This is a genomic window from Alcanivorax sp. 24, assembly GCF_004360225.1.
GTDB lineage: Bacteria > Pseudomonadota > Gammaproteobacteria > Pseudomonadales > Alcanivoracaceae > Alloalcanivorax > Alloalcanivorax xiamenensis.
In genome coordinates this window covers 228,276-284,839 of sequence record NZ_SNUA01000002.1, presented here as the reverse complement: position 1 = coordinate 284,839, position 56,564 = coordinate 228,276, and the positions used below count along the sequence as shown (strand labels likewise).

Genomic DNA, 56,564 nt, shown 5'->3' with positions numbered 1-56,564 from the left:
CCACCTGATCCTGCCCCAGCGTCAGGGTCAGATCGGATTGCACACTGAGGTATAGCGGCTTCGGCTCCTCCGGGCGCGGCTCGGCCACCGCCGCCGGCAAATCCACCGGCACGCTGACCGTGGCGAGCGGCGCCGCCACCATGAAGATGATCAATAGCACCAGCATCACATCGATGAACGGCGTGACGTTGATATCGTGGTTGTCCGGCAGCTCGGAAGCGTCATCGCCCTGTAGTTTGAACGCCATCAGCCGCCGCTCCGCTGCAGCGTCACCACACCCGGCGCGGCCTCCTTGTCCACCGACGCCAGGGCACGGGCCCGAGGATGATGGCGGTCCAGGTCCCGGCTGATCAACGTCATCAGGGCGGTGGCGATATCCCCCAGCAAAGCACGGTAACGGCTAATCGAGCGGGCGAAATGGTTGTAGATGATCACCGCCGGTATCGCCGCCACCAGCCCGATGCCGGTGGCCAGCAAAGCTTCGGCGATACCCGGCGCCACCACCGCCAGATTGGTGGTCTGGGTGCGGGCGATACCGATGAAGCTGTTCATGATGCCCCATACCGTGCCGAACAAACCGACAAACGGAGCCACCGCGCCAATGGTCGCCAGAACACCGGTGCCCTTGTTCATGTGAGAACCAGCCGCTACCTGGACCCGGTCCAGACGCGCCGCCACCCGTTCCTTGAGTCCTTCGTCGGTGACCGGCCCACCGGAGGACAACACCAATTCGTGTTCGGCGGCACGCACCAGCGTCGCGCCATCGCCTTTACGGATAACCGCATGGCGGGCACCGTCGGCGAAATCCGGCGCCTCGACCAAGGCGGCCAGCACACGACCGGCGCGACGGCGCGCGCTAAACAACTGCGCCAGCTTGAAAACCCAGACCGTCCAGGTCAGCAGGGACGCCACCAGCAAGCTGATCATCACCGCCTTAACGATCGGATCGGCGGCCTGATACATTCCCCACGGCGACAGATCATGGGGTAACACCGGCCCTTCACCAACTTGCGCCGCGGGCTCCTCCACCCGCGCCTCATCATCCATGCCCTCTCCGCCCGGACTCTCTCCGTCGGTGGTTTCCGTGAGTGCCGCTTCCATGATCCCGGTTTCAGCCCCGCTTTCCGGCCGCGGCTGCTCCTGCGCATGGACCCGTCCACCCGCCAACAGCGCGGAGAGGAAAAGGGCAGCGATGACAATGTCCCTGGTGTGCATCATCGCCCCCTTCACTGCGCGTCCACCTCGGCGGTGGCCAGCAGTGCTTCCACGCCCTGACGGGCAAAAGCAAAGGCATCGAGCGCGCCTTGCAGTGCCCGTTGCCGCTCATCGTGGGAAAGCATCAGCGCATCCAGGCCTTCCTTGAACCGCCGCCAGTGCAGGCCGCGCCCATCACCATGGCCGGCCAGGTGACGGGCACCGAAGGTTTCGGACAGCCCCAGCTCGCTTTTCGCATGTTTAAGCAGGAAAGCCGCCCCCAGATTGGAACCCTCCACGGTGTAAAGCCAGCCAAGCGCGGCGTAGTCGTCGCCGGCACCGACGCCTTGGGCGGCCCGCTGGTCTTCTTCCACCGCTTCCGGCGGGACACCCAGATCCTCACAATCGGCCAACGCCGCCGTCAGCCGGTCACGGCCAGCGAGACCGGGCAACCACTGCTCCAGCTGTTCTGATTGATAGAGTGGCGAGGCGACTCTCTGCAGCCGGGTCTGAGTGCGCACGAACAGCGCATAGCGCTCGCGATCCGCGAACGGCGCCAGCGTCATGATGCGCTTGTCGAGCCGCTCATGTTCCTGGCTGGTGCCATCTTTAAGGAAGGTGGATAAGGGGGCATTGGACATGCTCGTTCGTCCTGTCTGATGGATCGGATGGCGGTTCCCGGCGGCGCGCGGCACCCCGGCTGAACCGTCCTGTACTATCAAGACGAACGAGATTGGAATTTATCTTACTTTTATTTTCATCGGACCATTTCCACCGTGCCGCATCGGGCCGATGGCCACTCGTGCCGGCCGGTCAAGCGTCCTCCTCATGCAGAGATTCGTTCAACTGGTCCACCACCACCGCCCACTCAGCGTCATTGTTGAGCAGTTCCCGCAGCAATTGCCTCTGGGGATCGCTCCAGAACGGCGCCTCCAGAATATTCATCTCCGCCGGCAGGAAGTGTCCGGCGATAAACCGTTCGATCCCTTCCGGGCTGGCGTCGAGCCCCAGCTGCAGGAACAAGTTGGTCATTCGAGCTTGTACCGTATCCATCGTTCTCCTCCGGTTTCGTCAATGCCATCAAATGTCCCGAATCCCGGCGACGGCGTCACCGGGCCGACCCGCCGCACCAGAGTGTCCGAGCCTCGGGTCAGGCCAGGGAACGCGCCAATTGACAACAATTCTCATTAACAATAAAGTCTTTTCCCCATTAATTCCATGAAGCGCGTTTTTGAGGGGGCTCGGGATATCGTCCATGCACGGCGACAACGACAAACTCAAGGTCTACCTGGAGCATCGCGCGGCCTTGATCAACTACGCTACGCCACTCACCGGCAGCCGGGCCACCGCGGAGGAAGTGGTGCAGGATGCCTGGCTGCGATTCGCCAGTTCCACCGCACCCCGGCAGCCGGCGCAATATCTCTATCGTATCGTCCGCAATCTGGCCACCGATCTGACCCGCAGACTGATGCTGGAAAACCGCTATCGCCACTCTGATGACGAAGAGCCATTGCACGCCTGGATGGCGCCGGGCGCCCTGCCCGAGCCGGAACGCAGCCTGCTCAACACGCAACAACTCGATGAAGTGCGCAAGGCCCTGGAAGCACTCCCCGAGACCACCCGAAAGGCATTGGAGATGCATCGTCTGGGCGAAGCGCGATTACACGATATTGCCAAAACACTGAATGTCTCCACCTCCACGGCGCAACGACTGGTGCACCAGGGGCTGGTCCGGATCGCGCTTCATCTCGACCGGGCCAACCAATCCGCCGCCGATGATGACCGCGATGATGATTAAAACCCGTGCCTCATTCGTCATGTACAATGCGAGCAGCCATCAGGAAGGGTTGATGACATTGGAGCCACCGCATACAGACCGGGAGCAGCACATCAGCGAGGCAATGGACTGGCTGTTGCGGTTGCAGGACGATCCCGCCAACACCGATCTGCACCGACAGCATCAGGCCTGGCTGGACGCCGGCCCCGGCCACGTCGAGGCCTGGCGCCACGCACGGCAAACCTGGCGGCTGCTGCGAGCGGCCCCTGAAGGGAGGGAGCAACCGGTTCCCGCCCCCAGCCCCACTCCAAACCGGCAGCGCCTGTTGCGCGCGGTTGGCGCGGTGGCCGTTGCCGCCTGTCTGCTCTTGGCCGTCGGTCCCACCGCGTTGCTGCATTGGCAAGCGGATCACATCACCGGCACCGCGGTGAACCAAACCCTTACCCTCGCCGACGGCAGTACCATCCATCTCGGCGCGGACAGCGCCCTGAGCACCGACTTCGACACCGGCACCCGTACCGTGACACTGCTGCGTGGCGAAGCTTTCTTCGATGTCACCCCCGACCCCGGGCGCCCCTTTGTTGTTCATGCAAGGGATCTTGACGTCACCGTGCTGGGTACCCGTTTCAACGTCGCCATCGGCGGTCTGTCGGATACCGTCAGCGTGGCCAGCGGCAAGGTGAGGGTGGAGCAGACCGGTTCATCCTCGCCGCGCTTGCTCGGCCAACTACAGCCTGGCGAACAGATTTCCCTGTTCCATGACGGCACCCTGGAGCGATCGACTCTGGCCACCGAGGATGTGGCCGGTTGGCGCGGCAACCGGTTGTTCGTAAACGGTGCCACCGTCGCCGATGTGGTCGCCACGTTGCAACGTTATCACCGAGGCCATATTTTCCTGGCCGACAAGACCCTCGCCACGAAACGCGTCACCGGCGTTTATGATCTTTCCACCCCTGATCAGGCTTTGGACAATCTGATCGCCACTCATCAAGGTCATTTGCTGTCCTTGTCACCGCTGTTACGGATCATCTCCGATTAGCGTCCATTCTCCCCGGCCACGGCCGGGGCCTTTTTAAAACGTTTTTTTAAAAAAAACCTCAATAGTTGGGAAAATTCGTCGGGCTCTCCGTCTTTGAACTTTAAGAGAATCGATCTCATTCTCGGTTTCAAGACAGGAGCCTCACATGATGCAGCTGCTGACACGCTGCCTGCTGCTTGCTGGTATCGGTACTGTTCTGCCAATGCCAACCCTGGCGCAATCGGTGCCCGTTTCCGGCATCGAAGCCAACGACCGGACCCTGCATCCGTTCAACATTCCGGCGCAGCCCCTCGCTTCCGCCATCAATGCTTTTTCACGCCAGTCCGGCTGGCAGATTTCCGTGGCTTCCGAACTTGCCAGCCAGCGTCAATCGCGCCAGGTGATTGGCACTCTTTCTCCAGAGCAGGCTCTCACCCGCCTGCTGGAAGGCACCGAGCTGATTTGGCGCGGCACTGGCCACAACGCCGCGGTGATCTACTCCGTGCCCGCCGGCGATGCGCTGGTACTGGAGCCGATCCAGGTCCAGGGCCGATCCAGCGCCAAAGACCAGGCGTACCGGGCGGCCGGATCCGTGAATGTCATCGAACGTAAGGAGATCGAACGGTTTCGAGGCACCTCGGTGGGCGATATTTTTCAAGGCACCGCTGGTGTCCTGGTGGGTGAAAACCGTAATTCTGGCGGCCTCGATCTGAACATCAGGGGCATGCAGGGACAAGGACGGGTGCCGGTACTGGTCGACGGAGCCCGCCAGGAGACCACGGTTTACCGCGGTTACTCGGGCGTTTCCAGCCGCAGTTACATCGACCCGGATCTGATCAGTTCGGTGCGCATCGAAAAAGGTCCGGTAATGACCGCGGAAGGCACCGGCGCCACTGGCGGCGTGGTCAGTATGAGCACGCTGAAACCCAGTGACATCATCAAGCCCGGCAAGGACTGGGGTATCCGTCTGAGAGGCAGTGCTCTCGGCAATAACTCCGGCAGCCGTGCAACCGTTGGCGGCAGCTCCGGTTACAACGTGAACGGCTTATCCGGAGAGGACAGCACAACCTATCGGGTTGACTGCGTGACCGCGGAACTGTGCCAAGGTCCTTACGATCTCAGCCGGGTGTACGGTCCAACCGATACCATGAATCGCCCGGGGCTGCTTGACATGAAAGGCTGGTCCGGGAGTCTGGCACTGGCCAAGAGCTTCGAGAAGCTGGATCTGGTGGCCGCCTATGCGCAGCGCCGGCAAGGCAACTACTATGCCGGCAAAAACGGTCCAACCCCGAAGCTCGATCTTAGCGAACGCTATGATCGCGGCTTCTGGACCGAAGTTCGCCCCGCCCTCAGTGGCGCCACGCGGTTCCGCGCCGGTGAGCGTATCGCCAATACCCATTACGAAAGCCGCTCATTGCTATTGAAAAGCCTCCTCTATCTACCCGCGGATCAGTCCCTGGAGATATCCTGGCTGCGTTACAAAAGCGTATACGGCGAGATGATGCCATCCCAGCTTCTTTGGCTCGGTGAAATCCGCGAGACTGAAGGCAGCCGGGCCGAAGCCAATACCTACACCAGCCGCTATCGCTGGCAGCCCATCAACACCGATTTAATCGATTTTAAAGCCAATCTCTGGCATACCGATACAGACCAGCAAAACGCTAACTATTCCAACGAACTGGATTTCGGCAGCGACGAAAAAGAGAATTATCGGCGTTGGGGAAGCGACATCAGTAACACTTCCCGGCTTGTTGCCGCCAACATGAAATTCGACTATGGCCTTGCCTGGCAGGATGAAAAACTCACCACCCGATCGGTGAACGCCGATGTCAGCGCAATCCCCGGTGACACCAGCGGCCGCGACGGACAGCGTCAGGAAATCAGCGCTTTCACCAATATGCAGTGGAAACCGGTGGCCAGCGTAACTATCGACGCAGGAATCCGATATACCCGTTTCGACTCCAAGGACAACAAAGCCACCAGCGTTCAAGAAGGCAGTTCCTTCTGCGAGGATGGTGACGGTGATGGCGAATGCGATTTGCTCCATTACAAGAACAAGCATTCTGGCAGCGCGCCCCTTTACAGTATTACCTGGGAGCCTTTACGCGGCCTGCGATTCTATGGCCGCTATGCGGAGGCTTTGCGCATGCCAAGCCTGTTCGAGGGCACGTCCGGCTTTTCCACCGCTCCAGCTCTGGATGTCAATCTGAAACCGGAAAGAGCACATAATAAAGAGGTCGGGGTAGCTTTTCTCAAGGATGGTCTGATCCAGCCTGATGACCGTTTCCGCGTCAAGCTGTCCTATTTTCGCAACCGTATTGACGATTATCTCACCCGTACCAGCCCCAATGTATGGGAAGAAGGCTCCGGGCAGCGATTTTTCACCACTCGTAATATTGAAAGCGCGGAGTTCTTCGGTACGGAACTCAGCCTCGAATACGATGCCGGCTTCTGGTATCTACAAGCCAGCGGCACTCGCTATCATCATATCGAGATGTGCCATTACGGCAGCTACCGGCGCGACCGCTGCACCGACTACGGCATCGCCAACTCTTATCTGAACAACATGATTCCTCCCAACTGGCATGCCTCGTCAACGCTTGGCATGCGTTTATTCAAACGCAAACTGGATACGGGTTTGCGTGCCACGTTCATGGGCGAACGCAACCGTACCCCGGAATTCGACGACCAAACGAAACAAGGTTTTAACGGGCCGGTTCAGTGGCACCGCTACACCCTGCTGGATCTGTATCTCAGTTATGCGCTGAGCGACGACCTGACCGTGGACTTCAACATCGACAATCTTACCGACCAGTACTACCTGGATGCCCTGAGCCTTGGACTGGTACCCGCGCCAGGGCGCAGTGCACGTCTGAGCCTGACCTGGAATTTCTAAATAACGGTCCATTCACGCCAATGGAGAGTATATATGAACGCGTTAAAAAGGGCGGCCATCCCCCTTTGTATCTCAGCATTGATAACCGCCTGCGGAGGCGGTGGAGGCGGTGGCTCCGGCACACCGGCATTGCTTGCCACGGTAACCGCGTCCCAAACCGAATTCGATATTGGCAATGATGAATCCATCACCCTCACCGGTGCCAGCAACGCTGTAGAAGGCACGACCGTTCAGTATTCCTGGACGGTAACAAGTGCCCCCGGCAACAGCACGGCACAGCCCGAAAATGCGGATTCATCCACTGCTCTCTTTCTGCCTGACCTGCCGGGAGACTACAAGGTCTGCCTGGTGGTCCAGGACAGCAACCGTACCAGCGGCCAGGAATGCGCGAACCTCACCGCGACAAATTCAATCCCGATCGCGGTACCCGTTGCGCCAAGCATCATTCTCGTTGGACAGCAGTATCAATTGGATGGCGGCGCCAGTCTGGCGCCAACCGGGACGAGCAGCGCCTGGCTGAAGTACCACTGGGTATTGGAAAGCCAACCGGAAAGCAGCTCCGCCACTCTCGACGACGGCACCTATGTCATGCCCCGTTTCACAGCTGACGTGGAGGGCACTTATACTTTTTCCTTGCAAGTCAGCTATGACGACAAAACCAGCGAACCGACCGTCCTGGAGCTGACCGCGTCCAAAGCCAACGGGCTCCCCGTGGCGGACGCTGGAGACACTCTGGAGGGACGGACACTTGGAGAACGGGTGCACCTGGATGGTAGTGGCAGCTATGATCCGGATGGAAACGCTCTTCAGTACCGCTGGGGCTTTGGTGTCAGCCCAAGCATTACCACTGGCCTGTTGCCGCCGGGATCCCAAGCCACGCTGACAAACGCCGACACCGCTACCCCGTCATTCGTGCCTGATATGGTTGGCTCTTATTCGCTATGGTTGCAGGTCTATGACGGCACCTCCGTCAGTACCGATACGGTACGAGTCGTCGTCGATCAATTGCCCGCCGGCCACGTCAATACCAAGCCGGTGGCAGCGCTGACTCCTAACTGGGGAAAAACCTTTGAAATAGAGCTCGGTTCCAATATCAGCCCCACCTCGACCTATTCCTATGACCAGGAAAACCCGCCCTACGCAGTACATAACATCGGCAAGAAATGGCGTCTGGTAAGTTACCCAAACGGCTTTGACCCGGAGAAGGATATGGTGATCGGGCAATATGGCACCCCCGAAGCCCCTTCCATGAGTATCACCCTCAGTGTTGCGGGGGATTATGAGATTGAGCTTCAGGTCTTCGACGGTGAGCTATGGAGCGACCCGGTAATCCAGACCTACACCGCCCTCACGGGTGCAAACCGTCCCCCTATCGCCAAGGTTGAACTAACCGGTGTGGGCACGGCTATCGGCATCGGCCAGACGGTCAATCTCGACGGAGAAGGCAGCACCGACCCCGACGACAATCGGCTAACCTACCACTGGGAATTGATCAGCCGACCGGACGGCAGTGAAGCCAGCTTGTCTAAAACCGATACCGCTTTTCCCAGTTTTGTAGCCGACAAGGCAGGCCCTTATCACGTGGAACTGGTGGTTACCGACAGTCACGGTTTCTCCAGCACACCAACCCGGTTCATGGTGTTCGCCAAGGCCACGAACAATGCACCAGTTGCACGCCCGGCAATAGTGGACAATCAATTTAGCGCATCACAACCCCTGGTGGTTTACCCGGTCACCCCACCTTCCCTGGACACTGACAATACGGCGTTCATGCCTTTCCATAATTCGGTGGAACTGGTCGCTGATGCCTATGATCCCGATGGTGATCAACTGACCTATCTGTGGTCGCTGCTCAATCCTGGCGAAGAACATCAATTCGCTTCATCCACAACAGGGAATGGCTTACCCGACCGCTATATGGCCGGCCTGTGCGGAAATGGCTATGTCTATGACGCTCAGGGCCCCTACGACACCATGGAAAAACTCTATGAGGCAGTAATAGGCTTACGTAACTGGACCTGTAGTAACCTCAATCTGGCCCCCGCCAATGCAGCAACTTACAGATTACAACTACTGGTCAGTGACGGTATTGACACCACTGGTCCCTTCAACTTCACCATACCCGCGGTGAATCGCGAAGATTACCCCACCATGCTGCTGGAGCGGACCTCATCCCATCGCTCCAGCCTGCAACAACCATTGGAATCCGCCCCTGACTATGCAAAACAGCAAGTATTCCCATACCGGTTCAAAAAGGGTTCCGCATTCCCGTTCTTTGAGTCCTTTCTCGAGCCGGAACAACGCTATATTCTTGATACCTACCAGCTCACGGCATTCGATCAGGATTACACCATCAGCGATCTACAGGCACTCTCCACGGGAATCAGCGCGGAGCAGGAATACAAGATTGCCTTCGAGGGTCTCCGCGACGGCCAGGTAATAAACAAAGGGACCACGGTGACCTTCTCGCTGGTGCTTGAAACCCCCGCCACACTCTATGGCTGGAACGGGGAAGGCGCACGCCCCAATCTCGGCGAAGGGCTGCTCTGGTCATTCGGGATAACCGAACGGCCAGAATGGACTTTCAACTATATCCCCTACATTTTCCCTGCTCATACCCGTTTACCGTGAACCCGGCGGTGCCCAGCCCGACTGTTTATCAGCCGGGCTGGGCACCGGTAGACACCCGGCTGACATGACCATGCCACCGGCGTGCCCCTTTTGATCAGGTAACGGTGCGGATTAAAAGCAGTAGGACTCGGCGGTCCGAGCCGAGCGTCTTGGTTCGGTCGGCCCCCGCACCGCCGCTACGCTCTACGCCTTCCACGGTTGTTCTCAATTTCGCGTTGTAATGAGAATCACTTTCATTTAATGTGAGCCCTCTTGCTTCGTACTGGCTTGGGAAAACCGGGGGCACTTGACCGTGGATGGCGATACGTCTGAACAAGCGGGATTTTCCAAACTCTATCAAGAGCATCATGCCTGGCTGGTCCGCTGGTTGCTGAAACGCACCCGCGGCGCCGACAATGCCCAGGATCTGGCGCACGATACGTTCATGCGCTTGTTGGACCGCCCGATGCTTCCGAATGGCATCCGCAACGCCCGCGCCTGGCTGGCGAAAACCGCCGGCAACCTGGCCGTTGATCAGGCCCGGCGCCAAATACTGGAACGAAACTATCTGGCCTTGCTGACCGCCCTGCCCGAGCAGGAGCAGCCGTCCCCCGAAGATCAGTGGGAATTGCTGCAACTATTGGAACGTATCGACACGCTGCTGGACGGTCTGCGGCCGATCGAGAAAAAAACCTTCCTGATGTCACGTCTGGACGGGCTTCCCTATCGGAAGATCGCCGAGCAGCTCGGCATCAGTTTGTCGTCGGTGGAGAAATACATGGCCAAGGCCATGCTCAAATGCTACATCGCCGCCTATGGGGAGCGGCCGGCTTTATGACACACCATCGCCCCAACCCATCAGGCGCTGGAGCAAACGCGCCCTCGCTAACTGAATCGGTGATCAAAACCGCCATCGCCTGGCGTATTCGTCTGGAGTCTGGTCTGGCACGACCGTCGGATGAGCAAGCCTGCCGCCATTGGCGCGATGCCGATCCCGCCCATGAATTGGCCTGGCAGCGTCTTGGTAAACTGGACAGTGTCTTTCACGATGCCGCTGGCAAGGCGCCGGCCTTGGCGCGCACTACCTTACACCGGACCGATGAGGAAAGGCGCCGGCTGAGCCGCCGGCAGGCTCTCTGTGTGATCACCGGTTCCGCGCTGGGTCTGTCCAGCCTTGGCTGGCTGGCCACCGACCAGGGAGTCCTGCAACATCTCGACGCCGACTACGCCACCCGGACAGGAGAACGCCATCAATACATTCTTCAGGATCGAAGTCGTGTCTGGCTGAATACCGACAGCGCCATCAAAGTCCGCTTCAATGACGGCGAGCGCCATGTACACCTGTCGCGCGGCGAAATCCATCTGCATACCGACACCGATGCCAGACCACTGCAAGTGCATTTCCCACAGGGCTCCCTCACCACTCTGGGCACCCGCTTCCTGGTGCGCCGGGAGCAGGACCATACTCTTCTGCAAGTGATTGAAGGCGACGTCATGGTGAGGCCGCGTCTGACCGGTGCGCCAGCACAGGTTAAAAGCGGCCAGGTTTTCCGCGTCAGTGATACCGGCCTGACCGCGGTGGATGGTCGGCGCTTCGATTACAGCGCCTGGGTGGAGGGTATTTTTTCCGTCCGCAATATGCCGTTGGCGGAACTGCTGGCGGAGCTGTCGCGGTACCGCACCGGCATCCTGCGTTGTGACCCCAGCCTGCAAACCTTTCTCGCTTCCGGTGTCTACCAACTCAACGACACCGGGCTCGCCCTGGAAGCCATGGCCCGTTCCGCCAACGCGGAAGTCCGCTACTTCACTCGCTGGTGGGCCGAAATCGTGCCAGTACAGAACGCCTGACGACAGGCACTGGCAGGCTGTTCACCGCCGAAAAAGCCCCCCCCTCGGGTTACATTTCCGAAAACCAGATCATGCCCCTGACTGGCTCATGCCGCGGGACTATCGATGACGCGGCCTCCAGTTCAAAAAATTCTCATTTTCGTTTACGGGTTTTCCGATTTCGTTCGGCTCAGACAATACATGGCCGGAGAAAAGGAAACCGTTTCGATGCCGCAACCTTTCAAGTCCTTTCTGATTCTGCTCACCACCTTGTTTTGGCTGGGGCAGCCCATGCCGGCGACGGCACAGGCTTCCGGAGCAGTGGCGTTCAGCCTGCCCGCCGGTAATCTCGGGGACGTTCTTGATCTTTACTCGCGCCAGGCTGGCGTCACTGTGTCCTACGAAGACCGTCTGGTACAGGGCATCAACGTGTCCGCGCTGGCCGGTAACTACCGTCCAGCCGAAGCCCTTTCGATCCTGTTGCGCGACAGCCCGTTGGAAGCGGTGCCGGTCGGCGATGGCGCCTGGGTGATCCAGTCCATCCCGGAGACCACCGCCGATGCGTTCACACTGCAACCTATCCAGGTGCAGGGGCATTCCACCGCGGCCGATCAGGTATACCGCACCGCCGGCTCGGTCAACGTTATCGAACAAAAGGAGATCGAGCGATTTCGAGGCACCTCGGTGGGCGATATTTTCCAGGGCACTCCCGGCGTACTGGTGGGCGAGAATCGCAACAGCGGCGGCCTGGATATCAATATTCGCGGCATGCAGGGCCAGGGGCGGGTTCCGGTGGTGGTCGACGGAGCCCGTCAGGAAACCACGGTTTACCGAGGCTACGCCGGCGTTTCCTCGCGCACCTATCTGGACCCGGACCTGATCTCCGAGATCGAGGTGCAAAAAGGGCCAGTAATGAGCGCCGACGGCACCGGCGCCACTGGTGGCGTGGTCAGCATGCGCACCATCGGCGCCAATGACATCATCAAACCCGGCAAGGACTGGGGCATCCGGTTACGCGGCAGTGTCATGGGCAACAGCAGTTCGCCACCACCTTCCGGCACCGCGGCCGGTCTTAATGGCACCGGTCGCACTTACCGGACAGACTGCGCCCATCCCGCGCTTTGCGAGGGCGAACACGCATTGCCGGACAGCTTTGGCGCGACATCTGGCATGAATCGCCCATCATTGATGGATATGCGCAGTTGGGCGGGCAGTTTGGCGGTAGCAAAGCGTTTCGAGAGGTTCGACCTTATCGCCGCCTATGCACAAAGGAATCAAGGCAATTACTACACCGGCTCTCACGGTCCCACCCCGGAGGTGGAGTTTAACTACCGGCCATTACCCTTCTATACCGAAGTCACGGCGATACGCGACGGCGTCGCCCGTTTTCGCGGCGAGGAACGGGTGGTCAACAGCAATAACCGCAGCAACACCCTGCTGCTGAAAAGTAATCTTTACCTCAGTGAAGATCAGACCTGGGAACTGGGGTACCAGCGCTACGACAGCGAATACGGCGAACTGATGCCTTCTCAACTGATCTGGCTCGATCAGATCAAGCAGACCGACAACAGCACCGTCACCGCGCATACCTATACCAGCCGCTACAACCTGAATCCCATTGACAAAAACTGGCTAAATCTGGATTTCAACCTGTGGCACACCCATACCCGCACGGTAAACCGCAGTTATTCCGAGGACATCTATGAAGGCTTTTCAGACACACCCAGGCCAGAGCGTTACGACCGTTGGGGGGGTGATCTGAGCAACGAGATGCTGCTCAACCGCTGGGGGCGGCATACCTTCAGCTACGGTTTTACCGCGCAAAGAGAAGAAATCGACACCGATATTCCTGCCAGTGACGGCGACACCTCGATCAGCAACGCGGGGTTCGGCCGCATCGGCGACCGCACTGAACTGAGCGCTTTTCTTAACTGGCAATGGCAACCACATCCTACCGTGACCCTGGACGCGGGCATCCGCTATCTGCGCGCGGAAACCGACGATCACAAACTGGTGGTGCCACAAGGCCGGGAAGAGAATCTCTACGACGATGACGGCAACGTCATCGATACCGTTTATGTCGAAAGCGTTTTCTGCGTGGACAACAACGGCGACGGCGCCTGCGACCCGATCCGTTACCGCACCCGCAACAGCGGTAGCGCTCCGGTGGTCAGTGTGAGCTGGGAGCCCTGGATGAACGGTGTACAGTTCTACGCCCGGTATGCCGAGGGCCTGCGTATGCCCAGCCTGTTCGAGGCTACCCAGGGCTGGTCGGTACAACCGGCGCTTGATGTCCCGTTAAAGCCTGAACGTGCCGTCAACAGAGAGATTGGCTTGAACATTCTGCAGCGCGACCTGTTCCTGAATGATGATCGCCTGGCGCTGAAGTTATCGCGTTTTCGCAACGTTACCCACGATTACCTGACGAGGACGTCTCAGAACGTATGGGAAGAAGGCAACCAGATCTTCGTTATGCGGAATATCGACAGCGTGACACTGCACGGTACCGAACTGGCTCTGGAGTATGACGCCGGTTTTGCTTATACCAAACTCGGCGGTACCAAGTACGACCATATAGAGGTTTGTCACTACGGTAGCTACCGGCGCGAACGTTGCAGTGACTACGGTGTGGCCAATTCCTATTTCAATAACATGATCCCGCCAAAGTGGCATGCCAGCGCCACCCTGGGCGCGCGCCTTTTCAAACGGCGTCTGGACATCGGCTCCCGCGTCACCTTCATGGGTCAGCGCACCCCGACTCCGCCGTTCAATGACGACACTTCCCGTGGCTTCAACCGGCCGGTGCCCTGGCATGACTACCGGCTGGTGGACGTATACGCCAGTTGGCAATACGACGAATCCCTGACCATCGATTTCAACATCGATAATCTGACCGACCAGTACTACCTGGATGCCCTGAGTCTTGGTCTGGTGCCGGCACCAGGCCGCACCGCGCGTCTGAGTCTGACAATGAAATTCTGATTATCCGCCGCAACTTAATGGAGAGACATCCATGCAATGCCTGAAAACACTGTGCGCGCTGTTGTGCGCTTCGTTATTGCTGGCCGCCTGCGGCGGTGGTGGCGGAGGAGGTGGAGGAGGCACTTCCGTTCCTCTCCCCGTCGCCAACGCCGGTCCCGATCAAACCGTGGAAATGGGCACCACCGTTACCCTTGATGGCACACAAAGCAGTTCGCCCACCGAGGGCGCGACACTCAGCTACACCTGGTCGCTGGCCAGCAAGCCGGAGGGCAGTGCCGCCGAGCTGTCTGATGAGGCCGGAGCACAACCCACCTTCACCGCCGATCTGCCCGGCACCTACGAAGCGGACCTGGTGGTCAATGATGGTACCGCCGACAGCGGTCATGACGCGGTTACCATTATCGCCACCAATCCTGATCCGGTGGCCATCGCCGAGACCGAGTACCATGTGCTGATCGGCACCACCGTTATGCTCGACGGCAGCGGCAGTGTGCCCCCCACCGGCGGCGATACCGCTCAGTTGGTGTACAACTGGTACTTGCAGGATCTGCCCGCGGGCAGCACAGCCTCGCTAGCCCAAACCGGCACCGGGCTGACCAGCTTCTACGCGGACATGGCCGGTACTTACACCGCCATCCTCACCGTCGACTATCAGGAAAAAACCAGTGAGCCTCTGACCGTGACCATTGTTGCCGGGAACGCCAATAGCAAACCCGTAGCCGATGCCGGTGGTCCTTATACCATCGAACGCGGTCAAACCCTGACCCTGGACGGCACCGGCAGCAGCGATGCCGACAACGATCAGCTCAGCTATCGCTGGTACCTGATGAGCCCGGGTCATGACGCCGCGTCCGCCGCTATCTGGATACCCAACGGATCGGCGTTGACGCTGGACAACGGCTTGCAAGGATACGATACCGCCAATCCCACCCTGACACCTGATGTTGCCGGTAATTGGAGCGCATACCTGGTCGTCCATGACGGCACGTCCATCAGTAATCTCAGTTCCGCCAGCATTACCGTCACCAAACCGGAAGGCGCGGAAAACACCCCTCCGGTGGCGTCCTTTTACAGTAAACCCCGCGTTGGTTTCATCGCTCCGGTACCCACTGATGAAGTGGAATTGGGCAGTACCGTGTGGTCCAGCGGCAATTCCTACGATATCGACGGAACCAATATCAGCAGCAGCAATCGCCGCTATCAATGGATCACCACCCCCGCTGGTTACGATGCGGAAGACCTTACCGGCAAGGGATCATTCAGTTTCACTCCCACCGTGGAAGGCCAGTACACCGTGGAAATGACGGTCAATGACGGCGAGGCCGACAGCGATCCGGCACGCCGCACCTTTATCGCCCGTACCGGCGCCAACCGAGCTCCCTCTCCACGTATCACGGTGGATTCGCAGACCATCCTGGTAGGAGAAGCGGGCTGGTTCGACGGTTCCGAAAGCACGGATCCGGACGACAACGCCCTGACCTACCATTGGCACCTGCTGGACAAACCCGATGGCAGCACCGCGCAACTTCAATTCCAGAATGTAACCCGCACCGACGGCACGGTACTGAATAACGCCCGCGCAGGAGTCGTCGCGGATCAGCCCGGTATTTACATCGTTCTTCTGGCCGTTACCGACAGTCATGGCGTTACCAGTAGCCTCACCTCCACCTATTACGGAAGAGTCCTGGCCAAGTCGCGGAACAATCCGCCAGTGATCGGCAGCATCAACAACGACAACGATCATCTGGTGAATCGCCGTCGTAACACTCACTTCAACGATTCCGATCAACCCTACGTGATCGATGATGGCAGCGAGCCGGTTCTGCTCTATACACAAAACGCAGTGGATCCGGATCTCGATACGCTCTATTACCTGTGGACACTGGAACAACCGGCAGGCAGCGAACTGCCCGACGCCAGCGTCGATGCCACTTTCACCGTTGGCAAACCTCTCGTCGCCGGTAACTACACCGCCACCGCCATCGTCAGCGACGGTATCGATACCTCGGAACCTCACATTCTCAACTTCAAAACGGTGCAACGCGCTGACTACCCCAGTCTTTTGCTGGAGGATTATCACTCGGCCGGCACGGTCAATAGCTGGGACCGTGTCATGCAAAACGGTTTCGCCACCGGTATGCCTGGCGAAGCCCCACGGCAGCGTGCCTTCCCCTATTGGGATCACGCCGACAATTCGTTCCCGATAACCTCCTTTCAACTCGTCGAGGGTGACAATGCCATCAAAAATTACCGGCTGACCGCCTTTGGCAGTGATTACACCGTCATCAATGTTCGCACCAGCGCACCGAGAAGAAGTGGCACCGAATCCTTCTCCGCCAAATTCGCCGGGCTCACCGAGGGCCAGGTTATCCAACGAGGGGAGAGCATCGATTTCAGTCTTATCCTCACCGCCCCGGCCAACGCCGATGAAGTCATGGGCAATGTCGGCCCCGACCCGGACCTGCCCGAGGGAAGCTATGACCGGGGCAATGCTCTGATCGGCATGACCTATACCTTCGAGATCGCGGAGAAGCCGGGCTGGACCTTCGAATACGCCCCCAGTTCCCGCTAATCATGATGATTTGATTTTCACCGGCCACGGGATTCGAACCAGGATTTCTTGATCCTGGTTCCATCCCGCTATCAACCGAGCACCAACGGGAGCGGATAGAGTCCCCCCCTTTCCGCCGCCAAATAATCGGCATGAGTAACAAGCAACGTGTTAATGGAGAGACATCCATGCAATGCCTGAAAACACTGTGCGCGCTGTTGTGCGCTTCGTTATTGCTGGCCGCCTGCGGCGGTGGTGGCGGAGGAGGTGGCGGAGGCGCTTCCGTTCCTCTCCCCGTCGCCAACGCCGGTCCCGATCAAACCGTGGAAATGGGCACCACCGTTACCCTTGATGGCACACAAAGCAGTTCGCCCACCGAGGGCGCGACACTCAGCTACACCTGGTCGCTGGCCAGCAAGCCGGAGGGCAGTGCCGCCGAGCTGTCTGATGAGGCCGGAGCACAACCCACCTTCACCGCCGATCTGCCCGGCACCTACGAAGCGGACCTGGTGGTCAATGATGGTACCGCCGACAGCGGTCATGACGCGGTTACCATTATCGCCACCAATCCTGATCCGGTGGCCATCGCCGAGACCGAGTACCATGTGCTGATCGGCACCACCGTTATGCTCGACGGCAGCGACAGTGTGCCCCCCACCGGCGGCGATACCGCTCAGTTGGTGTACAACTGGTCTTTGCAGGATCTGCCCACGGGCAGCACAGCCGCGCTGGCTCAAACCGGCACCGGGCTGACCAGCTTCTACGCGGACATGGCTGGTACTTACACCGCCATTCTGACCGTGGGGTATCAGGAAAAAATCAGCGCGCCGCTTACGGTTACCATTATCGCGAGCACCGCCAACACCAAGCCAGTGGCTGACGCCGGTGGCCCTTACACTATTGAACGAGGTCAAACCCTGACCCTGGACGGCAACGGCAGCAGCGACGCCGACGGCAATCCTCTCACCTATCGCTGGTATCTGTTTCCTCCATCCTACACAGCCCGGGAAGTCACCGCGCAAAAACCGGCGGGTTCCCTGCTAACGGTGGAGAATGCCCTGGTCGATTATGATACCGCGACCCCCAGCATAACCCCCGATGTGGTAGGTAAATGGACGGCTTATTTGGTTGTTCACGACGGTGTTTCCATCAGTGAATCCAGTGCAACCATTGATGTCACCCTTCCCGATGGCGCTGAAAATACCCCGCCGGTGGCCACCTGGTTTGGCGAGCCCCATGTGAGTTTCTATGAAGGCAGCTACAGTAATGAAGTGGAACTCGGCACGACCATCTGGGCTAGCGGCAATTCCTACGACGCGGACGGCGGCTGCTGCGGCAGCAGCAATCGCCGTTATAGCTGGATCAGCACCCCCGAGGGCTACGTGCAGGAAGACCAGACGGGCAAGGGCTCTTTTTGGTTCACGCCCGATGTTCCCGGAGCCTATACCGTGGAAATGATTGTGAATGACGGTGAGGACGACAGTGCCCCGAAGCAACGCACCTTCACTGCCCGTACCGGTGCCAACGAAGCTCCCAGAGCCGCGTTGGCCGTGGACTCCGGCACTGTATTGGTCGGCGATACCGCTTGGTTCGATGGTCGTGACAGCAGCGACCCCAATGATGATCCACTGGAATATATCTGGACCCTGTTCGACAAACCGGATGGCAGTAGCGCCAAACTGACTTTTCAAAATGTTACCAGCGACGACGGAGCGGTGCTTGTCAATGCTCGCGCTGGGATCGTTACGGATCAGCCCGGCGCCTACGTCGTCATGCTAGCGGTACGTGATTCACATGGTGTCACCAACCGGCCCACTACCCTGATCTACGGTAAGGTTCTGGCCAAGTCTGAAAATAACCCGCCGGAGACCAATCCTACAGCGCGGCTGGCAACTAACCGGATTAACCCGCTCTACCCCTACCTGGGCATGGACGAAACACAGCCCTTGGTCACCGGCCAGCAGGCCTATCTCGCATCCAATGCGATTGATCCTGACCTGGATGCTTTGTATTACCTGTGGACCATGGACAAAAAACCCGAAGGCAGCACTGCCACCGAGGCAGGTGACAGAGAATATTTCATGTTCCTCGCGGATCTACCAGGCACCTACCAAGTTACCCTGGTGGTAAGCGATGGCGTTGCCACTTCCGAGCCGTATACCCTCACCATTCCCGTTGTCACTCCGGAGAATTATCCCACCTTGAGGCTGATCCAAGGCGATCAGAGCTACATTGTCGATGGTTCGTCTGGCTCATCCCAAGGTGCGGTTCCGCCAGACCTCGCCACCATGGACATTGATCAGGGAGGCTCGATGACACTGCCATATAGCAATACATTCCCCGATTCGGGCGCCTTAACCCGCCTCTGGGCATTGACCGCCTCAAAAGGGGACTACACCATCGTCGACCTCAACGTCACTACCGAGCATGGTGGCACCGAACAGGCTCGCTTGGTGGGACTCACCGAAGGGCAGGTCATTAAAGAAGGTGAAACCGTCAATTTCGCGTTGGTCTATCCCGCCGATTTTAATATCCGCGAATCGGGCGGGGACTTCCGCTGGCAGTTCAAGATCAAGGAAAGAGAGGACTTTTTCTTTGATTTCCACTATGACAAAGAGCAGGTGCCGCTACCCTGATCAATGTCACGCACGGCCAGAAATACTGGCCGTGCGGCTTTTAACGTGACCACTATCGAGGCGTTAATCATGTCCAGCGCCTCCGTGCTTTCATCTGATATTCTTGCCCGTTTCAGGAGCAGTTCCGTGACACTGAAACCTTTATACTTGGCACTGATACTTTTCGCGGGCACCCCGGTGTTCGCCGCGGACCCTCAACAAATCCAAACCCTTAACGACGAAGCCTTATCGCTGCACTCCGCAGGTGATTACGAACAAGCAGAGCAACGCTACCAGGAACTGCTCCCCTTGCTGAAAGAACACTTCGGCATGGGCAGTATCGAGGAAGCGAGGATCCGGGCCAGCATTGCCGACACCCAACTCGCCCGCCAGCACTACGAAGAGGCGGAACAAAGCTACCGACAGGTGCTGGCCTTGCTGGAACAGCACCACGACACCTTGCTGCGAGCCGACGCTCTGAATGGTTTGGCTTCGGCCCTGTATCTGCGGCGGCATTACGGGCAGGCGGAACCTCTGTACCTGGAAGCCAATGCCTTGCTCGAGGCTGAACCCGCGGCCCCGGTGGAGCAACGTTTGCTGGTACTCGACAATCTGGCCGCACTCTATCAAACGCTGGGCCGCGGCCATCAGGCGCGCCCCTATCAAGACCAGGCCCGGGAGCTTCGACGTAACAGACCCTGACCGCTTCGCGACCACAGCCGCGAAGGGGCTTCTTTAATCGTAAAGGCGTGCCAGTGCTTCGCGGACCACGGCGGTGTCCGTGGGGCGCACCACTCTCGCCACTTCCACCCCATCACGCAGGAAAATCAGTGTCGGCCACAGCTTGACCCGGAACGAGCGGCCCAGACGCCGGCCCGGCCCATCTTCCACCCGGATGTGATCGGTATCCGCCAGCTCCAGCACTTCACGGATCAACGGTTGCGCGGCCTGACAGTGACCACACCAGGGCGTGCCGAATTCCAGCACCAGATTGCCCTCGCCAGCGTCGATGTCCCGCCGTTCCGGCTCCCGCGCCACAAAGCTTTCGTGGTAGCTCATTGCTGGTTCTCCTGTTCCAAAAAGGCGCGAAAAGCGTCGACAAAGGCGCGCACCCGGGCCGGAATATAGCGTCCCGGAGGATACACCGCGTGGATACCGCCGTCCGGCAAACGCCAGTCCGCCAGCACTCGTACCAGACGGCCGGCACGAATCTCCGCTTCCGCGGTGGGCTGCGCCATGACCGACAGCCCCGCGCCACGCGCCAGCATTTCCCGTAACACACCGGTGGCGTTGGTGCTCAGCCGGGCTTGCATTTGCACCCGGCACTGTTGTTCGCCCTTGCGGAAGGTCCAGGTCAGCGGCGAGCGCAACGGCGTGAAAGCCACCCAGTCGTGATCACTCAGCGCCTCCGGCGAAGCCGGTATGCCCTTTCTCCGCAGATAATCCGGCGATGCCATCAGCCATTGCTGAAAATGACCGAGCAGGCTGGAACGCAATGTGGAGTCCCGTAGCCAGCCCAGGCGGATGGCCACATCAATGCCCTCGCGAACCATATCGGTGATCCGGTCACCGCTGCGTAATTCCACTTGCAATCCTGGATGCCCGGCACCGAAGTCCGCCACCACCGGCGCCAGAGTCTGCATGGCGTAGTCCTCGGGGGCGGAGATCCGCAACTCACCGGTCAGGGTCTGCCGGTCGGCTTCCAGGGTGCCAAGCGCCGCTTCCAGGCCGCTCCATAACGGCCGGCATTGCTGATAGAACATCTCGCCGGCGGGCGTTGGCTGCACCTGCCGGGTGGTGCGATGAAACAGGGTCTGCCCCAACCGCTCCTCGAGACGCCGGATCCGCAGGCTGACCCGGGTCTTGGTGCAACCCAGGCGCTCGGCGGCGGCGGTGAAACTGCCCGCTTCCACCAGTGCGATGAATACCGGCAAACTGTTGTAGTCGAGATCTTCCACGGCGGCCATCGGCTGCCCCATTGTTGTTGATTTGAAAACACTGAATTATTGATTGAACGGTTTTTCAAATCAATCACCGATGCCACCATGGCTTTGCTTTCCAGCAAACCCTTCCCCATAAGGAGTTGGTTATGAACATTGCATTGATTGGCGCCAGCGGTTTCATCGGTTCCGCCCTGCTTAATGAGGCCCTGGAACGGGGCCATCGGGTCACCGCCGTGGTCACTCACCCGGAACGGTTGCCGCAACATGGGAATCTAACGCCGGCGAAAGCGGACGTGATGGACAGCGAGGCTCTGGCCAGGGTACTGGCCGGCCATGACGCGGTGATCAGCGCGTTCAGCGGACATGCTCAGGATGACGTCTACGGCTACTACATCCGGGGAGTGGAGTCGATTCTGCGCGCCCTGGAAAGCATCGACGCCAAACGCTTCCTGATCGTCGGCGGGGCCGCGTCACTGGAAGTGGCTCCCGGCAAGCTGCTGTTCGATACGCCGGAGTTTCCGGAGCAATACAAAGCCACCGCCCAGGGTGCCAAGGCGGCTCTGGAATTATTGCGCAGCCAGAACGAACAAAGCTGGACAATGTTGTCCCCAGCGGCGGAGATCTTCCCCGGCGAGCGCACCGGCCAGTTTCAACTCGGCGGCGACCAGCTGATCTCCGACCAGGACGGCAACAGCCGCATTTCAGTGCAGGACTATGCGGTAGCCATGATCAATGAGCTGGAAAGTCCCCGGCATCTGGATCAGCGTTTCACTCTGGGCTACGTCTGATCAGCCGGCCGCCAGCACCCGCGCCAGATCCTCGCTGAAACGCCGCGCCGTTTCCGGCTCCAGTTCGCTGATGGTGACGCGCAAAGCGCCGTCGCCGTCAGCAAGCCGGAATGGACGATCATCGCGCACCAGCCAGCCCCGCCGCGCCAGCGCCGCGGTAACCGGCGCCGCCGGCCCCGGCAATGGCACCCACAGATTGAGCCCGTCGCCATCCCACGGGCACAGCCCGTGCTCCCGCAATACTCGTGACAGGTTGTCCCGGCGCCGCTGATAATCAGCGGCGGCTTCGATTACCCGCGCCATGACCGTCCGGCTTTCCAGGCAGCAAGCCACCATATCCTGCAACAAATGGCTGACCCAGGTGGTGCCCGACGCCAGCCGCAGGCCGAGCCGGCGGGCACTGTCTTCATCGCTGAGCATCAGTGCCAGCCGCAAATCCGGGCCAAAGCATTTCGACACTGAACGCACCAGCGCCCAATGCCGGCTCCTTGATGAGGCCAACGGCTGATAGGCGGCCCGTGATAACGGCGCGAAGTGGTCATCCTCGATCACCAGTACATCCGGGTATTCAGCCAGCACATCCCGTAAAGCCGCGGCCCGCCCAGCGCTCAGGTTGCATCCGGTGGGGTTGTGGGCGCGCGGCGTGCACAATACGGCACGGGCGCCGCTGGCAAGGGCCTGACGCAAGCCATCCACGGTCATGCCTTCGCCATCCACCGGCACGCCCATGGGACGCAGGTCCAGCAAGCGCAGCGTATTGATGCTGCTGAGGAAGCAGGGGTCTTCCACCGCCACCGGATCAGCGGACACCAGATGAGCACCCAGCAACCGTTCGATGGCATCCACCGCTCCGTGGGTCACGCTCAGGACCGGGTCTGGACAATGAGCGTCCTGAAACCACCTTTTCGCCAAGGCCGCCAGCCGGGGCGACACTGGTGGCTCACCGTACAGGCGCGGTTGCCCGGACAAAGCCGACGCCAGCACACGCGGGTCCGGCAGCCAGCGCGAGTCCGGATTACCGCTGGCCAGATCCATCAAGGGCGAGTCCGGTGCCGCGCCTTCCCGTGGTCCCGGTGCCGCCGGCTCTCGAATCAGTGTCCCCAACCGCCCCCGGGTTTCCGCCACGCCCACCACCACCAACCGCTTGTAAGCGGCGGCCACGGTGTTGCGGTTCACGCCCAGCCGCGCCGCCAGTTCCCGTACCGGCGGCAACGCCTGACCCGGCTCCAGGGCACCGTTTCGCACCTCCGCCCGCACGCTGTCGACGATCTCCGCCGCGCTTTGTCCTGTAATCGCCATTTTTTGTCCTATGACAATATGGATTTTGACCTGTGACAATTATAGACTGAGCGCTCTCCAAGTTCCCATGGGAGCCCGGTAATGGCATCAGACCCAACCCTCACGTCCCCCTATCCGCCGGCGGCGACGGTGGCTCAAATTCGCGCCAACCTGGCGTCGGTGCGCCAGCGCATCGACGACGCCTGCAGCCGGTCGGGCCGTGACCCGGCGACGGTGCGCCTGCTGCCGGTGAGCAAAACCGTGGCGGTGGAACGCCTGCGGCTGGCCTACGCCGCTGGTTGCCGGGAACTGGGCGAGAACAAGGTGCAGGAAGCCCGCCATAAACATCAGACGCTGGCGGATCTGACCGACCTGCGCTGGTCGGTGATCGGCCACCTGCAAACCAACAAGGCCCGCTATGTGGCCCGTTTCGCCAGTGAATTCCAGGCCCTGGACAGCGTGCGCGTGGCCGAGGCCCTGGACCGCCGGTTGCAAAAGGAGGGCCGTGCCCTGGACGTCATGGTGCAGGTGAACACTTCCGACGAGGACAGCAAATATGGCCTGGCGCCCAATCAGGTGGCGCCGTTTCTGAAGGCACTGACGCCGTTTTCCTGCTTGCGGGTCCGGGGCCTGATGACCCTGGCGCTGTGGTCGTCCGACACCGACCGGGTCCGGGCCTGCTTCGCGCGGTTACGCCAATTACGGGACCGGCTGCGCCAGAACGCGCCGGACGGGATTGAACTGACGCAGTTATCCATGGGCATGTCCGGCGACTTTGAAACCGCCATCGAGGAGGGCGCCACCGTGGTCCGGGTGGGGCAGGCCATCTTCGGCGCCCGCCCCCTGCCCGACAGTCACTATTGGCCGGGCGCCGCGCCCTCTCCCACACCACAATCGGAGCAAACGCCATGACGACCCACACCGCCGTGGCGCTGCGCCATCTGGCCTTCGAGGATCTCGGCACGCTGGAACCCCTGCTGCGCGACTGGGGATGGCGGATCCAATACCGTGATATCGGCGTCGACACCGTCGAGGATTTGTTCGATAGCCCACCCGACTTGCTGGTTGTCCTCGGTGGTCCGATCGGCGCCTTCGACGACCACCTCTACCCGTACCTGAAAACCGAGCTGGCCCTGATCAGCGAGCGTCTGCGGCAACGGCAGCCGCTGCTCGGCGTCTGCCTCGGCGCGCAGTTGCTGGCCCGGGCTCTGGGTGGCCGGGTTGGCGCCATGCCGGAAAAGGAAATCGGCTTCGCGCCGCTGCAATTGACCAGCGCCGGTCGAGCCTCGCCACTGACTGCTCTGGAGGACATCCCGGTGCTGCACTGGCACGGCGACCGGATTCAGCTGCCGGCCACCGTTCCCAGCCTCGCCACCACGGCGCCCTGCCCGACCCAGGCGTTCGCCGTTGGCCGCCATGCCCTGGGCCTGCAATTTCACATCGAAGCGGACCCGGCCCGGCTGGAACGTTGGCTGATCGGCCACACCCTGGAGCTGTCAGGGGCCGGTATCGACCTGGAGCAACTGCGCCGGGACGCCGCCGAACACGGCGGCGCCCTGACCCGGGCGGCGCGACGACTGATGACACAATGGCGGGACCAATGGGAGCAGCAGCCATGACGCAGTACCGTTTGACGATCCATCACCAAAACCGGCTCCTGGGCCATTTTGAAACCGACGGCGCCGACGCCCGGGCGGCCATGGAACAGGTGCGCGGCTGTTTCCCGGAAGCCGCCGGCTATCAACTCACCATCCAGGTGGCGAGCGAGGAATACCGTTTGCTGGAAAGCGGGCCCGACGGTTTGAAAGTCCTCAGCCGCCGGCCGTTGTACCGGCCTCTCGGTGAACAGCGCTAATCACTTCTCCACGCCTCCCAGCATGGCCAGGAAGCGGCGGCTGAGAAAAGCGCCGAGTTCGTCGCTGTCCTCGCCACCGCGGGCAATAGCGGTGTCGGCGAGACCATGCATGCTCCAGTAGGCCATGGTCGCCAGCCGCTGCCAGTCGGATAGCGGCCAGGCGCCAGCGTCGCCGCCCTGGCGGAGAATCGCTTCCACCTGGCCCACCACCGCGTCCAGATCCGGATTGTCCCGGTCATGGTGGTGGCCGGCGTAGACCAGATCATGCAGTTGGAAATCGGCTTGATAGGCATGCAGGCTACTGGTGAACCAGGCGCTCAGACGGCCAGGCCAGTCGTCGCTACCACAGGCTTCCACAGCGGCATTCACGCGCTCCAGGAAGCGACGCGTAAAGCGCTCGCGCAGGGCCGGCAGCAGATCGGTCTTGGCGTTGAAATAGTGATAGAAAGTCCCCTTGGCCACACCGGCCCGCTCGACGATATCCCCCACCGTGGTCGCGTCCACGCCCTTGTCGAGAAACAATGCCTGGGCGGCGCTTACCAGCTCATCGAGACGTACTTCAGCGGGCTTCACCTGCCGCGGCCGTTGCTTGGTGTTCAAGAGACTTCCTTCTTCCAATTCGATTCGCCGTCAGTGGATAACGACGGTGTCAGTGTACCGGGTCGTCAACACGGGACCTAGGGATTCGCCTTGTCAATTCAATTGACCGACGGTCAGTCAATAACTAGACTTCACAAACAAGACTCATTCTCAAAAAGGAATTTCCATGATTTCGCGCCGCTTCGCCCTGGTCACCGCCGTCTATCTGGCCACCTTCATGGCGGTACTCGACATCAGTATCGTCAACGTGGCGCTCCCAACCCTGCAGACCGCTTTGAGCGCCGATCTGGCCGGTTTGCAATGGGTAATCGACGCCTACGCCTTGTGCCTTTCCGCATTCATGCTTTCCGCCGGTCCTTTCAGTGACCGTTATGGTTATAAACGCTGCTGGCTGGCCGGCGTTGCGCTGTTCACCGTCAGCTCGGGGCTGTGCGCCCTGGCCCCCAATCTGACCGTCCTGCTGGTGGGCCGGGTTGCTCAAGGCATGGCCGGCGCGCTGCTGATTCCCGGCGCCCTGTCGATCCTGTCCCACGCCTTCCCCGATCCGCGTTCACGGGCCCATGCCATCGGCGGGCTGTCCTCGTTCAGCGCCCTGTCATTGATCCTCGGTCCTCTGCTCGGCGGCGTGCTGGTGGACACGGTGGGCTGGCCCAGCATTTTTCTACTCAACCTGCCGCTGGGCGTGGCGGTGCTGATCCTGGGCGGCGTCAGCATCCCGGAACGGCGGCATCCGCGGCACGCCGCCCTGGATCCGGCCGGTCAATTTCTGGCGGTGCTGGCGTTGGGCACGCTCACTTTCGGTCTGATCGCCGCCGGTGAACACGGCTGGATGCACGCCCTGCCCCGCTACGCCTTGCTCACCGCCCTGCTCGGCATGATCGCCTTCGTGTGGGTGGAAAGCCGGGTGGCGCGCCCGGTCTTACCGCTGGCCCTGTTCCGCCATGGGGAGTTTTCCCGTGCCAACGTGGCCTCTTTCGTGCTCGGCTTTTCCGCTTACAGCAGCCTGTTTTTCTTCTCACTGTTCCTACAACGGATTCAAGGTCATGGTCCCGCCGAGGCCGGTCTGAGAATGATGCCGCAATTCGTACTGTCCGGGCTGGCGTCAATCCTGTTCGGCCGGCTGCATCAACGTTTCACCCTGTCGACTCTGCTGATCGCCGGTTACTTGTTGATGGGCGGTGCCATGACATCGATGGTGCTGCTGGACGCCACCACCGACTACCGGTGGGTGGGACTATTGTTCGCCCTGCTTGGCGCCGGCATGGGGCTGGCGGTACCGGGCACCGGGCTGGCGGTAATGAACGCGGTACCGCCGGAACGGGTGGCCATCGCTTCGGCAGTGATCAACGCCCTGCGGCAAACCGGCATGGCGGTGGGAATCGCCCTGATGGGCAGCCTGATGAGCACACAAGCAATTCGTCATTTGAGCGCGGCCAGCGGCGATCCGGTACTGGCACGGCAAGCCGTCACTGGCGCCACACCGGCATCGGGAGTAAGCGCTATCGCCACTCAACTGACTGCCGCCCTGGGCAGCGGTTTTCATCTCGCCATGGCCGTGGCCGGCGCCGCCGCGCTACTGACGGCGGCGTTACTGTTGTGGGCCCGCCGCATGGCCACCGTATCGGAACCCGCGGTGTAACCGGGATCCTTGCCGGCCGGGCTGACCACGCGCCCATGACGTTGATCGTCAAAAAGGAACAAACACAGTATATTCCCTTCTATCCGTCAGCCCAGACGAACAATGGAGGCGCGCCATGGACCGGTTGGAACTGCTCAGAATCTTCGTGCGCGTGGTGGACTGCGGCAATTTCAGCCGCGCCGCGGAAACCCTGCCGCTGCCGCGCTCCTCGGTGTCCGGCGCGATCAAAACACTGGAGCAACGCGTCGGAGCGCGGCTGCTGCATCGCACCACGCGTCAGGTCACCGTCACCGAGGAAGGACATCGTTTCTATCAACGTTGTGTGCGACTGCTTTCCGATTACGAGGAAACCGAGGAGCTGTTCCGCCCCGGCAAGGCCCCCGCCGGCCGCATTCGCGTCAATGTGCCGGCCCGTGTCGGCCGGCTGGTACTGGCCCCGGCGCTGCCGGATTTTCTGGACCGCTATCCGGATATCAAGGTGGATCTGTGCGTGGCCGACCGCCAGGTGGACCTGGTGCAGGAAGCGGTGGATTGTGTCATTCGCGTCGGGCCGCTGGCCGATTCCTCCCTGATAGCCCGACCGTTGGGGCGATTGGAATTGATCAATTGCGCCAGCCCTGCGTACCTGCGGCGCCACGGCACCCCCACCACGGTGGAAGAGCTCCCGTCACATCAGGTGGTGCACTACATCTCACCGAGCCAGGGCCGCCCTGAACCCTGGGAATATCAACGCGATGGCGAATACCACGAGATGGAGATACCCGGTGCCGTGGCGGTAAACAACACCGAGCTGTATATCGCCTGCTGCCGGGCCGGGCTGGGTCTGATTCAGGTGCCGGCCTACGACGTTCGCGAGGATCTGGAAAACGGTCTGCTCCGCGAAGTGCTCCCCGAGTGGCGGGCCGAACCCATGGAGATCACCTTGCTGTATCCACAGCGCCTCCATCTGTCGCACCGCTTCCAGGTGTTCTCCCAGTGGCTGGAAACGGTGATTGGCGAGCGCCTGCACCCCACGCCCCGGCGCTGAGCGCTCTATTCCTCGTCCCGCGCGTACACCACCAGACGCAGATGGCGGTCCTCATCCACGGTCAGGGTGGTGTGCTGATAGCGCCGGACCTGTCCATCGCAAAGCAACTCCCGGCTGCCCGTGCACGGAGCCCGCACGTCCTGACACGGCCACCATTGGCGGAATTCCGGCGAGGCCCGCTCCAGTCGCCGAACCAGCTCGGTGATGCTGGGATCAGTGGTGGCGCGCACGAAATCGCGGCGGAAACTGGCCAGCATGCCGGGCACCTGCTCGGCCCAATTGACGAACACGCCACGCAGATCCTCGGCAGTGAACAACAGCCAAAGCAGATTACGCTGCCCCGCCGGTCGCCGCTCGAAATCAAATAGCGTCTGCGCCGCCGCGTTCCAGGCCAGCACGTCCCAGCGCAAGTTGAGCACATAAGCGGGATGGTCGGGCCAATCGTCCATCAGGCGCCGCACCAGCGGCGGCACCGAGCACCAGGTTTTACCCGGCTCCACCGGCGGCCGGTTCTGCGCCAGCAAAAACAGATGGCGGCGCTGCGCGCCGTCCAGTTTGAGCACCCGGGCGATACGTTCCAGCACCGGCGCGGACACGCCGATGTCACGCCCCTGTTCCAGCCAGGTGTACCAGGTCACTCCGACTCCGGCGAGCGTGGCGACTTCCTCGCGGCGCAAACCGGGGGTGCGCCGGCGCCCGCTGTCCGCCAATCCCACCTGCTCCGGGGTGACCGCTTCCCTGCGGGCACGCAGAAAGGCAGCCAGTTCCTGGCGGGTCCGTTGTAGCCTCGGCGCGGTCATGAGGATTACCTCTTGTAATAGGATAAACAGCTAAATTGTAATGCGATAAAGGATCTCCAGAATAGCGTCTCTTAACCCATGTACAACCTTCGCCCACAAGAGGAGACCACGATGGCGTCCCGCCCCCCACTTGCTTCTCCCATTCCCCATGACAAGGGTATTCCCGGCCTGCCGGTGTTGTTGCTCGGCGGCTTTGTCACCATTTTCGATTTGTTCGTGGTCAATGTGGCGATCCCCAGCATGCAGCGGGATCTGGGCGCCAGTTTCGCGCAAATCGGCTTCGTGCTGGCCGGGTATGAACTCGCGTTCGGCGCGCTGCTGATCACTGGCGGACGCCTCGGCGACCGGTTTGGACGCCGGCGTCTGTATCTGTGGGGAATGACTCTCTTCACCCTGGCCTCCCTGCTGTGTGGCATCGCCCCAACGGCGGAAGCCCTGATCGCCGCCCGGGTATTTCAGGGCGGTGCCGCCGGTCTGCTGTTTCCGCAGATTTACGCCTCCCTGCGCGTGCTCTACGACGCCCACACTCAGCGCCGGGCGTTTGCCTGGCTGGGCATGACGCTTGGATTGGCGGCGATCGCCGGGCAGGTGCTGGGCGGCTGGTTGGTGCATCTGGATCTGGCTGGCCTGGGCTGGCGCACCATCTTTCTGGTCAACCTTCCCGTCGGGCTGGTGACCTTGATGTTCGGCGGACGGCTGGCCGAATCGCGCCTGGAGCAAAAACCGGATCTGGATGGCCCGGGCGTGCTGCTGGTGGCCTCGGGCCTGACCTTGTTGCTGGTGGCGTTGTTGGAAGGGCCGACCCGGCACTGGCCGTTATGGTGCTGGGGAGCCCTGGCGTTGTCCATTTTGCTGCTGGCGCTGTTCAGCACTCAGCAACGTCATCGGCAAAGCAGGGGGCGCCTGCCGCTGGTGGATATGGCATTACTGCGACAGCCGGCTTTCGCGCTGGGCTGTTTACTGGTCACGCTGATCTATTCCACTTCCAGTTCCTTTTTTCTGTGCTTCGCGCTGCTGGTGCAAACCGGACTGGGGCTGGATCCGTTCCAGGCCGGCGCACTGTTCGCGCCGGCCAGCGCCGGTTTCATGGCGTCGTCTTTGCTGGCATCACGCTGGGTAGCCCGCTACGGTACCGCCACTCTGGTGGCCGGCGGCGGTCTTTACGCGGTGTCCCTGGGAGCGCTGATCGCGCAAGTGCACTGGACCGCGCCAGAGGGGCAACTGGTGGGGTGGGTTCCGGTATTGATCGCGGTGGGTTTTGGACAGGGCCTGGTGATGACGCCGTTGCTGAATCTGGTTCTCGGGGTGGTGCCACGGCAACAGGCGGGCATGGCCTCCGGCGTGGTCTCCACGCTGCAACAGGTGGGCGCCGCCCTCGGCGTGTGCGCCATGGGCATCCTGTTCCTCGGCACTTTGCGGGCTGCCCCACTGGCGGATCCGGCCACCGCCCATGTGGACGCTTTCGTCACCGCCATGCTCTATAACCTGACGGCGGCGGCGTTGTCCTGTGTGTTATTGCAGCGGCTGCGCGGATTGGGGCATAACGCCTGATGCGCAAAGCTGGAAAACCGCCCCCCTGATCAGCGGGCGCTCACCGCCCGCTGATTTCGTTATTTTCTTTCTTCTTTTTCCCTTTGTCGTAGTGCCACTTGATGGCGAAGAACATGCCCGTACCAAACACGACAATCTTGAAGGTAAAAAAGACTATGGGGATCCAATTCATCATTTGGAGTATTTCCAGGCCATGATTTGACACTGTCTGCCGTGAGGAGCACCGCCTCAACAGGTGGCACCGATTGTGCGGACAGTGCTCCTGGATTTTAGAGTGGAACGCGCCGGGCAATCGTGCTGCCGTTTTAATCGCGGACAGCTTCGCGAAGTATGCCTCATCCTGGGTCTGATCGGCCAGGGCCATCTGACATCTGGCGTGATCTCCACACGGCAACAAGGGGACGCCGGACGCCGGACGCCGGACGCCGGGTGATGCGAAAATCTCCGTGATGCATCACATCGAAGGCGGTACCGATGGCAAGGGCCAGCCGCGCATCGCTGCTCATGGCATCCTGAAACGCCATGCGGTAATGGTCGGGACGTTGTTCGAACAGCCCGCCCAATCGCAGATGCAACCATTGCGGATCAATGTACAGTAGCCGGTAGGTAAAGCCTTCCGGCGTCGGCCCGTGGCCGTCATGGACATCGCCGGGTTCCAGCAGGATCACCTTGCCCGGCGTGCTCTCATGGCGGGTGCGCCCCAGGTGAAACCGCTGTACTCCCTGCTCGGTGAGCCCGATGGCGTAGGTATCATGCCAATGCGGGTCGTAAGCGTGGCCTTCGAAATGGGCGCGCAGGCTCTCGATCCCGGTTCCCGGATCGCGGGACAGATCAACCCAATTGGTGGACGTGATTGCCGTTCCTTGCCACTGTCTGGAGCGGATTCACTCCGTGGCGTCATTACTATTACGGAAACAGGTACAGAAATCGGTTAGTGGAATTGATCATCAATACCCCCCCGGGCGGGGCGCGTCTGGAACATTTGTGCGGCGTCCTCTACTCCTCGGTCATAACAGCATCCATGGGATTAAAAAATGAAATTTCTCTGTCTGGCCTATGAAGCGGAACACACCCTCACCGATCTGACGCCAGAACAATGGCAGGCGCTACGCCAGGAGACCCTGGACTATGTGGAAAGCCTGCGCGCCGGCGGCCACCTTGTCGATACCCATGCGCTGCAAAGCGCGCGCCGGGCCAAAACCACCCGCATCCGTGGTGGCAAGGTCTTGGTCACCGATGGTCCGTTCGCCGAAACCAAGGAGCAGTTGGGTGGTTTTTTCCTGATCGAAGCAAGGGATATCGATGAAGCCCTGCGCCTGGCCCAGGGCTGGCCGTCGGCACGGCTGGGTACGATTGAAGTGAGACCAATCGAGGAGACACTGCGCGAGGAAGGGCGGTATTGAAGGGAAAAATCGCGGCCCAGGAGCCTCTGCTTGTCCCACAGTCGTGGAGCGGGCCGCCTACACGCAACACACTTGCGCAGCCTTGCGGCACAGTATTCGCTGGCAAGCCTGCTCCCACAGCGACTTCGTAGCTCGACCTGTTGTGGGAAGCTGGCTTGCCGGCGAATCGGCGTGCAGCGTGTAAGCAGCATGTCTGCGAATTGCAGGGCAGCACTGGCTCACGAGCCGCAACGCCTCTTCCTCAGTTCTGCCCGGCGATACGCTCCGCGCGCAGCCGCTGGATCGCTTCGGCGGACAGCCCCAGGGTTTGCGCCAGCACCTCATCGGTGTGCTCCCCCAGGAGCGGCGGCGCGGTGCGATACCGCACCGGTGACGCCGACAGCCGCAACGGGCTGGCCACCTGTGGCACCGTGCCCAGACTCGGATGCGGCATTTCCAGTTGCATGCCCCGGGCCTGGACGTGGGGGTCCTGGAACACATCGGCGATGCTGTTGACCGGACCACAAGGCACGCCAGCCTGTTCCAACACCTCGATCCATTCCCGCGTGGTGCGCATCACCGTGTTCTGTCGCATCAGCGGAATCAACGTATCGCGATTATCCACCCGGGCGCGGTTGGTGGCGTAGCGCTCGTCCGCCGCCCATTCCGGGTGTCCGGCCACTTCACAGAAGCGGGCGAACTGACCGTCGTTGCCGATGGCCAGGATCACGTCACCGTCGGCGGTGGGGAAATCCTGGTACGGCACCACGCTGGGATGGGCATTGCCCATGCGCGTCGGCGCCTTGCCGGTGGTGAGGTAATTGAGTGTCTGGTTGGCCAGACAGGACACCTGAACATCCAGCAGCGCCATGTCGATGTGCTGGCCTTCGCCGGTCTGGTTGCGATGCTCCAGCGCACCGAGGATGGCGATGGTGGAATACAAACCGGTGGTAATGTCGGTGAGCGCCACGCCCACTTTCATCGGACCGGCACCGGGCTCACCATCACGGTGGCCGGTGATGCTCATCAACCCGCCCATGGCCTGGATCAGAAAGTCGTAGCCGGGGCGGCTGGAGTAAGGGCCGGTCTGGCCAAACCCGGTGATGGAGCAATAAATCAGTCCGGGGTTGTCCGCGGACAGCGATGCATAGTCCAGACCATAGCGGCGCAGGCCGCCTTTCTTGAAATTCTCGATCACCACATCGCTTTGCGCGGCCAGCTCACGGACCAGCGCCTGCCCTTCCGGATGGGCGATGTCGATGGCCACGGATTTCTTGTTGCGATTGGTGCACAAGTAATACGCGGACTGATCACTGTCGTGCCCCTCCGCGTCCTTTGCATAGGGCGGCCCCCAGATGCGGGTATCGTCACCGCTGTCAGGCCGCTCCACCTTGATCACCTCGGCGCCCAGATCGCCCAGGATCTGGCCGGCCCAGGGGCCGGCCAGAACGCGGGACAGATCGAGCACGCGCAGGTGCGATAGCGCGCCGCTCATAGCTGCCCCGTATCAGTTGGTGAAGGCTTGCAGGCCGGTTTGCGCGCGGCCGAGGATCAGCGCGTGCACGTCGTGGGTCCCTTCGTAGGTGTTCACCACTTCCAGGTTGACCAGATGGCGGGCCACGCCGAACTCGTCGGAGATGCCGTTACCGCCCATCATGTCACGGGCCAGGCGTGCGATATCCAGCGCCTTGCCGCAGGAGTTGCGCTTCATGATGGAGGTGATTTCCACCGCCGCGGTGCCTTCGTCCTTCATCCGGCCCAGGCGCAGACAACCCTGCAGGCCCAGGGTGATCTCGGTCTGCATGTCGGCCAGTTTTTTCTGGATCAATTGGTTGGCGGCCAGCGGGCGGCCGAACTGTTTACGGTCCAGGGTGTACTGGCGGGACGTGTGCCAGCAGAACTCGGCGGCGCCCAGCGCGCCCCAGGCGATACCGTAGCGGGCGGAGTTCAGGCAGGTGAACGGACCGCGCAAACCGGACACGCCCGGCATCAGGTTCTCTTCCGGCACGAACACGTTGTCCATGACGATTTCACCGGTGATGGACGCGCGCAGACCGACCTTGCCGTGAATCGCCGGAGCGCTCAGGCCTTCCCAGCCTTTCTCCAGAATAAAGCCACGGATCTTGTCGTCCTCGGTCTTGGCCCAGACCACGAACACATCAGCGATGGGGCTGTTGGTGATCCACATCTTGGCACCGGTGAGCAAGTAGCCGCCGTCGGCTTTCCTGGCGCGGGTGACCATGCTGCCCGGATCAGAACCGTGGTCCGGCTCGGTCAGACCGAAACAGCCGATCCACTCGCCGCTGGCCAGCTTCGGCAGATATTTCTGCTTCTGCTCTTCGCTGCCGAACTCGTTGATCGGCACCATCACCAGGGAGGACTGCACGCTCATCATGGAACGGTAGCCGGAGTCCACCCGCTCCACTTCCCGGGCGATCAAGCCGTAGCACACGTAGTTGAGGCCGGCACCGCCGTAGGCTTCCGGAATGGTGGCGCCGAGCAACCCGAGTTCGCCCATTTCACGGAAGATTTCCACATCGGTGTGTTCATTGCGGAAGGCGTTGAGCACGCGCGGCATGAGTTTGTCCTGCGCGTACTGATAGGCAGTGTCGCGCACCATGCGCTCGTCTTCGGTGAGTTGCTGATCCAGCAGGAGGGGGCTCGCCCAGTCAAAGGCTGCGTTATTGGCCACGGTTATTCCACCTTTTCACTTCAAGAAGGGATGAGAGACTGCCCGGTCAGGCACGAAGGCGCTATTTGGTCGGGTTTGGCGCCATGCTATACAGGCCCTGGCGGTCAGAACAAGCCACTTTCTTGCACGCCTTTGTGCTATTTTATCACTTGTGGACAAAAATCGACCGGGAAGACCCGCATGCGACGCAAGATCCCCAGCACCGCCGCTCTGATCGGCTTCGAAGCGGCCGCCCGCCATCAGAGCTTCACCAAAGCCGCCGAGGAACTGGCCCTGACGCAAAGCGCCATTTGTCGCCAGATCGCGGCCCTGGAAGACTTTCTCGGCGTCAAGCTGTTCCGCCGCTCACGTCCGGGAGTGCGGCTCACCGAAGCGGGCCGTGACTACAGCCGCCGGGTCAGCGTCCATCTTGATGAATTGGAACGGGATACGCTGGCGGTGATGGGTGACCACGGCGCCGCCAATACGCTGGAACTGGCGGTAGTGCCCACCTTCGGCACTCGCTGGCTGCTGCCACGGCTGAAGGACTTCCGCCGCGCCCACCCCGGCGTCACCGTCAACCTGACCAACCGCACCAAACCGTTTCTGTTCGCCGAGACCCGCTTCGACGCGGCCATCTATTTCGGTGACGGCGACTGGCCCGGCACCGAGGCCACCTTATTAATGCATGAGGAACCGATGCCGGTGTGCAGCCCGCGCCTGATCGCCCCGGAACGGGAGCTGGACGCGCAAAGCATCGCCGGCCTCACCCTGCTGCAACAAACCACTCGCCCCTACGCCTGGAGGGAGTGGTTCGACTCCACCGGCCTGCGGGTGGAACGGGATATGACCGGCCCACGCTTCGAGCTGTTCACCATGCTGGCGGAAGCGGCCATGCAGGATATGGGGATTGCCCTGATTCCACCGTTTCTGATCCGCGAGGAACTGGCCTCCGGCCGGCTGATCATTCCCTTGCCGCACAGCTATCGCAGCTCCTGGGCTTACCATTTCATCCTGCCGGAACAGAAAGCGGAGAATCCATTGTTGTTGCTATTCCGGGATTGGCTGGTAGCGGAAATCGAACACTTCCGGGGAAGCGGCGGGCTCACCGCGTCGCCGGAGACGGTTTGATACCAGCACTCCAATTCGCTGCCAAGGCAGCTTCCCACAGCAAGAATCACCACGGAGATGTCTTCCCTATGTCATTTTCCGACGTTAACCTTGGACACGATGTCGAATTCCCGATCACGTCGTTCGACTCAATGACGACTAACAAGAAAGGAGAGACCGATGAACTACAAAGGAAGTTGTCATTGCGGAAACGTCGCCTTCGAGGCCGAAGGCGAGTTGGACGGCGCCATGTCCTGCAACTGTTCGATCTGTCAGCGCAAGGGAGCCCTGTTGTGGTTTATTCCACGGGACAACCTGCGGGTGCGGACATCGGAGGACGACATCGCCACCTACACCTTCAATCAGCATGTGATCCAGCATCGCTTTTGCCCGAAATGCGGTATTCACCCCTACGGTGAGGGGGTGGATCCGGAAGGCAATCGAATGGCCGCGATCAACATACGTTGTCTGGAAGGTGTCGACCTGGATTCGGTTCCCGTGCAGCGGTTCGACGGCCACTCCATGTAACCGGTCCGGTTCGCCGACCAACCCGCCGAGCGACTGACCCACGCTCTTCATACTGCCCTTCGGGCATACCCGAACCTCATTGAGGTTCCTCTGCCGCGTTGCCGCAACGGGAAACCGTCGGCCCGTTCCCGCCCCTCCATAGTGGCGTACCGCGCGCGGCACTCCGTAGTAAATGAAAGGATAACGACTGTGTCACAGGAGAATATGGAATCTTCCAACGCGTTACCGCCCGCCGCAACGCGGCGGGAGTGGCTGGGTCTGGCGGTGCTGATGCTGCCCACGGTGCTGCTGGCACTGGACATGACGGTCCTGCACCTGGCGGTGCCACAACTGAGCGCGGACCTGCACCCCACCAGTGATCAACTGCTGTGGATCCTCGACATCTACGGCTTCATGATCGCCGGCTTTCTGGTCACCATGGGCACGCTGGGCGACCGCATCGGCCGGCGTAAACTGCTGCTGACCGGTGCCATCGCTTTCGGTGCCGCTTCAGCGCTGGCGGCGTTCGCCACCAGCGCGGAAATGCTGATCGCCGCCCGCGCCTTGCTCGGCGTGGCCGGCGCGACGCTGATGCCGTCCACCCTGTCGCTGCTGCGCAACATGTTCCATCAGGAACAGGAGCGCACGATGGCGATCACGGTGTGGATGACCGGCTTTATCGTCGGCAGCGCCATCGGCCCACTGGTGGGCGGCGCCCTGCTGGAGTTTTTCTGGTGGGGTTCGGTGTTTCTGCTGGGTGTCCCGGTGATGGCGCTGCTGCTGGTGTGCGGTCCGCTGTTGTTACCGGAGTTCCGCGACGAGCAGGCCGGGCGCCAGGATTTTCTCAGCGCACTGCTGTCGGTGGCCATGGTGATCGCGGTGATCTACGGCCTCAAGGACATGGCCCGCAACGGCGTATCGTGGATGCCCTTGCTGTCCATCGTCGCCGGACTGGTCATCGGCGCGCTGTTCGTGCGCCGGCAACGCCGTTTGGCGGAACCGATGTTCGATCTGGCGCTGTTCCGCAATCGCACCTTCAGCACTTCCGTGGTGGCCATGCTGCTCACCGTGCTGGCACTGTCCGGCGCCTGGCTGATGGTGTTCCAGTACCTGCAGGGTGTGTTGGGGCTGTCGCCCTTGCTCGCCGGCCTGGTGATGCTGCCACCGGCGGTGATCCAGACCATAGCATCGCTGCTGGTGCCGCGCCTGACCCGCTATATGAGTCGCGGCGTGCTGGTCAGCGTCGGTTTGCTACTGTCGGTGTTCGGCTTCCTTGCCATGGCGATGGTCACCGGTATGGACAACATGGCCTGGCTGGTGGCCGGGATGGTGATCATGGGTGTCGGTGTGATGCCGATGATGATCCTCGGTACCGACATGGTGGTCAGCGCCGCTCCGCCCAACAAAACCGGGGCCGCCTCGGCGACGTCGGAGACCGCCACGGAACTGGGCATGGCTCTTGGCATCGCGGTGATCGGCAGCGCCGGCGCCGCGGTCTATCGCGCGCACATGGCGAAAATCCTGCCGTCCGAGCTGCCGGCGGACCTGGCGCTGGCCGCCGGCGACACCCTGGGCGGCGCCCTGGATACCGCCCGCCAGCTTCCGCCGGAGGTGGCGGACCTGGTACTGTCGGGAGCGCGCGCCGGCTTTACCCAGGCCCTGCACACCAATGCTCTCATCGGCGCCACCATCGTCGCCGTCACCGCGGTGATGGTGGGGTGGTTGCTGGCCCGTCGTCCGGTGCCCGCGGATAACGACACCTCACAAACCGAAACACCCTGACCCAACGCCGGGCTCCCACGAGCCCGGCATCGTCCCCGGCGAGTCTGCGACTCAAAGGCCACTACCATGACATTACCGGGATTCTGGCCATGGATCTCCTTGCCGGCCTCACCGTAATGGCTCATGGCGGTGATGCGAGAACCGGGAAATACATCGACGTAAAAATGCGCCGCGTGTTCCGCCTGGCCGTCGAACCAAAGACAAGGCCTAATCGTCAGCTCGATGTTTATTATCGTCTCCCCTGATTTCACTTCGCTCCTGGTTGGTCGTCTGCCCACGGAGAGGATTGACATTTCCGCGGTGGTCCGCCGGTCCGCGCTATGGCACTCTCGAAGCGGATCATCCGGATAGGAGGCTGGTTTGATGAACGAAAAAGAAAAAACATCACCCTGGGTATCCGCTGTTACCGTCCTGGTGGGCCTGCTCATGGTCGTCGCCGGCATCGGTCTGCTCGGCGGCGGGATCTACCTGATTATTCTGGGCGGTTCCTGGTACTTCAGTCTCGCCGGCATTGCTCTGGTGACCTCCGGCGGCCTGGTGATGGCCCGGCGCGTTCTGGGTTTCTGGCTTTATGCCGCCGTTTTCACAGGCACGGCCCTGTGGGCCTGGTGGGAAGTGGGACTGAATTTCTGGCCTCAAGTATCACGTCTGTTCGCGCCGGCGGTGCTGTTGTTCCTGTTGGCGCTGCTGGCGCCGGCTTTACGACGGGGCAAGCCCATCAGTGGCGGCACCGCCTACCCCTTGGCGGCGGTAATCCTGCTTGGTCTCGCCGCAACGGTCTTTCACGCCTTCTATCCGGGTTCCATTATCGCCAGCCAGAGTGAACCGCCGTCTCTGCCGGTGGCGGATCAGACCCAGGACTGGCTTCACTACGGACGTCAGCAGGACGGCACCCGCTATGCGCCGCAGGATCAAATCACTCCGGCCAACGTGGACCAGTTGGAAGTGGCCTGGACCTTCCGCACCGGTGACGTTCCCAACGCCAATCCACCCAACGCTGGTGGCGAGGATCAGAACACCCCGATCCAGGTGGGCGATACGCTCTATGCCTGCACCGTGCACAACAAAGTGTTCGCCCTGGACGTGGACAGCGGTAAACAGAAGTGGCGCTTCGACCCGGAAGCGTCCTCCCCCCTGTGGCAACGCTGCCGGGGTCTGGGCTATTACCAGGCATCCCGTGGTGACGAAGCCTGCGCCGGACGTATCGTACTCTCCACCATTGACGCCCGTCTGATCGAGTTGGACGCGCAAACCGGCGCGCTCTGCCCTTCTTTCGGCGATGGTGGCACCGTGGATCTGAAACAGGGGATGGGTGATGTGAAGCCGGGATTCTATTTTCAAACCTCGGCGCCCACCGTGGCGCGAGGGCTGATCATCATCGGCGGCTGGGTGTTCGACAATATGATGACCGGAGAACCCTCCGGCGTGATCCGCGCCTTCCACGCCGACAGCGGCGAACTGGCCTGGGCCTGGGACCTGGCCAACCCGGCCCTCACCGGCCTGCCGCCGGAAGGGGAAACCTACACTCGCGGCACGCCGAATGTCTGGTCCACACCGGCGGTGGATGAAGAGTTGGGAATGATCTATCTGCCCACCGGCAACGCCACTCCGGATTTCTTTGGTGGTCATCGTACCGAGGCGGACGAGGCCTACTCCTCGTCGATTGTCGCTCTCGATTTACGCACCGGCCGCGAGCAATGGAAATTCCAGACCGTGCACCATGATATCTGGGATTACGATGTGCCCTCCCAACCCGCTCTGTTCGATGTGGATGACGGCAATGGCAATACCGTGCCCGCGCTGATCCAGACCACCAAGCGCGGCCAGATTTTCATGCTCGACCGGCGTACCGGGGTTCCCATCGCCGAAGTGGAAGAGCGCCCGGTTCCGCAAGGCGCCGTGGAAGGCGACTGGACCTCGCCAACGCAGCCTTATTCCGTCGGCATGCCCGTCATCGGCGCGGAAAAGTTGTCGGAAGCAGCCATGTGGGGTGCCACCCCGTTCGATCAACTGTACTGTCGTATTCAGTTTCGCAAACTGCGTTACGAAGGCGATTTCACGCCGCCAGGGCTGACTCCCAGCCTGCAATGGCCAGGCTATTTCGGCGGGATGAACTGGGGCAGCAACACCGTGTACAAACCCGGCGGCTATCTGATCGTCAATGACACCCGTTCTCCGCAGCGGGTATTGCTGGTACCCCGCGAGGAGGCCGACAAGGAAGACGCCTCCGCTTCTCATACCGGTTTATCCCCTCAGCACGGCACACCCTACGGCGCCTCCAAATATGTGTTCATGTCCCCGCTGGGCGTGCCTTGCCAGAAGCCGCCTTACGGTACGCTCAGTGCCATCGATTTGAATCGGCGTGAAGTGGTCTGGCAGGTCCCATTAGGCACGGTGGAGGATACCGGCCCTCTGGGACTGAAGATGCATCTGCCGATTCCCGTGGGCATGCCAACGGTGGGCGGGCCCATGTCCACCGCTTCCGGCCTGGTGTTCCATGCCGGCACTCTGGACTACAACATCCGTGCCATGGACGTGGCCAGCGGAGAAACAGTGTGGAAACATCGCCTCCCGGTGGGCTCCCAGGGCACGCCGATAACCTACACCTCCCCGGCCAGCGGCAAACAGTACCTGGTGATCTCCGCCGGGGGGTCACGGCAATCTCCGGACCGGGGCGACTATATCGTGGCCTTCGCCCTGCCGGACAAAACGGACTGAGCCCTCCGTCAAAGCGACGGGGTGCCGGCGTCCACGCCGGTGCTCCGACGCTTGAGGAAGGCGTGCACTGTCACTGCCAGCACCGCTCCCACCGTCGCCAACGCCATGTCCTTTTGCGCATCCCAGATGTCCCCTTGAGTCCCGAGGAATGCCTGGCCCAGATCGCCACCAAACCAAACCGCGGCAATCCACTCGATCAGTTCGTACAACATCGATGTCGCCATAATAATCGCGCAGGAAAAGACATAAGCCCAGGCTCGCGCCAGGCCGACCACGCGCCGGCAGAAGTCGAACAGCGGTATCGTTAACAACAGCCCATAAGCGAGATGCACCAGCCGGTCGAACTGGTTGCGCTCCCACCCCATCCATTGATTAAGGCTGAAGCCAAACAGTTTCCCCAGTGCTGACTCGTAGGGCACCAGGGAATAGGTGTAGTGGGAGCCCAGTTCATGCAGCGACAGAAAAGCAAAAATCAGCAGATAAGCCTCGTTGGAGAAAACGAACCAGCGACGAGTAAACACCAGCACCGGCAGGGTGAGAAAAACCAGGGCGTTTTCCAACACCCAGGCGGACCGTTCATGAGGCTCACAGGCCATCCAACCGACAAAAAAAAGAAAACCGCACAGTAACCAGACAAAGATGTGACGATTGGACATTCCATGATTCCAGATCAGAACAGACACAAGCCGGGCCACCTTGAGCCCGCCGTTATTCACCAAACGACTCGCGCGCCACCCAAAAGTCTATAGGAAATCGCCGCTTTGTCCTGTAAGCCTTTTCCCCAAGGAATTCCGTTCTGGCTGATAGCCACCCTATGACATTTTTATTACTCTCAGGCACACCCTCGTACTTTATTGGGAGTTCACGGATATGGAAATCCGACACGCATTGGAAGTATTGCGGGATCTGGCCGAAGGCGTCGATCCGGTAACCGGTCGCCCTTTTCCCCAGCATTCGCCTTATATTCACCCGGATATAACCCGGGCCCTGTTCACCTGTATCCAGGACATTCGCTACCGGCGCGGCTCCGCCGTGACCCTCAGGGACAACCGGGCAACGGCGCCGGTGATCAAGGGACCTTATTACCTGAACCGCCCCTGGACACCGGAACAGAGCCGACAATTGCGGGATGCTTTCCTGTCCGGACTGTCAGTGGAGGCTCTGGCACTGTGTTTCTCCCGTTGCCCGCCGATGGTCAGGAGTGAACTGCAACGTCAGGGGCTGGTTCCCGGAGATGACAGGGGGTCACCGGTCACCGACCGGTGACCCAGACGAAGGCCGGCGTCGTCACAGGGAGACGCACATGGGAGTCAGGGAAGAATCCGAGTCATTCATGAAAAGTCCGCAAAGCCCGCCAGCGCCATCGCGATCCTCCGCGCTGGCGGAAACCAGTCGCTCGTCCTCGAACACCAACACCGCCTGGTTGGTTCCAACCGGGACCACCAATGGGATCGGGATCAATACCCATGGCACGACACCGGACCAGGCGAGTCCGGAGCGATAATACAGGACTGTTCTCCGCCCCTCGTCGCGGCGCCGATCCGGCGCTCCCCAAACGCGCAGCACCTCATCAAGATGCCAATTGCTGGCCTCCATGGACGAGGCCAGATACCCCTTTCCGCGCAGCACGACGGAATCCACCGCATAATCGGTTTCCGGATTGCTGATCACCCAACCGCCGACACAGCCCTGCAGCAATGCCAGCACGGTCAACATCATCACGCGCCGCGCCATACACTCCCTTCTCAACATGGACTATTCCCGATCCGGCAGATTCAAATGCAATGCCCGCGCATCCTCATAGGCGTTCAACGCGGAGACCACTTCCGGTAAAGGTTCGGCGAACCGGCCGGGAATGTCCTTCTCCCCCGGCAGCGTCGCCGCGTACGCCAAATGCTCGATTGGCGGCTCAAAACGAGCGTCAATGCCCGCCCGGTTACCACGGGCGTCAATCCGATACCAAGTCTGGCCGGGTAAACGGACCGCGTTCAGCCCGTGCAGACAATACGGCTCACCATTATCATCCCGGCTGAGCCGTTGGTAGCAAAATGCCGTTGGAATGCCGTTCGCTCTGAGCAGCGCGGCAAGCAAGTGACTTTTGGCGTAACAGAAACCACTGCGCTCACGCAGTACCTCCGAGGCCGTACAAGGAACCGGAGAGAGCCGATAATCCATGGAGTGCCGAACCTCATCCCTCACCCAGAGAAAACAGCGATGGGCCACCGCCTCATGGGAATCCTGCTCCGCCGCCAACTCCCGGGCCAGGGCACGGACATCAGGGTGATGCCAATCCACCACATCCGTCGCCGCCAGATAGGCGTCCATACCTTCTTCATCACGTTCTTTCATGGGAGTCTTTGCCAATACGGAGTGCTTCGATGCTCTAGCACGGAATTACGTCAGTACGTCAATTTACCGCGAAGCGGTTCGAAACACACCTGAATCCGCTGACGATAGGGTTCCCGATCAGCCAGTCGCTGATACCAGGCCATCACCGCTGGCCCCCGCGCTACCGGTAACCCCATTTCAAAGTACCGGTAGAGCACGGTACCGGCCGGAATATCCGCCAGGGAAATCCGATCGCCCCCCAAATAAGGCCGCGACATCAATTCCTGATTGAGCAAACGGAAGTATGTCTCGCAGGCTTCCCGGGCCTGCCCGATCGTATCAGGATCATGCTGCGACTGAGGCGTTCGAAAGTAACTCCAGAACAGTGCCATGAAGGCCGGCTGCAGAGCGGTCTGCGCCCAATCCATCCAACCATCTCGGCAGGCACGCTCGGCCAGTGATGAAGGCCACCAGAACTCCCCTCCATAGCGTGCGGCCAGATAGCGGAGAATCGCGTGGGACTCCCAAATCACTGTACTACCATCACGCAGCACCGGCACTCGCCCGTGAGGATTCATGGCCAGGAATTCAGGATCGTCCAAACCACCGTGGTCGCCGCCCAGGTTGATGTGCCGGTACTCCAGCTCCAACTCATCCAGCAACCAGAGCACTTTCTGAACATTAAAAGCGCTATCGCGCCCCCATAGCGTCAGTGCTTCGGTGGGGGATTCGACGCTATAGCCAACGGCCACAATCGGTCTCCCGCACGATACAGGCATACCGTTCTTCGGTGATGATATCGGTATCGGAAAGCCAATCCAATTTTGCCTCCATGTCAGCTGACTTTTTCGACAAAATTCTGGCCGACGCCAATCATAGCGCCCAAAACCAGCAGGCATAAGGCATACCGCCCCACCCTGCGACCTTGGGCCTTGCCTTCGTCGGAAACGGGGGCAGCGGGCTCGGTCCTGTTACCGAAGATACGGACCCACAATCGATATGGAAGCATGAGAATCGCGGCCACGCCGGCTTCCATCAATCCAACCAACGCCGCCAGGACCAGGAATCCTATCAGGACTTTTATACCGCCCATCAGAGCAACGGTCGCCAACAAATACCCGACTGCCAGAAACAACAAGCCGGCACCGAACAGCGTCAACAAACCAACCCCATCTACTATTCTCTCGAAGAGCGTTTTCATCCCTGATCACCTCTTTAACCGCCCGCTCGCTTAGGGAATCTCCGAAAAATACCCTGCATCCCAGGCTTGACCTATACGTCATCCCGGGCTTGACCCGGGATCTCCTTCTGTAAAGCCCACGGCTTCGTAGAGAGAGATGCCGGGTCGAGTCCGTCATGACGTTTCAGGGTATCAGCATTGGACTTGAATTCCAGAGCCTCGGTTAATTCACCAACAGCTTCCCTTTCATCATCGTCCAGTGACCGGGGAAGCTGCAGAAGAAGGTGTAATCCTCACCCGCTTGCAGATGATTCACGGGGATGGTCAGAGAGGTGGACTGTCCGCCACCGATCATGTCACTGGCGCCGATGACTCGGTCATCATCAGGCGGCACGTAACCGTTCTCCGGTCCCGCCTTTGTTCCCGCCGTGGCCACGTCCTTGAAGTCTCTGGTCAATGTCACCACCACATTGTGGCCCATGACGTTGGCACCGAGTTTGCCGGTGTGCGCCAGTTCAATGGTGACGGCTTCGCACCGGGAGGATACCGTAAGCCGGGAGAGGTCAAAGCGCATGTTGTCATCACCCCGCAGGGTAACCTGACAGTTATCGGCGGCCTGTGCCAGAGCCGAGAGCCCCCAGATCAGCATGCCCGCGGTGGCGTAAGTGGCGATATTCATCAGTAATCTCCTTGAGAGGAATGGGATGCCATGAGCGCCTCGACCTGACGGACGAAGGACGGGTCCGGAGCGCCGGTCATCTTCTCGGTGCGCGCCACGACGCGACCCTCGGCGTCCAGCAGCAACCAGACATTGGTATGATCGAAGCCGCCGTCATCACGTGGGCGGAAACGGATATCCAACAGCGCGGCCAGGGTTCTTTCCTGGTGGTCCCGGGGCCGCAAGAACGTAGCCCGCTCCGGCGACAGCCGATAACGGGCCATGGTCGCCGCCAGCACCTCGGGAGTGTCATGAACGGGATCCATGGAGATCACCAGTAACCGGGGAACCGCCTTGCCCTCTTCCAGGAGCCTCTGCTGCACACTCATTCCCTGGTGAATGATCAACGGACAACTCATGCGGCAGCGGGTATAGACCATCGAAACCAGACGGGGCTGGCCACGCAGGTCCTGCCATTGCAACGTTTCTCCTTGCTCGTTTTCCACCGTGGCCGAGAGTGCGTAGACGGAGTCGCTGGGCAGGCGCCGTTCACCCCATACGGACTGAGGGACCAGTATCGCCAACACCAGCAGGGGCACCAGCACACTAAGACAGTCCCAGGGCTTGAGGTATTGGACCTTTTCTTGGCGATTCGCTTTCATGGAAGCTCCTTGGCGCAACGAAAGCCGAGGTTGGATAAAGTGGTACGGGCGGACAGCGCTGACAGCAAGGCCACCCTTTTGATCACCGCATAGTCGCGGCGGTCACTGAATGCCAGCGCGCTGCCACCGCAGTAGCGCAGCGGGTTTTCGGTATCGACGTTACGGCTATCGGCGGCGGCCATCAGGCTGGCGTGATCCCAGGGCCATTCCCAGACCAGCCCATGCAGGTCATGCACGCCATACACATTGGGTTCGCTCTCTCCAGCAGCACGGTAGGCTCCAGGGGTGCCCCCGGTCAGAACCCGCTGGCGACGGTGAGCATCGTCACGGGCATCAGTCTGGCGGTCATCGGCGGCGGCGGCGAACTCCCACTCCAGCCAGCTCGGCAGGCGCGCGCCCTGGGCCCGGCAGTAGGCGTCCGCGGCGAACCAGCTCACCCGGGTTACCGGGAAATCCAGGGCCTCCGAGCGCGGTGTCAGCGGCCCCGGCCAATGGGCCAGATAACCAGCATCGGCGAACAGGGCGGGAATCCGATCCCGACGCCATTGCGGATGGGTCTCGACAAAAGCCAGAAACTCCGCTTCGCGCACCGGTCGGGACATCAACTGATAACCCGCGACAAAGACCGCCTTATCGCCATTGCCAAACCGTAAGCTGGAGTGGAAGGGGCCACCAGCCAGCGACACATAATCGTCCGCCACCACCGCCGCGCTCAGCATGCATAACAGTGGCATCCAGAGCCCCCTCCGTTTCATCATTGATCTCCCGCTTCGGCTTCCGGGTATTCCCCGTTGAACTGCTGGCCGGTGTAGATCTCCGGTTTCACCTCGCCGTCCACGCTGAGAATGCCGAGCGCGCCTTTGTTGAAAGTACGGAAGATGCTGTGATCGACCAGTATGAAGTTGCCGGGAACGTCCGTGGTGAACTCGACCATGGCGGCGCCGCCAGCCGGGATCAGCGTGGTTTGCACATTCTCCTGGTACTTGCTGCCCCCTTCGTAGAAGACGCGATCGAAGATCTCGCCAATCACGTGAAAGCTGGATACCAGGTTGGGACCACCGTTGCCGACGAACAGACGGACCTTATCGCCGGCGTCTGCGGTGAGCGCTCCATCTCCGGTCAAGGCTCCTTCACTGCCATTGAAGACCACATAGGTAGGGTGCTCATCCACCGCCTTTTCCAGGCTGAATGGTTGCAGGCCCGGCTCCCCATAGCCCCCCTCGGTATAGAAGTCACCTTGCATGACGTAGTACTCGCGATCCACCGGTGGCAGTCCCTCCTCCGGTTCCACCAGAATCAGGCCGTACATGCCGTTGGCGATATGCATCCCCACCGGTGCCATGGCGCAGTGATAGACGTACAGACCGGGGTTCAGAGCTTTGAAGGTGAACTGCGTTTTATGCCCCGGCAGAGTGAAGGTGGCTTCCGCGCCACCGCCGGTTCCGGTGACCGCGTGCAGATCAATGTTGTGCGCCACGTGGGAGTCATGGCGGTTCTTGAGATGAAACTCCACGGTGTCACCTTCACGGATCCGGATGAAACTGCCGGGCACCGTGCCACCGAACGTCCAGAACTCGTAGGTGACACCATCGGAAAGGCGCATTTCCTGTTCCACCATTTCCAGGTCCACCACCACCTTGGCGGGCCCTTTGCGGGAAATCGGTGGTGGCACCAGCGGAGGTGCCGTCAATTGAGCCTGCTCCACCGGGAGCGGCGCTTCGGTTGTCGCCTTACCGGTGGTACAGCCACTCAAGATAAATGCCAGAGCGATCCCCCCGGCGAGTTGCTTCAGTACGGTATGTGATGTTAATCCAGACTTCATGGCCGACCCTCACTTTGGCTATCGGGCTCTCCGTCGCGGTCTGGATTAAATATGCATTTAAGATGAATCTTTTAGTTTTGATCGGCATCAAGAAGCGAACCACCCCCGTGCCGAGCAGTGACAAACCGGATCGATCAGTGATCTGGATCAATAACGCCGGAACACCCGGCGAGCCTGACGCCGCAACGCCTGTGGGGCATGTCCGAAACGACGAACGAAAGCACGGCGCATGCGTTCCGGATCATTGAACCCGAACATGATGGCGATCCGCTCGATCGGTTCATGGCCGGCTTCCACCCGGTGCCGCGCGGCTTCCACACGCAGCCGTTCCACCGCTCGCGCCGGGGTCTCCCCGGTTTCGGCACGGAATAAACGGCTGAACTGACGAGTCCCCAGACAGGCGGCTTCGGCCAGACGTTCCACCGGTAAGGGTTGGTGCAGATGCGCACGGGCAAAATCCAACGCCCTGCGGACGCGATCGGATTCCGGTTCCAGTGCCAGAGCCTCGGAAAACTGTGACTGGTCGCCGGAGCGCCGCTGATGTACCACCAACTCCCGGGCGGCGGCCCGTGACAGTTCCAGCCCCAGATCCTGTTCGATCATGGCCAGCGCCAGATCGATTCCGGCGGTAATGCCAGCGGAAGTCCAGATATGGCCATCACGGATATAGATGCGATCGCCCTCCACCTTCAATGCCGGATAGCGCCGTTGCAATTGAGCGGTGTAACGCCAATGCGTGGTCACGCGGCGACCGTCCAACAATCCCGCCGCCGCCAGGATCACCGCGCCGGTACAGACACTGGCGACCCGATCGGCCCGCCGCGCCAGACGCCGAACGGTATCTCTTTCCTCATGCTGCCCGGCCACCTGGTGAGCACCCCGCCCCCCTACCACGATCAGGGTATCCACCACCGCGCGACCGGGCTTGGAGGTGTCTATGGTGATACCGGCGGTACTGCGCACGCCGCCCCCCTGGCGGGAAAGCACGCGCAAATCATAGGCCTGCTCCGGGGCCAGTTGGTCCAGCCTCTGAAAGGCCGCCAACGGACCACTGAGGTCCAGCAACTGGAAGTCGGGGAACACATAGAAGGCAATTCGATGCATGGCTTAAATCGAGGGAAACAGGTCATTGGCGCCATCACCTTGCCCCCCTAATCTGGGGGGCGTCAAGCAGGAGCCCCACCATGACGCAAACTTTGAATATCGTGTTCGCCGTTTACGATGACGTCACCCATCTGGATTTCACCGGTCCGCATATGTTCTTCGCGCGATTGCCCGGCGCCCATATACAGGTGGCATCCCTGCACGGTGATCCGGTGCGCGCCGACGGCCTGATCTTCGCCGAGCTGGCGGCACTCACCGACATCCCCCACTGTGATGTATTGTGTGTACCGGGTGGCGTGGGCTGTGTGGCGGTGATGGAGGATCCAACCTATCTGTCGGAACTCAAACGGCTGGCCAGTAGTGCCCGCTATCTGACATCGGTGTGCACCGGATCCCTGATTCTCGGCGCCGCCGGCCTGCTGAAAGGCAAGCGGGCCGCCTGCCATTGGGCCTGGCGGGACATGCTTGGCGAGCTCGGCGCCATCGCTGATCCGGAGCGGGTGGTGCGCGACGGCAATCTGATCACCGGCGGCGGGGTGACCGCGGGTATTGATTTCGCGCTTACCGTAATCAAGGAGCTGGCCGGCACCGATGTCGCACAGTCGATTCAGCTCGGATTGGAATACGCGCCACGGCCCCCCTTCAACGCTGGCCGTCCGGAAACCGCACCGGCACCGATACTGAATAAAGTGAATGACGCCATGGCCGCGGCCATGCCGGCGCGCTGGGAAGCCACTCGCCGGGCGGCCCGGCGTCTTTCGCAAGACCAGTGAGGCGACCGCCTCAGTCCGGCTCACGCCATCGGCGGTCAGGGTGATAACGAGAAGGCGGTTGGCCCAGCCGCCGCCGGAACATGGTCGAGAACGACGCCGGGCTGTCGTAGCCATATTCAAGGGCGATGCGAGTGATCGATTCCCCGGCCGTCAGACGCTCCAGCGCCAGCACCACGCAAGCCTGTTGTTTCCAACGCAAAAACGGCAGGCCTGTCTGCTGTTTGAATAAGCGGCTGAAGGTGCGTTCGCTCATCGCCAGACGCGGCAGCCAGTGGTCGATACGGGCGTGAATATCCGGCTCGTCCAGGAACGCGCGGCAGACTTTCTGCAGGCGTTCATCTTCCGGCAGCGGAATATGGAACGGCAAAGACGACAGCCGTGCCAGCTCATGAAACACCAACTCCGCCAAGGTACCGTCACGACCGTCAAGGTCATACAACAAAGGCAGCTGTACGGCTTCCGCTAATAGTTGACGTAACAACGGCGACACTTTCACCACCTGGCACACCGACGGTGGTCTGATCACCGCGCCGGGTTCCAGATAAAGGCTGTGCGTGCTCACCCCGAGCATGCGCACTTGGTGCGCTTCCTCGGCCGGAATCCAGACCGCCTGTCCAGGCGGCACCACCCAGGTCCCCGCCCGCGTGGCAACGTGCATCACACCCGTAGCGCCGTAGAGCAATTGCACCCGGCGATGACGGTGCCAGGGCAACACCTGCCCATCGGCATAATCCGTGCGGATCGCCACCAAAGGGCGCGGCGTATCGTCAATGTCGTCGATAGGGATGTTTCGCATCGCCTTCTTCCAAGCCCCTGTACCCATCCTGCCTCACCCTGGCCGAAACACGATCAGGATTGGCAGGATCGATGATACCCGCTCAACGCCAGCGACGTATGCTGGCCATCCCGAAAATAATCCGGGCGCAACGGAGCCCAGCTATCATGGACTACTTTATCGTCATCGCCGTGGCGGGCTTCGCCACCGGTATCACCACTTTGCTGTTCGGCTTCGGCGGCGGCTTCGTGGTGGTCCCTTTCGTCTATCATTTCGTCAACGCCACCGGCATTGGCGCGGGCCATGGCATGCGCGTGGCCGTGGCCACGTCCACGGCGGTGATGATCCTGAACGCCGGCTATGCCACTTATACCAACTGGCGACGGGGGTATCTGCACAGCGAAATCCTCGCCCCTCTCCTTCTTCCCATCGGCGTGGGCGCCCTGCTGGGTGCCGGTCTGGCCGATCTGCTCGGTGATTCACTATTACGCATACTGTTCAGTCTTTATCTGGCGGGGACGCTGCTGGATGCTCTGCTGCGCAAGGGGTTCCTGGGTAAACCCGAGCCCCGCCGGATACGCCCGGTGACCCGCTGGGCGGGCGGTCCGCTGATCGGTACTATCGCCACACTGCTGGGTGTTGGCGGCAGTGTCATGACCGTTCCACTGCTGCGCCGGCATGGCTATGACATGAAATACTGCGTCAGCGCCGCCAACCCGCTGTCGATGCCGGTGGCTATCGTCGGCACCGTGATGTACGCGTGGCTGGGACAGGACCAGTCGCTTGGCGCGGAATATCTGGGATACGTCAACACCAGGGTTCTCGGTGTCCTGGTGATCGCCGGCATCGCCGGAATGCTGTTCGCGAAACACTGTATCCCGGCGATTAATGACCGGCTGCACGCCCGGGCTTATCTGCTGCTTCTACTGTTGATGCTGATCGTCAGTGTGTGGCCATAACCCGCGAAGACTACCGCCATTGCCCTTTTTTGGGGGAAGCGGGCCGGAGTAGTGGCACCAGTTGTTCGAGCAAATCCTGTTGCCGCCGCGAAGGGGTTCCCTCCACCCGGGTGATTCGCTCCACCAGTTCCAGTGCCGACTCAGCCTGCTCCGGCGAGAACCGCTCAAGGCTGGGCCGCACCACCGCCGCCAGGTTATCCCGGATTTCCTCGCCCTTACCAAACAAATGCACGCAAGCGGCCAACAGATCCGAGGCCTCGGCCTCGGGCAGGTGGAAGGTCTCCCGGAACAACGTCAACAGGGCCCGCTTTTCATCACCGCTCATATCGCCATCCAATTTGGCGGCGGCGGTCATTAATAGCGCCGTCAACTCCATGGGGCTTTCCAAAGCATAGATCGGGTTACCCTGGCTGCGGCTGCGCCATTGGCGGCGACGGCGCCAGGCCCAGGGATTCAGTCCGCCCAGATCGATGCCCATCTCCGCCAGGCGATAAAGCAGCCACAGAATCGTGACCAACGTCCCCAACAAACCCAATACGATATGCATGCCCGTACCTCCCTGTCTCCATGACGTCATCGGCGCCGCGATTATAGCGGCGTTTTGCCCATCAGGCTCAGCTGAATCCCACCACATCATGGGGAATGTACGCCTGTTCCAAGGCGGCTATCTCTTCCCCGGACAGTTCCAGGGACAAGGCACTGACAGCATCTTCCAATTGCACCGGCTTACTGGCACCGACAATCGGCGCGGTCACCGGAGACTGATGCAACAGCCAGGCCAGCGCCACCTGCGCACGCGGTACGCCGCGGGCGGTGGCCACCCGGCCCACCGCCTCGATCACTCGCCGGTCCGCTTCCGCCATTTGCACATACAGTCCCTTGCCAAACTCATCGGTACGCTGCCGATCGCTGTCCTGATCCGGCTCCCGCGCCAGACGCCCTCGTGCCAGCGGGCTCCACGGCAGTACGCCGATGCCCTGGTCGGCGCAGAACGGCAACATCTCCCGTTCTTCCTCCCGGTACAGAAGGTTTAAATGGTTCTGCATGCTGACGAACTCAGTCCAACCGTTCTGACGGGAGGTGAACACCGCCTTGGCGAATTGCCAGACGTACATGGACGACGCGCCGATATAACGGGCTTTGCCGGCCTTCACCACATCGTGCAGCGCTTCCAGGGTTTCCTCGATGGGAGTGTGGTAATCCCAGCGATGGATCTGGTAGAGATCCACATAGTCGGTGCCCAATCGTCTCAGGCTATTATCGATTTGCCGCATGATCGCCTTACGGGACAGGCCGCCGCCATTGGCATCGCCGGACATCGGCATGAATACCTTGGTGGCCAGTACGATCTCGTCACGGCGGGCGAAATCACCAATGGCGCGCCCGACGATTTCCTCCGAAGTGCCATCGGAATAGGCGTTGGCGGTATCGAGGAAATTGATGCCCGCCTCCAACGCCTGGCGGATCAAAGGCCGGCTGCGCTCTTCGTCAAGGGTCCAGGCGTGCTTGCCACGATCAGGAATACCGTAGGTCATGCACCCCAGACACAGGCGGGAAACCTTCAGGCCAGTACGGCCCAGTCGCGTGTATTGCATCTCTGCTCTCCCGGTTTTGCCGCGGCCATTCGTTATTCTCCGGAATAGACGAACGGCCGTGGCCAATGCGATTTTCGCACTGTATACCCAAACGCGAGGGCAGACACCTCCGGCAGCGCTAGCGGGGCTCCATCTCCGCTTGCCTTTGATCCGGTTCAATCAGTCCCTGGCGAAGCAACTCGGACAAGATCGCCCCGCGGGTGCGCTCGAACCGGCCGGTCAGATCCGTGATGCCGGCGCCGCCACGAAACTGCTTCGCCAGCTCCTCCCGCAACGTCTCCGTCCACGGCAGCCCGGCATTTCTGGGGCGGCCGAGTTTAACGTTCTCCTTTTGCCGCTCTTCCAGACTCAGCGGCGCCCGCTTGGGCATCCGCACGGCTTTCAGTAGCGTAAACAGAGAACGAATAACGGCAGGTTCGTTGTACAAGTGCTCTTCCGGCAGAACTTCACCGGTTACAGGATGTACGCCATTGGCCAGGGCCGAGACAACCCGACGGGCTTCTTCAATATCCATATCGAAGTACTCCTTTTTGAGTATGGATCGCTGTGTATGGATTTCCTTGGAGTCTGTTCACAGGTAACGGGGCGGCTCCCCAACAATTTGCCGGCCCGTTTCAAGTATCACCGGGTACTCAAGGCAGGGCTGTGACCGGGTTCATGGGAATGATTGACTCCGCGAGGGGGCTACGGCATTCTCAGTCAAATTGTTACCAGAAAATTCACCACAAGAATAATCATGAAACAAAGTACCCGGTGCGACCTGTATGACCGCGCGCTCACCGCCCTGACCGGAGAGCGTCCCGAAGGCGATGAGCAGGCCAGTTCGGTCCCGGTTTCGCGTTATCTTTCCGAGCACCATTTCGAACAGGAGAGGAACCTGTTGCTGCGCCGCCCGATTCCGGTGGCGCCCGCATCCGAGCTGGCGGCGGCTGGTGACTGGTTGTCCCTGGATTGCCATGACACCCCGTTGTTGCTGGTGCGCCAACCCGACGGTACGGTGCGGGCCTTCCTAAACGTTTGCCGCCATCGTGGCGCGCGCGTGGCGCCCGCCGGGCGCGGTCAGGGTGCGCGGGCTTTCGTTTGCCCTTATCACGCCTGGACTTATAAACCGGACGGCGACCTCAAAGGACTGCCACGGGACTTCGGCTTTCCTTGCCTGGACCGGTCACGCTCAGGGTTACGCCAGTTGGCGGTAAGTGAGCGCGCCGGCATGATCTGGTTGATTCTGGATCCGGACCGCGCCGACCAGGATATCGATCCGTACCTCGATCCCTTAATGACGGAACTGGAAGCCCTGGACCTGACAAATCCCCAGGGCTTTGCCTCCCGTTCCTACCTGGTGAAAGCAAACTGGAAATTGCTGGTGGACGGCTCCTTCGAGGCCTATCACTTCAAAATCGCCCATCGCAATACCATCGCCCACATGTTTACCGACAATCTTCAGATCATCGACGAGTTCGATCTGAATCGTCGCCTGTTCCTGCTCAAAGCCAATTTCGATCCAGCCTCGCCACCATCCCGCGACCGGTTCCAACCACGGGACCATGGCAACATCATCTACTATTTCTTTCCCAATACCACCTTCCTGGTGCAGCCGGACCATACCCAGTTCAGCACTCTCGAACCTCTCGCTCCCGGCCTGACCCGGGTTCATGAGACCACGCTTCTGCCGCAAGGGCCGGACAGTGACAAGGCACGGAACTACTGGCAGGCCAACGTGGATCTGTACCGCCGCACCCTGGCGGAGGACTACGACCTGGCCGAGTCGATCCAGAGCGGGCTCGCCAGCGGCGCCAATGAGGCGCTGACCTTCGGCACCTTCGAATACAGCGCCCCGCGCTTTCACCGCCAACTGCAACAGCTTCTTGAACAGCCCTGATCATACGTAGTATCGGTGTAATACCTCTATGTCACCGCCCCCTGCTAACGTTTCCCGAGTCCATACCAACAACAGCGGGAGGCCGACATGGGCGCCAAGACCATTCTGATGATTACCGGTGACTTCACCGAGGACTACGAAACCATGGTGCCGTTCCAGGCGCTGCGGGCCGTCGGACATACCGTCCATGCGGTGTGCCCGGACAAGAAGGCCGGCGACACCGTGGCGACCGCCATCCACGATTTCGAAGGGGACCAGACTTACACAGAAAAGCCGGGGCATCGCTTTGCCCTGAACGCCGACTTCGACGGCATCGATCCCACCCGCTACGACGCCCTGGTGGTGCCCGGTGGCCGGGCGCCGGAATACCTGCGCCTGAACGCCGAAGTGCAAAATCTGGTACGGCACTTTTTTGACACCAAGAAACCGGTGGCGGCCATCTGCCATGGCGCGCAATTACTCGCCGCCGCCGGGGTGCTGGAAGGGCGCACCTGCTCCGCCTACCCGGCTTGTCAGCCCGAGGTGGAATTGGCCGGGGGGACCTATGCCGGCATCGACGTTGACGACGCGGTGACCGATGGTAATCTGGTGACAGCACCGGCCTGGCCGGCCCACCCGGCCTGGCTGGCGCAGTTCTTCAAGCTGCTCGATCAATAGTCGGGCCGGTGCGGGCGTCCCCACCCATACAGCGGGTTCGGGGGCGCCCGAGGGACCTCACATGTGCAAGCTGTTCATCAACGCCGACCCGCAACTCTGGGTCAGCCGTACCCACTCCCTCCGCATCGACGGCATGGTCACCAGCGTGCGCATTGAGAACGCGTTCTGGCGTGTGCTTGAGGAAGTGGCCGAGCGGGACGGCATGAACCTGCCACAGATGATCACCCGGCTCTATCATGAGTCCATCGACGCCGGCCATGATCTGGGAAATTTCACGTCCTTTCTGCGGGTCTGCGCCATGCGCTACCTGGCCCTGCAGTTGAGCGGTGACATTCCCTCCGACACCCGGGTGGCCATCGCCTCCCTGGACGCGGAAGGCATTCTGTCACGCGAACCCGTCAGCGAGAGTGCTCGCGGCGGGGCCGGCGAAACCACCCACTGACCCTTCATCCGCGGGAGTCATCCTCATGAGCGACCGCCCGATCAAACAACCCGGTCCCGATCATCCGATTCACATCCACCCCACACCGGGGCGAGTGGTGGTGATCGCCGATGGCGCCATCGTCGCCGACAGCCGCGCGACGCTGACAGTGAGCGAAGCCGATCTGCCTGACGTATACTATATTCCCCGCGCCGATACCGACCTGTCATTACTGACACCGACGCCACTGAAAACCTACTGCCCGTACAAAGGCGAAGCGAGTTACTTCAGCCTGCCCGGAGAGCACGGTGAGAACGCCGTATGGAGTTATCCGAAGCCTTTCCCGGCGGTAGCGCGAATCAAGGAATATCTGGCGTTCTATCCAGAGCGGGTGGAAGACATCCGGGTTCTACCCGAAGCCTGAGGTTTACGCCCACATTATCCACCATCAGCGGTTGTGCAACCGTCCATCTACACGCAACGCACTGGCACGCTTACATGCCGATCGCTATCGCTGCCAAGGCAGCTTTCCACAGTGGGCGTTACGGAGCCGTTGTGGGAAGCTGGCTTGCCAGCGAATACCGTGCGCTTCGCCCTATCCTACGCGCTTGGGATCCACTCGGTGGTCAC

57 protein-coding genes and 1 pseudogene (2 of these 58 cut by a window edge) are annotated in these 56,564 nt (G+C 60.9%); 29 read left to right on the top strand and 29 right to left on the bottom strand.

What is annotated here, in order from left to right:
- From exbD to E0L37_RS03870, 4 genes are all read right to left on the bottom strand, one after another.
- Positions 1-247, bottom strand: partial view of a TonB system transport protein ExbD gene (gene exbD / locus E0L37_RS03885; protein WP_133490478.1) — the 5' portion only. Its footprint begins 188 nt before the window's first position; 247 of the gene's 435 nt are visible here — the first part of the coding sequence; it begins with the start codon at positions 245-247; its stop codon lies beyond the left edge, outside the window.
- Entirely contained in the window at positions 247-1,218 is a 972-nt protein-coding gene (gene exbB, locus E0L37_RS03880; RefSeq protein WP_240687421.1) for a tonB-system energizer ExbB, read from the bottom strand. The genes exbD and exbB overlap by 1 nt, the downstream gene beginning before the upstream one ends.
- 8 nt (positions 1,219-1,226) lie before the next feature.
- Positions 1,227-1,835 carry a biliverdin-producing heme oxygenase gene (locus tag E0L37_RS03875; protein ID WP_133490477.1) on the bottom strand — a complete coding sequence of 203 codons (609 nt, stop codon included), beginning with the start codon at positions 1,833-1,835 and terminating at the stop codon, positions 1,227-1,229.
- Between the two features lie 172 nt (positions 1,836-2,007).
- A complete protein-coding gene (locus E0L37_RS03870) occupies positions 2,008-2,247 on the bottom strand; it encodes a DUF2789 domain-containing protein (protein ID WP_133490476.1) in 240 nt (79 codons plus the stop codon).
- Between the two features lie 202 nt (positions 2,248-2,449).
- Here E0L37_RS03870 and E0L37_RS03865 point away from each other — a divergent pair, with 202 nt between their 5' ends.
- From E0L37_RS03865 to E0L37_RS03820, 10 genes are all read left to right on the top strand, one after another.
- Positions 2,450-2,992: a sigma-70 family RNA polymerase sigma factor gene (locus tag E0L37_RS03865; RefSeq protein WP_133490475.1), complete on the top strand. Its 543-nt coding sequence runs from the start codon at positions 2,450-2,452 to the stop codon at positions 2,990-2,992.
- Entirely contained in the window at positions 2,982-4,010 is a 1,029-nt protein-coding gene (locus tag E0L37_RS03860) for a FecR family protein (protein ID WP_159660192.1), read from the top strand. The genes E0L37_RS03865 and E0L37_RS03860 overlap by 11 nt, the downstream gene beginning before the upstream one ends.
- Positions 4,011-4,155: 145 nt before the next feature.
- Positions 4,156-6,885: a TonB-dependent receptor gene (locus tag E0L37_RS03855; protein WP_133490473.1), complete on the top strand. Its 2,730-nt coding sequence runs from the start codon at positions 4,156-4,158 to the stop codon at positions 6,883-6,885.
- Positions 6,886-6,918: 33 nt separating this feature from the next.
- On the top strand, positions 6,919-9,516 hold the full coding sequence (locus E0L37_RS03850; RefSeq protein ID WP_133490472.1) for a PKD domain-containing protein: 2,598 nt from the start codon (positions 6,919-6,921) through the stop codon (positions 9,514-9,516).
- Positions 9,517-9,808: 292 nt separating this feature from the next.
- Positions 9,809-10,333, top strand: a complete 525-nt coding sequence (locus E0L37_RS03845) for a sigma-70 family RNA polymerase sigma factor (RefSeq protein ID WP_133490670.1) — start codon at positions 9,809-9,811, stop codon at positions 10,331-10,333.
- On the top strand, positions 10,330-11,343 hold the full coding sequence (locus E0L37_RS03840; RefSeq protein ID WP_166642992.1) for a FecR domain-containing protein: 1,014 nt from the start codon (positions 10,330-10,332) through the stop codon (positions 11,341-11,343). The genes E0L37_RS03845 and E0L37_RS03840 overlap by 4 nt, the downstream gene beginning before the upstream one ends.
- Positions 11,344-11,550: 207 nt before the next feature.
- Positions 11,551-14,304: a TonB-dependent receptor gene (locus tag E0L37_RS03835; RefSeq protein WP_133490470.1), complete on the top strand. Its 2,754-nt coding sequence runs from the start codon at positions 11,551-11,553 to the stop codon at positions 14,302-14,304.
- A 31-nt stretch (positions 14,305-14,335) separates the two neighbouring features.
- Entirely contained in the window at positions 14,336-16,876 is a 2,541-nt protein-coding gene (locus E0L37_RS03830) for a PKD domain-containing protein (RefSeq protein WP_133490469.1), read from the top strand.
- A gap of 167 nt (positions 16,877-17,043) precedes the next feature.
- Positions 17,044-19,491, top strand: coding sequence for a PKD domain-containing protein (locus tag E0L37_RS03825; RefSeq protein WP_133490468.1), 2,448 nt, complete (start codon positions 17,044-17,046; stop codon positions 19,489-19,491).
- Positions 19,492-19,617: 126 nt separating this feature from the next.
- On the top strand, positions 19,618-20,172 hold the full coding sequence (locus tag E0L37_RS03820; RefSeq protein WP_166642991.1) for a tetratricopeptide repeat protein: 555 nt from the start codon (positions 19,618-19,620) through the stop codon (positions 20,170-20,172).
- Positions 20,173-20,205: 33 nt separating this feature from the next.
- On the opposite strand, the gene E0L37_RS03815 is transcribed toward E0L37_RS03820, so the two are convergent.
- Both E0L37_RS03815 and E0L37_RS03810 read right to left on the bottom strand, forming a co-directional pair.
- A complete protein-coding gene (locus E0L37_RS03815) occupies positions 20,206-20,529 on the bottom strand; it encodes a thioredoxin family protein (protein ID WP_133490467.1) in 324 nt (107 codons plus the stop codon).
- A complete protein-coding gene (locus E0L37_RS03810) occupies positions 20,526-21,437 on the bottom strand; it encodes a LysR family transcriptional regulator (RefSeq protein ID WP_240687420.1) in 912 nt (303 codons plus the stop codon). Before E0L37_RS03810 ends, E0L37_RS03815 begins: the two co-directional genes overlap by 4 nt.
- A 122-nt stretch (positions 21,438-21,559) precedes the next feature.
- Here E0L37_RS03810 and E0L37_RS03805 point away from each other — a divergent pair, with 122 nt between their 5' ends.
- Complete coding sequence (locus tag E0L37_RS03805; protein ID WP_133490465.1) at positions 21,560-22,201, top strand: NAD(P)-dependent oxidoreductase; 642 nt, start codon at positions 21,560-21,562, stop codon at positions 22,199-22,201.
- Here E0L37_RS03805 and ptsJ read toward each other — a convergent pair whose 3' ends face one another.
- Positions 22,202-23,500 carry a transcriptional regulator PtsJ gene (gene ptsJ, locus E0L37_RS03800; RefSeq protein WP_133490464.1) on the bottom strand — a complete coding sequence of 433 codons (1,299 nt, stop codon included), beginning with the start codon at positions 23,498-23,500 and terminating at the stop codon, positions 22,202-22,204.
- An 81-nt stretch (positions 23,501-23,581) separates the two neighbouring features.
- Between ptsJ and E0L37_RS03795 the strand changes: the two genes are divergently transcribed.
- The 3 genes from E0L37_RS03795 to E0L37_RS03785 are packed head-to-tail and all read left to right on the top strand — an operon-like array spanning position 23,582 to position 25,334.
- Positions 23,582-24,391, top strand: coding sequence for a YggS family pyridoxal phosphate-dependent enzyme (locus tag E0L37_RS03795; RefSeq protein WP_133490463.1), 810 nt, complete (start codon positions 23,582-23,584; stop codon positions 24,389-24,391).
- Positions 24,388-25,098 carry a glutamine amidotransferase gene (locus E0L37_RS03790; RefSeq protein ID WP_133490462.1) on the top strand — a complete coding sequence of 237 codons (711 nt, stop codon included), beginning with the start codon at positions 24,388-24,390 and terminating at the stop codon, positions 25,096-25,098. The genes E0L37_RS03795 and E0L37_RS03790 overlap by 4 nt, the downstream gene beginning before the upstream one ends.
- Positions 25,095-25,334, top strand: a complete 240-nt coding sequence (locus tag E0L37_RS03785) for a cytoplasmic protein (RefSeq protein ID WP_133490461.1) — start codon at positions 25,095-25,097, stop codon at positions 25,332-25,334. The genes E0L37_RS03790 and E0L37_RS03785 overlap by 4 nt, the downstream gene beginning before the upstream one ends.
- Here the strand turns inward: E0L37_RS03785 and E0L37_RS03780 are convergent, their stop codons facing one another.
- Positions 25,335-25,934, bottom strand: a complete 600-nt coding sequence (locus E0L37_RS03780) for a TetR/AcrR family transcriptional regulator (protein WP_133490460.1) — start codon at positions 25,932-25,934, stop codon at positions 25,335-25,337.
- Between the two features lie 166 nt (positions 25,935-26,100).
- Between E0L37_RS03780 and E0L37_RS03775 the strand changes: the two genes are divergently transcribed.
- Together E0L37_RS03775 and E0L37_RS03770 are read left to right on the top strand one after the other, a co-directional pair.
- The gene (locus E0L37_RS03775) at positions 26,101-27,573 is read left to right on the top strand and encodes a DHA2 family efflux MFS transporter permease subunit (protein ID WP_133490459.1); all 1,473 of its coding nucleotides are present in this window, start codon (positions 26,101-26,103) and stop codon (positions 27,571-27,573) included.
- Positions 27,574-27,688: 115 nt separating this feature from the next.
- Positions 27,689-28,600 (top strand): LysR family transcriptional regulator, encoded by a 912-nt coding sequence (locus E0L37_RS03770; RefSeq protein ID WP_133490457.1) that lies wholly within the window; start codon positions 27,689-27,691, stop codon positions 28,598-28,600.
- A 5-nt stretch (positions 28,601-28,605) separates the two neighbouring features.
- On the opposite strand, the gene E0L37_RS03765 is transcribed toward E0L37_RS03770, so the two are convergent.
- The gene (locus tag E0L37_RS03765) at positions 28,606-29,400 is read right to left on the bottom strand and encodes a helix-turn-helix transcriptional regulator (RefSeq protein WP_133490456.1); all 795 of its coding nucleotides are present in this window, start codon (positions 29,398-29,400) and stop codon (positions 28,606-28,608) included.
- Positions 29,401-29,511: 111 nt separating this feature from the next.
- Here E0L37_RS03765 and E0L37_RS03760 point away from each other — a divergent pair, with 111 nt between their 5' ends.
- Positions 29,512-30,951 carry an MFS transporter gene (locus tag E0L37_RS03760; RefSeq protein ID WP_133490455.1) on the top strand — a complete coding sequence of 480 codons (1,440 nt, stop codon included), beginning with the start codon at positions 29,512-29,514 and terminating at the stop codon, positions 30,949-30,951.
- A 40-nt stretch (positions 30,952-30,991) separates the two neighbouring features.
- Here E0L37_RS03760 and E0L37_RS21850 read toward each other — a convergent pair whose 3' ends face one another.
- Both E0L37_RS21850 and E0L37_RS03755 read right to left on the bottom strand, forming a co-directional pair.
- Positions 30,992-31,126: a hypothetical protein gene (locus tag E0L37_RS21850; RefSeq protein ID WP_255433118.1), complete on the bottom strand. Its 135-nt coding sequence runs from the start codon at positions 31,124-31,126 to the stop codon at positions 30,992-30,994.
- Positions 31,127-31,286: 160 nt separating this feature from the next.
- The gene (locus tag E0L37_RS03755; RefSeq protein WP_240687426.1) at positions 31,287-31,748 is read right to left on the bottom strand and encodes an AraC family ligand binding domain-containing protein; all 462 of its coding nucleotides are present in this window, start codon (positions 31,746-31,748) and stop codon (positions 31,287-31,289) included.
- 237 nt (positions 31,749-31,985) lie between these two features.
- Between E0L37_RS03755 and E0L37_RS03750 the strand changes: the two genes are divergently transcribed.
- On the top strand, positions 31,986-32,354 hold the full coding sequence (locus E0L37_RS03750) for a YciI family protein (RefSeq protein WP_133490454.1): 369 nt from the start codon (positions 31,986-31,988) through the stop codon (positions 32,352-32,354).
- 241 nt (positions 32,355-32,595) lie between these two features.
- Here E0L37_RS03750 and E0L37_RS03745 read toward each other — a convergent pair whose 3' ends face one another.
- Both E0L37_RS03745 and E0L37_RS03740 read right to left on the bottom strand, forming a co-directional pair.
- Positions 32,596-33,828, bottom strand: a complete 1,233-nt coding sequence (locus E0L37_RS03745; protein WP_133490453.1) for a CaiB/BaiF CoA-transferase family protein — start codon at positions 33,826-33,828, stop codon at positions 32,596-32,598.
- Between the two features lie 12 nt (positions 33,829-33,840).
- Positions 33,841-35,025: an acyl-CoA dehydrogenase gene (locus tag E0L37_RS03740; RefSeq protein WP_133490452.1), complete on the bottom strand. Its 1,185-nt coding sequence runs from the start codon at positions 35,023-35,025 to the stop codon at positions 33,841-33,843.
- Positions 35,026-35,205: 180 nt separating this feature from the next.
- Here E0L37_RS03740 and E0L37_RS03735 point away from each other — a divergent pair, with 180 nt between their 5' ends.
- The 3 genes from E0L37_RS03735 (at position 35,206) to E0L37_RS03725 (ending at position 38,403) form a co-directional block, all read left to right on the top strand.
- The gene (locus E0L37_RS03735; protein ID WP_133490451.1) at positions 35,206-36,135 is read left to right on the top strand and encodes a LysR family transcriptional regulator; all 930 of its coding nucleotides are present in this window, start codon (positions 35,206-35,208) and stop codon (positions 36,133-36,135) included.
- 159 nt (positions 36,136-36,294) lie between these two features.
- Complete coding sequence (locus tag E0L37_RS03730) at positions 36,295-36,642, top strand: GFA family protein (protein WP_133490450.1); 348 nt, start codon at positions 36,295-36,297, stop codon at positions 36,640-36,642.
- A gap of 204 nt (positions 36,643-36,846) precedes the next feature.
- Complete coding sequence (locus E0L37_RS03725) at positions 36,847-38,403, top strand: MFS transporter (RefSeq protein ID WP_133490449.1); 1,557 nt, start codon at positions 36,847-36,849, stop codon at positions 38,401-38,403.
- A 104-nt stretch (positions 38,404-38,507) separates the two neighbouring features.
- Here the strand turns inward: E0L37_RS03725 and E0L37_RS21745 are convergent.
- A pseudogene (locus E0L37_RS21745) lies at positions 38,508-38,696 on the bottom strand (VOC family protein); the annotation flags it as partial.
- A gap of 70 nt (positions 38,697-38,766) precedes the next feature.
- Between E0L37_RS21745 and E0L37_RS03715 the strand changes: the two are divergent.
- A complete protein-coding gene (locus E0L37_RS03715; RefSeq protein ID WP_133490448.1) occupies positions 38,767-41,121 on the top strand; it encodes a membrane-bound PQQ-dependent dehydrogenase, glucose/quinate/shikimate family in 2,355 nt (784 codons plus the stop codon).
- A gap of 8 nt (positions 41,122-41,129) precedes the next feature.
- Here E0L37_RS03715 and E0L37_RS03710 read toward each other — a convergent pair whose 3' ends face one another.
- Complete coding sequence (locus tag E0L37_RS03710; protein ID WP_133490447.1) at positions 41,130-41,777, bottom strand: DUF2238 domain-containing protein; 648 nt, start codon at positions 41,775-41,777, stop codon at positions 41,130-41,132.
- 214 nt (positions 41,778-41,991) lie between these two features.
- Here E0L37_RS03710 and E0L37_RS03705 point away from each other — a divergent pair, with 214 nt between their 5' ends.
- Positions 41,992-42,387, top strand: coding sequence for a hypothetical protein (locus E0L37_RS03705; protein ID WP_133490446.1), 396 nt, complete (start codon positions 41,992-41,994; stop codon positions 42,385-42,387).
- 21 nt (positions 42,388-42,408) lie between these two features.
- On the opposite strand, the gene E0L37_RS03700 is transcribed toward E0L37_RS03705, so the two are convergent.
- The 9 genes from E0L37_RS03700 to E0L37_RS03660 form a co-directional block, all read right to left on the bottom strand.
- Positions 42,409-42,855, bottom strand: a complete 447-nt coding sequence (locus tag E0L37_RS03700; RefSeq protein ID WP_133490445.1) for a hypothetical protein — start codon at positions 42,853-42,855, stop codon at positions 42,409-42,411.
- 21 nt (positions 42,856-42,876) lie between these two features.
- Positions 42,877-43,470 (bottom strand): transglutaminase family protein, encoded by a 594-nt coding sequence (locus tag E0L37_RS03695; protein ID WP_236564187.1) that lies wholly within the window; start codon positions 43,468-43,470, stop codon positions 42,877-42,879.
- 50 nt (positions 43,471-43,520) lie between these two features.
- Entirely contained in the window at positions 43,521-44,201 is a 681-nt protein-coding gene (locus tag E0L37_RS03690; RefSeq protein ID WP_201303860.1) for a glutathione S-transferase family protein, read from the bottom strand.
- A gap of 83 nt (positions 44,202-44,284) precedes the next feature.
- Positions 44,285-44,650: a hypothetical protein gene (locus E0L37_RS03685; RefSeq protein ID WP_133490443.1), complete on the bottom strand. Its 366-nt coding sequence runs from the start codon at positions 44,648-44,650 to the stop codon at positions 44,285-44,287.
- A 202-nt stretch (positions 44,651-44,852) separates the two neighbouring features.
- On the bottom strand, positions 44,853-45,308 hold the full coding sequence (azu, locus tag E0L37_RS03680; RefSeq protein ID WP_133490442.1) for an azurin: 456 nt from the start codon (positions 45,306-45,308) through the stop codon (positions 44,853-44,855).
- A complete protein-coding gene (locus E0L37_RS03675; protein ID WP_133490441.1) occupies positions 45,308-45,949 on the bottom strand; it encodes an SCO family protein in 642 nt (213 codons plus the stop codon). Before E0L37_RS03675 ends, azu begins: the two co-directional genes overlap by 1 nt.
- Complete coding sequence (locus E0L37_RS03670; RefSeq protein WP_133490440.1) at positions 45,946-46,707, bottom strand: formylglycine-generating enzyme family protein; 762 nt, start codon at positions 46,705-46,707, stop codon at positions 45,946-45,948. Before E0L37_RS03670 ends, E0L37_RS03675 begins: the two co-directional genes overlap by 4 nt.
- Positions 46,704-47,771, bottom strand: a complete 1,068-nt coding sequence (gene nirK, locus E0L37_RS03665; protein ID WP_205655575.1) for a copper-containing nitrite reductase — start codon at positions 47,769-47,771, stop codon at positions 46,704-46,706. The genes E0L37_RS03670 and nirK overlap by 4 nt, the downstream gene beginning before the upstream one ends.
- 147 nt (positions 47,772-47,918) lie before the next feature.
- Positions 47,919-48,875: a GlxA family transcriptional regulator gene (locus E0L37_RS03660; protein ID WP_133490439.1), complete on the bottom strand. Its 957-nt coding sequence runs from the start codon at positions 48,873-48,875 to the stop codon at positions 47,919-47,921.
- 80 nt (positions 48,876-48,955) lie between these two features.
- On the opposite strand from E0L37_RS03660, the gene E0L37_RS03655 reads away from it, so the two are divergent.
- Positions 48,956-49,648, top strand: a complete 693-nt coding sequence (locus E0L37_RS03655; protein ID WP_133490438.1) for a DJ-1/PfpI family protein — start codon at positions 48,956-48,958, stop codon at positions 49,646-49,648.
- Between the two features lie 10 nt (positions 49,649-49,658).
- On the opposite strand, the gene E0L37_RS03650 is transcribed toward E0L37_RS03655, so the two are convergent.
- Positions 49,659-50,444: a helix-turn-helix domain-containing protein gene (locus E0L37_RS03650; RefSeq protein WP_133490437.1), complete on the bottom strand. Its 786-nt coding sequence runs from the start codon at positions 50,442-50,444 to the stop codon at positions 49,659-49,661.
- Between the two features lie 146 nt (positions 50,445-50,590).
- Between E0L37_RS03650 and E0L37_RS03645 the strand changes: the two genes are divergently transcribed.
- Positions 50,591-51,382: a sulfite exporter TauE/SafE family protein gene (locus tag E0L37_RS03645; RefSeq protein WP_133490436.1), complete on the top strand. Its 792-nt coding sequence runs from the start codon at positions 50,591-50,593 to the stop codon at positions 51,380-51,382.
- 10 nt (positions 51,383-51,392) lie between these two features.
- Here E0L37_RS03645 and E0L37_RS03640 read toward each other — a convergent pair whose 3' ends face one another.
- The 3 genes from E0L37_RS03640 to E0L37_RS03630 form a co-directional block, all read right to left on the bottom strand.
- Positions 51,393-51,929, bottom strand: a complete 537-nt coding sequence (locus E0L37_RS03640) for a TerB family tellurite resistance protein (protein ID WP_159660598.1) — start codon at positions 51,927-51,929, stop codon at positions 51,393-51,395.
- Between the two features lie 67 nt (positions 51,930-51,996).
- A complete protein-coding gene (locus tag E0L37_RS03635) occupies positions 51,997-52,977 on the bottom strand; it encodes an aldo/keto reductase (protein ID WP_133490434.1) in 981 nt (326 codons plus the stop codon).
- A 118-nt stretch (positions 52,978-53,095) separates the two neighbouring features.
- Positions 53,096-53,491, bottom strand: coding sequence for a hypothetical protein (locus tag E0L37_RS03630; RefSeq protein WP_133490433.1), 396 nt, complete (start codon positions 53,489-53,491; stop codon positions 53,096-53,098).
- Positions 53,492-53,713: 222 nt separating this feature from the next.
- On the opposite strand from E0L37_RS03630, the gene E0L37_RS03625 reads away from it, so the two are divergent.
- From E0L37_RS03625 to E0L37_RS03610, 4 genes are all read left to right on the top strand, one after another.
- Positions 53,714-54,856 (top strand): aromatic ring-hydroxylating dioxygenase subunit alpha, encoded by a 1,143-nt coding sequence (locus E0L37_RS03625; RefSeq protein ID WP_133490432.1) that lies wholly within the window; start codon positions 53,714-53,716, stop codon positions 54,854-54,856.
- Positions 54,857-54,943: 87 nt separating this feature from the next.
- Entirely contained in the window at positions 54,944-55,513 is a 570-nt protein-coding gene (locus E0L37_RS03620; protein WP_133490431.1) for a DJ-1/PfpI family protein, read from the top strand.
- Between the two features lie 61 nt (positions 55,514-55,574).
- Positions 55,575-55,955, top strand: coding sequence for a ribbon-helix-helix domain-containing protein (locus E0L37_RS03615; protein ID WP_133490430.1), 381 nt, complete (start codon positions 55,575-55,577; stop codon positions 55,953-55,955).
- 25 nt (positions 55,956-55,980) lie between these two features.
- The gene (locus E0L37_RS03610; protein ID WP_133490429.1) at positions 55,981-56,358 is read left to right on the top strand and encodes a DUF427 domain-containing protein; all 378 of its coding nucleotides are present in this window, start codon (positions 55,981-55,983) and stop codon (positions 56,356-56,358) included.
- Positions 56,359-56,534: 176 nt separating this feature from the next.
- On the opposite strand, the gene E0L37_RS03605 is transcribed toward E0L37_RS03610, so the two are convergent.
- Positions 56,535-56,564 carry the final stretch of a glutathione S-transferase family protein gene (locus E0L37_RS03605; RefSeq protein ID WP_133490428.1) on the bottom strand. 588 nt of this gene lie beyond the right edge of the window, so 30 of the gene's 618 nt are visible here — the last part of the coding sequence; its start codon lies off the right edge, out of view; the stop codon is at positions 56,535-56,537.

Coding starts and splice junctions, on each gene's coding strand:
- exbB (WP_240687421.1), bottom strand. CDS start 1,218: ATGATGCACACCAGGGACATTGTCATCGCTGCCCTTTTCCTCTCCGCG.
- E0L37_RS03875 (WP_133490477.1), bottom strand. CDS start 1,835: ATGTCCAATGCCCCCTTATCCACCTTCCTTAAAGATGGCACCAGCCAG.
- E0L37_RS03870 (WP_133490476.1), bottom strand. CDS start 2,247: ATGGATACGGTACAAGCTCGAATGACCAACTTGTTCCTGCAGCTGGGG.
- E0L37_RS03865 (WP_133490475.1), top strand. CDS start 2,450: ATGCACGGCGACAACGACAAACTCAAGGTCTACCTGGAGCATCGCGCG.
- E0L37_RS03860 (WP_159660192.1), top strand. CDS start 2,982: ATGATGATTAAAACCCGTGCCTCATTCGTCATGTACAATGCGAGCAGC.
- E0L37_RS03855 (WP_133490473.1), top strand. CDS start 4,156: ATGATGCAGCTGCTGACACGCTGCCTGCTGCTTGCTGGTATCGGTACT.
- E0L37_RS03850 (WP_133490472.1), top strand. CDS start 6,919: ATGAACGCGTTAAAAAGGGCGGCCATCCCCCTTTGTATCTCAGCATTG.
- E0L37_RS03840 (WP_166642992.1), top strand. CDS start 10,330: ATGACACACCATCGCCCCAACCCATCAGGCGCTGGAGCAAACGCGCCC.
- E0L37_RS03835 (WP_133490470.1), top strand. CDS start 11,551: ATGCCGCAACCTTTCAAGTCCTTTCTGATTCTGCTCACCACCTTGTTT.
- E0L37_RS03830 (WP_133490469.1), top strand. CDS start 14,336: ATGCAATGCCTGAAAACACTGTGCGCGCTGTTGTGCGCTTCGTTATTG.
- E0L37_RS03825 (WP_133490468.1), top strand. CDS start 17,044: ATGCAATGCCTGAAAACACTGTGCGCGCTGTTGTGCGCTTCGTTATTG.
- E0L37_RS03815 (WP_133490467.1), bottom strand. CDS start 20,529: ATGAGCTACCACGAAAGCTTTGTGGCGCGGGAGCCGGAACGGCGGGAC.
- E0L37_RS03810 (WP_240687420.1), bottom strand. CDS start 21,437: ATGGCCGCCGTGGAAGATCTCGACTACAACAGTTTGCCGGTATTCATC.
- E0L37_RS03805 (WP_133490465.1), top strand. CDS start 21,560: ATGAACATTGCATTGATTGGCGCCAGCGGTTTCATCGGTTCCGCCCTG.
- ptsJ (WP_133490464.1), bottom strand. CDS start 23,500: ATGGCGATTACAGGACAAAGCGCGGCGGAGATCGTCGACAGCGTGCGG.
- E0L37_RS03795 (WP_133490463.1), top strand. CDS start 23,582: ATGGCATCAGACCCAACCCTCACGTCCCCCTATCCGCCGGCGGCGACG.
- E0L37_RS03790 (WP_133490462.1), top strand. CDS start 24,388: ATGACGACCCACACCGCCGTGGCGCTGCGCCATCTGGCCTTCGAGGAT.
- E0L37_RS03785 (WP_133490461.1), top strand. CDS start 25,095: ATGACGCAGTACCGTTTGACGATCCATCACCAAAACCGGCTCCTGGGC.
- E0L37_RS03775 (WP_133490459.1), top strand. CDS start 26,101: ATGATTTCGCGCCGCTTCGCCCTGGTCACCGCCGTCTATCTGGCCACC.
- E0L37_RS03770 (WP_133490457.1), top strand. CDS start 27,689: ATGGACCGGTTGGAACTGCTCAGAATCTTCGTGCGCGTGGTGGACTGC.
- E0L37_RS03765 (WP_133490456.1), bottom strand. CDS start 29,400: ATGACCGCGCCGAGGCTACAACGGACCCGCCAGGAACTGGCTGCCTTT.
- E0L37_RS03760 (WP_133490455.1), top strand. CDS start 29,512: ATGGCGTCCCGCCCCCCACTTGCTTCTCCCATTCCCCATGACAAGGGT.
- E0L37_RS21850 (WP_255433118.1), bottom strand. CDS start 31,126: ATGATGAATTGGATCCCCATAGTCTTTTTTACCTTCAAGATTGTCGTG.
- E0L37_RS03750 (WP_133490454.1), top strand. CDS start 31,986: ATGAAATTTCTCTGTCTGGCCTATGAAGCGGAACACACCCTCACCGAT.
- E0L37_RS03745 (WP_133490453.1), bottom strand. CDS start 33,828: ATGAGCGGCGCGCTATCGCACCTGCGCGTGCTCGATCTGTCCCGCGTT.
- E0L37_RS03735 (WP_133490451.1), top strand. CDS start 35,206: ATGCGACGCAAGATCCCCAGCACCGCCGCTCTGATCGGCTTCGAAGCG.
- E0L37_RS03730 (WP_133490450.1), top strand. CDS start 36,295: ATGAACTACAAAGGAAGTTGTCATTGCGGAAACGTCGCCTTCGAGGCC.
- E0L37_RS03725 (WP_133490449.1), top strand. CDS start 36,847: ATGGAATCTTCCAACGCGTTACCGCCCGCCGCAACGCGGCGGGAGTGG.
- E0L37_RS03715 (WP_133490448.1), top strand. CDS start 38,767: ATGAACGAAAAAGAAAAAACATCACCCTGGGTATCCGCTGTTACCGTC.
- E0L37_RS03710 (WP_133490447.1), bottom strand. CDS start 41,777: ATGTCCAATCGTCACATCTTTGTCTGGTTACTGTGCGGTTTTCTTTTT.
- E0L37_RS03705 (WP_133490446.1), top strand. CDS start 41,992: ATGGAAATCCGACACGCATTGGAAGTATTGCGGGATCTGGCCGAAGGC.
- E0L37_RS03700 (WP_133490445.1), bottom strand. CDS start 42,855: ATGGCGCGGCGCGTGATGATGTTGACCGTGCTGGCATTGCTGCAGGGC.
- E0L37_RS03695 (WP_236564187.1), bottom strand. CDS start 43,470: ATGAAAGAACGTGATGAAGAAGGTATGGACGCCTATCTGGCGGCGACG.
- E0L37_RS03685 (WP_133490443.1), bottom strand. CDS start 44,650: ATGAAAACGCTCTTCGAGAGAATAGTAGATGGGGTTGGTTTGTTGACG.
- azu (WP_133490442.1), bottom strand. CDS start 45,308: ATGAATATCGCCACTTACGCCACCGCGGGCATGCTGATCTGGGGGCTC.
- E0L37_RS03675 (WP_133490441.1), bottom strand. CDS start 45,949: ATGAAAGCGAATCGCCAAGAAAAGGTCCAATACCTCAAGCCCTGGGAC.
- E0L37_RS03670 (WP_133490440.1), bottom strand. CDS start 46,707: ATGATGAAACGGAGGGGGCTCTGGATGCCACTGTTATGCATGCTGAGC.
- nirK (WP_205655575.1), bottom strand. CDS start 47,771: ATGAAGTCTGGATTAACATCACATACCGTACTGAAGCAACTCGCCGGG.
- E0L37_RS03660 (WP_133490439.1), bottom strand. CDS start 48,875: ATGCATCGAATTGCCTTCTATGTGTTCCCCGACTTCCAGTTGCTGGAC.
- E0L37_RS03655 (WP_133490438.1), top strand. CDS start 48,956: ATGACGCAAACTTTGAATATCGTGTTCGCCGTTTACGATGACGTCACC.
- E0L37_RS03650 (WP_133490437.1), bottom strand. CDS start 50,444: ATGCGAAACATCCCTATCGACGACATTGACGATACGCCGCGCCCTTTG.
- E0L37_RS03645 (WP_133490436.1), top strand. CDS start 50,591: ATGGACTACTTTATCGTCATCGCCGTGGCGGGCTTCGCCACCGGTATC.
- E0L37_RS03640 (WP_159660598.1), bottom strand. CDS start 51,929: ATGCATATCGTATTGGGTTTGTTGGGGACGTTGGTCACGATTCTGTGG.
- E0L37_RS03635 (WP_133490434.1), bottom strand. CDS start 52,977: ATGCAATACACGCGACTGGGCCGTACTGGCCTGAAGGTTTCCCGCCTG.
- E0L37_RS03630 (WP_133490433.1), bottom strand. CDS start 53,491: ATGGATATTGAAGAAGCCCGTCGGGTTGTCTCGGCCCTGGCCAATGGC.
- E0L37_RS03625 (WP_133490432.1), top strand. CDS start 53,714: ATGAAACAAAGTACCCGGTGCGACCTGTATGACCGCGCGCTCACCGCC.
- E0L37_RS03620 (WP_133490431.1), top strand. CDS start 54,944: ATGGGCGCCAAGACCATTCTGATGATTACCGGTGACTTCACCGAGGAC.
- E0L37_RS03615 (WP_133490430.1), top strand. CDS start 55,575: ATGTGCAAGCTGTTCATCAACGCCGACCCGCAACTCTGGGTCAGCCGT.
- E0L37_RS03610 (WP_133490429.1), top strand. CDS start 55,981: ATGAGCGACCGCCCGATCAAACAACCCGGTCCCGATCATCCGATTCAC.